Annotated in this window: 55 protein-coding genes and 1 pseudogene (1 of these 56 running past the window's edge); 30 read left to right on the top strand and 26 right to left on the bottom strand. The window is 65.8% G+C overall.

Annotation, left to right across the window (positions count from 1 at the left end; translation table 11 throughout):
* Positions 1-720, bottom strand: a 720-nt coding sequence (locus VNM24_13235; GenBank protein ID HWQ39544.1) for a hypothetical protein, incomplete at its 3' end; no start/stop codon positions are given.
* 361 nt (positions 721-1,081) lie between these two features.
* Here VNM24_13235 and VNM24_13240 point away from each other — a divergent pair.
* Positions 1,082-2,197 carry a 5-methyltetrahydropteroyltriglutamate--homocysteine S-methyltransferase gene (locus VNM24_13240; GenBank protein HWQ39545.1) on the top strand — a complete coding sequence of 372 codons (1,116 nt, stop codon included), beginning with the start codon at positions 1,082-1,084 and terminating at the stop codon, positions 2,195-2,197.
* A 239-nt stretch (positions 2,198-2,436) separates the two neighbouring features.
* On the opposite strand, the gene VNM24_13245 is transcribed toward VNM24_13240, so the two are convergent.
* Complete coding sequence (locus VNM24_13245; protein HWQ39546.1) at positions 2,437-3,450, bottom strand: TRAP transporter substrate-binding protein; 1,014 nt, start codon at positions 3,448-3,450, stop codon at positions 2,437-2,439.
* A gap of 117 nt (positions 3,451-3,567) precedes the next feature.
* Between VNM24_13245 and VNM24_13250 the strand changes: the two genes are divergently transcribed.
* Positions 3,568-4,185 carry a 2-hydroxychromene-2-carboxylate isomerase gene (locus tag VNM24_13250; GenBank protein HWQ39547.1) on the top strand — a complete coding sequence of 206 codons (618 nt, stop codon included), beginning with the start codon at positions 3,568-3,570 and terminating at the stop codon, positions 4,183-4,185.
* A gap of 378 nt (positions 4,186-4,563) precedes the next feature.
* Positions 4,564-5,082 carry an OsmC family protein gene (locus VNM24_13255; GenBank protein HWQ39548.1) on the top strand — a complete coding sequence of 173 codons (519 nt, stop codon included), beginning with the start codon at positions 4,564-4,566 and terminating at the stop codon, positions 5,080-5,082.
* A 54-nt stretch (positions 5,083-5,136) separates the two neighbouring features.
* On the opposite strand, the gene VNM24_13260 is transcribed toward VNM24_13255, so the two are convergent.
* A complete protein-coding gene (locus VNM24_13260; GenBank protein ID HWQ39549.1) occupies positions 5,137-6,351 on the bottom strand; it encodes a threonine ammonia-lyase in 1,215 nt (404 codons plus the stop codon).
* A gap of 233 nt (positions 6,352-6,584) precedes the next feature.
* Entirely contained in the window at positions 6,585-6,788 is a 204-nt protein-coding gene (locus tag VNM24_13265) for a cold-shock protein (protein HWQ39550.1), read from the bottom strand.
* A 197-nt stretch (positions 6,789-6,985) separates the two neighbouring features.
* Between VNM24_13265 and VNM24_13270 the strand changes: the two genes are divergently transcribed.
* Together VNM24_13270 and VNM24_13275 are read left to right on the top strand one after the other, a co-directional pair.
* The gene (locus tag VNM24_13270) at positions 6,986-8,362 is read left to right on the top strand and encodes an MFS transporter (protein ID HWQ39551.1); all 1,377 of its coding nucleotides are present in this window, start codon (positions 6,986-6,988) and stop codon (positions 8,360-8,362) included.
* A gap of 19 nt (positions 8,363-8,381) precedes the next feature.
* On the top strand, positions 8,382-9,206 hold the full coding sequence (locus tag VNM24_13275; GenBank protein ID HWQ39552.1) for an aldo/keto reductase: 825 nt from the start codon (positions 8,382-8,384) through the stop codon (positions 9,204-9,206).
* On the opposite strand, the gene VNM24_13280 is transcribed toward VNM24_13275, so the two are convergent.
* The 3 genes from VNM24_13280 to VNM24_13290 all read right to left on the bottom strand — a co-directional run bounded on the left by VNM24_13280 (position 9,201) and on the right by VNM24_13290 (position 11,578).
* Positions 9,201-10,385 carry a fumarylacetoacetate hydrolase family protein gene (locus tag VNM24_13280; GenBank protein HWQ39553.1) on the bottom strand — a complete coding sequence of 395 codons (1,185 nt, stop codon included), beginning with the start codon at positions 10,383-10,385 and terminating at the stop codon, positions 9,201-9,203. The genes VNM24_13275 and VNM24_13280 overlap by 6 nt on opposite strands.
* 8 nt (positions 10,386-10,393) lie before the next feature.
* Positions 10,394-10,957, bottom strand: coding sequence for a hypothetical protein (locus VNM24_13285; GenBank protein ID HWQ39554.1), 564 nt, complete (start codon positions 10,955-10,957; stop codon positions 10,394-10,396).
* Between the two features lie 153 nt (positions 10,958-11,110).
* Complete coding sequence (locus tag VNM24_13290) at positions 11,111-11,578, bottom strand: fasciclin domain-containing protein (GenBank protein HWQ39555.1); 468 nt, start codon at positions 11,576-11,578, stop codon at positions 11,111-11,113.
* Between the two features lie 179 nt (positions 11,579-11,757).
* On the opposite strand from VNM24_13290, the gene VNM24_13295 reads away from it, so the two are divergent.
* On the top strand, positions 11,758-13,152 hold the full coding sequence (locus VNM24_13295; protein HWQ39556.1) for an exonuclease domain-containing protein: 1,395 nt from the start codon (positions 11,758-11,760) through the stop codon (positions 13,150-13,152).
* A gap of 104 nt (positions 13,153-13,256) precedes the next feature.
* On the opposite strand, the gene pcaD is transcribed toward VNM24_13295, so the two are convergent.
* Entirely contained in the window at positions 13,257-14,042 is a 786-nt protein-coding gene (gene pcaD, locus VNM24_13300) for a 3-oxoadipate enol-lactonase (GenBank protein HWQ39557.1), read from the bottom strand.
* A gap of 93 nt (positions 14,043-14,135) precedes the next feature.
* Between pcaD and araD1 the strand changes: the two genes are divergently transcribed.
* The 4 genes from araD1 (at position 14,136) to VNM24_13320 (ending at position 18,267) form a co-directional block, all read left to right on the top strand.
* Positions 14,136-15,137 (top strand): AraD1 family protein, encoded by a 1,002-nt coding sequence (gene araD1, locus VNM24_13305; GenBank protein HWQ39558.1) that lies wholly within the window; start codon positions 14,136-14,138, stop codon positions 15,135-15,137.
* Positions 15,134-16,084, top strand: a complete 951-nt coding sequence (locus VNM24_13310) for an NAD-dependent epimerase/dehydratase family protein (GenBank protein ID HWQ39559.1) — start codon at positions 15,134-15,136, stop codon at positions 16,082-16,084. Before araD1 ends, VNM24_13310 begins: the two co-directional genes overlap by 4 nt.
* 183 nt (positions 16,085-16,267) lie before the next feature.
* Positions 16,268-16,957, top strand: a complete 690-nt coding sequence (locus tag VNM24_13315; GenBank protein HWQ39560.1) for a hypothetical protein — start codon at positions 16,268-16,270, stop codon at positions 16,955-16,957.
* Positions 16,958-17,163: 206 nt separating this feature from the next.
* Positions 17,164-18,267: a 3-deoxy-7-phosphoheptulonate synthase gene (locus tag VNM24_13320; GenBank protein HWQ39561.1), complete on the top strand. Its 1,104-nt coding sequence runs from the start codon at positions 17,164-17,166 to the stop codon at positions 18,265-18,267.
* Positions 18,268-18,388: 121 nt separating this feature from the next.
* Here VNM24_13320 and VNM24_13325 read toward each other — a convergent pair whose 3' ends face one another.
* On the bottom strand, positions 18,389-19,117 hold the full coding sequence (locus VNM24_13325; GenBank protein HWQ39562.1) for an alanyl-tRNA editing protein: 729 nt from the start codon (positions 19,115-19,117) through the stop codon (positions 18,389-18,391).
* 146 nt (positions 19,118-19,263) lie between these two features.
* Between VNM24_13325 and rssA the strand changes: the two genes are divergently transcribed.
* The 3 genes from rssA to VNM24_13340 all read left to right on the top strand — a co-directional run bounded on the left by rssA (position 19,264) and on the right by VNM24_13340 (position 21,861).
* Entirely contained in the window at positions 19,264-20,172 is a 909-nt protein-coding gene (rssA, locus tag VNM24_13330; GenBank protein ID HWQ39563.1) for a patatin-like phospholipase RssA, read from the top strand.
* A 54-nt stretch (positions 20,173-20,226) separates the two neighbouring features.
* Positions 20,227-21,189: a hypothetical protein gene (locus VNM24_13335; GenBank protein ID HWQ39564.1), complete on the top strand. Its 963-nt coding sequence runs from the start codon at positions 20,227-20,229 to the stop codon at positions 21,187-21,189.
* 228 nt (positions 21,190-21,417) lie between these two features.
* Positions 21,418-21,861 carry a PaaI family thioesterase gene (locus VNM24_13340; GenBank protein HWQ39565.1) on the top strand — a complete coding sequence of 148 codons (444 nt, stop codon included), beginning with the start codon at positions 21,418-21,420 and terminating at the stop codon, positions 21,859-21,861.
* A gap of 20 nt (positions 21,862-21,881) precedes the next feature.
* Here the strand turns inward: VNM24_13340 and VNM24_13345 are convergent, their stop codons facing one another.
* Complete coding sequence (locus VNM24_13345) at positions 21,882-22,838, bottom strand: threonine/serine dehydratase (protein HWQ39566.1); 957 nt, start codon at positions 22,836-22,838, stop codon at positions 21,882-21,884.
* A 112-nt stretch (positions 22,839-22,950) separates the two neighbouring features.
* Here VNM24_13345 and trxC point away from each other — a divergent pair, with 112 nt between their 5' ends.
* Complete coding sequence (trxC, locus tag VNM24_13350; GenBank protein ID HWQ39567.1) at positions 22,951-23,385, top strand: thioredoxin TrxC; 435 nt, start codon at positions 22,951-22,953, stop codon at positions 23,383-23,385.
* 51 nt (positions 23,386-23,436) lie between these two features.
* Here trxC and VNM24_13355 read toward each other — a convergent pair whose 3' ends face one another.
* Together VNM24_13355 and VNM24_13360 are read right to left on the bottom strand one after the other, a co-directional pair.
* A complete protein-coding gene (locus tag VNM24_13355; protein HWQ39568.1) occupies positions 23,437-24,867 on the bottom strand; it encodes an aldehyde dehydrogenase family protein in 1,431 nt (476 codons plus the stop codon).
* Between the two features lie 76 nt (positions 24,868-24,943).
* A complete protein-coding gene (locus VNM24_13360) occupies positions 24,944-25,624 on the bottom strand; it encodes an OmpA family protein (protein ID HWQ39569.1) in 681 nt (226 codons plus the stop codon).
* A 150-nt stretch (positions 25,625-25,774) separates the two neighbouring features.
* Between VNM24_13360 and VNM24_13365 the strand changes: the two genes are divergently transcribed.
* The gene (locus tag VNM24_13365; protein ID HWQ39570.1) at positions 25,775-27,208 is read left to right on the top strand and encodes a di-heme oxidoredictase family protein; all 1,434 of its coding nucleotides are present in this window, start codon (positions 25,775-25,777) and stop codon (positions 27,206-27,208) included.
* A gap of 106 nt (positions 27,209-27,314) precedes the next feature.
* On the opposite strand, the gene lpoB is transcribed toward VNM24_13365, so the two are convergent.
* The 6 genes from lpoB to VNM24_13395 all read right to left on the bottom strand — a co-directional run bounded on the left by lpoB (position 27,315) and on the right by VNM24_13395 (position 32,458).
* A complete protein-coding gene (lpoB, locus tag VNM24_13370; GenBank protein ID HWQ39571.1) occupies positions 27,315-27,887 on the bottom strand; it encodes a penicillin-binding protein activator LpoB in 573 nt (190 codons plus the stop codon).
* Positions 27,888-27,898: 11 nt separating this feature from the next.
* Entirely contained in the window at positions 27,899-28,303 is a 405-nt protein-coding gene (locus VNM24_13375; GenBank protein HWQ39572.1) for a YcfL family protein, read from the bottom strand.
* A 22-nt stretch (positions 28,304-28,325) separates the two neighbouring features.
* Positions 28,326-29,711 (bottom strand): hypothetical protein, encoded by a 1,386-nt coding sequence (locus VNM24_13380; GenBank protein ID HWQ39573.1) that lies wholly within the window; start codon positions 29,709-29,711, stop codon positions 28,326-28,328.
* 97 nt (positions 29,712-29,808) lie between these two features.
* A complete protein-coding gene (locus VNM24_13385) occupies positions 29,809-30,762 on the bottom strand; it encodes a cyclase family protein (protein HWQ39574.1) in 954 nt (317 codons plus the stop codon).
* A gap of 44 nt (positions 30,763-30,806) precedes the next feature.
* The gene (locus VNM24_13390; GenBank protein HWQ39575.1) at positions 30,807-32,060 is read right to left on the bottom strand and encodes an MFS transporter; all 1,254 of its coding nucleotides are present in this window, start codon (positions 32,058-32,060) and stop codon (positions 30,807-30,809) included.
* Positions 32,057-32,458 (bottom strand): phage holin family protein, encoded by a 402-nt coding sequence (locus tag VNM24_13395; GenBank protein ID HWQ39576.1) that lies wholly within the window; start codon positions 32,456-32,458, stop codon positions 32,057-32,059. The genes VNM24_13390 and VNM24_13395 overlap by 4 nt, the downstream gene beginning before the upstream one ends.
* A gap of 140 nt (positions 32,459-32,598) precedes the next feature.
* On the opposite strand from VNM24_13395, the gene VNM24_13400 reads away from it, so the two are divergent.
* Together VNM24_13400 and VNM24_13405 are read left to right on the top strand one after the other, a co-directional pair.
* Positions 32,599-33,486 carry a DMT family transporter gene (locus tag VNM24_13400; GenBank protein HWQ39577.1) on the top strand — a complete coding sequence of 296 codons (888 nt, stop codon included), beginning with the start codon at positions 32,599-32,601 and terminating at the stop codon, positions 33,484-33,486.
* A gap of 110 nt (positions 33,487-33,596) precedes the next feature.
* Entirely contained in the window at positions 33,597-34,220 is a 624-nt protein-coding gene (locus VNM24_13405) for a lytic transglycosylase domain-containing protein (GenBank protein HWQ39578.1), read from the top strand.
* A gap of 300 nt (positions 34,221-34,520) precedes the next feature.
* On the opposite strand, the gene VNM24_13410 is transcribed toward VNM24_13405, so the two are convergent.
* Positions 34,521-35,327: a hypothetical protein gene (locus VNM24_13410; protein HWQ39579.1), complete on the bottom strand. Its 807-nt coding sequence runs from the start codon at positions 35,325-35,327 to the stop codon at positions 34,521-34,523.
* A 345-nt stretch (positions 35,328-35,672) separates the two neighbouring features.
* On the opposite strand from VNM24_13410, the gene VNM24_13415 reads away from it, so the two are divergent.
* The 3 genes and pseudogenes from VNM24_13415 to VNM24_13425 all read left to right on the top strand — a co-directional run bounded on the left by VNM24_13415 (position 35,673) and on the right by VNM24_13425 (position 37,769).
* Positions 35,673-37,091, top strand: a complete 1,419-nt coding sequence (locus tag VNM24_13415) for an alkaline phosphatase PhoX (GenBank protein ID HWQ39580.1) — start codon at positions 35,673-35,675, stop codon at positions 37,089-37,091.
* 329 nt (positions 37,092-37,420) lie between these two features.
* Positions 37,421-37,612: a hypothetical protein gene (locus tag VNM24_13420; GenBank protein ID HWQ39581.1), complete on the top strand. Its 192-nt coding sequence runs from the start codon at positions 37,421-37,423 to the stop codon at positions 37,610-37,612.
* Positions 37,613-37,688: 76 nt separating this feature from the next.
* Positions 37,689-37,769: pseudogene (locus VNM24_13425) on the top strand (30S ribosomal protein THX).
* A gap of 99 nt (positions 37,770-37,868) precedes the next feature.
* On the opposite strand, the gene VNM24_13430 reads toward VNM24_13425, so the two are convergent.
* Positions 37,869-38,768, bottom strand: coding sequence for a dihydrodipicolinate synthase family protein (locus VNM24_13430; GenBank protein HWQ39582.1), 900 nt, complete (start codon positions 38,766-38,768; stop codon positions 37,869-37,871).
* Positions 38,769-38,841: 73 nt separating this feature from the next.
* Between VNM24_13430 and VNM24_13435 the strand changes: the two genes are divergently transcribed.
* Together VNM24_13435 and VNM24_13440 are read left to right on the top strand one after the other, a co-directional pair.
* On the top strand, positions 38,842-39,564 hold the full coding sequence (locus VNM24_13435) for an RraA family protein (GenBank protein ID HWQ39583.1): 723 nt from the start codon (positions 38,842-38,844) through the stop codon (positions 39,562-39,564).
* 118 nt (positions 39,565-39,682) lie between these two features.
* On the top strand, positions 39,683-39,898 hold the full coding sequence (locus VNM24_13440) for a DUF465 domain-containing protein (GenBank protein ID HWQ39584.1): 216 nt from the start codon (positions 39,683-39,685) through the stop codon (positions 39,896-39,898).
* A gap of 6 nt (positions 39,899-39,904) precedes the next feature.
* Here the strand turns inward: VNM24_13440 and VNM24_13445 are convergent, their stop codons facing one another.
* On the bottom strand, positions 39,905-40,195 hold the full coding sequence (locus VNM24_13445) for a hypothetical protein (protein HWQ39585.1): 291 nt from the start codon (positions 40,193-40,195) through the stop codon (positions 39,905-39,907).
* 130 nt (positions 40,196-40,325) lie between these two features.
* On the opposite strand from VNM24_13445, the gene VNM24_13450 reads away from it, so the two are divergent.
* Both VNM24_13450 and VNM24_13455 read left to right on the top strand, forming a co-directional pair.
* The gene (locus VNM24_13450; protein HWQ39586.1) at positions 40,326-40,697 is read left to right on the top strand and encodes a hypothetical protein; all 372 of its coding nucleotides are present in this window, start codon (positions 40,326-40,328) and stop codon (positions 40,695-40,697) included.
* Positions 40,698-40,742: 45 nt separating this feature from the next.
* Positions 40,743-41,540: a hypothetical protein gene (locus tag VNM24_13455; protein HWQ39587.1), complete on the top strand. Its 798-nt coding sequence runs from the start codon at positions 40,743-40,745 to the stop codon at positions 41,538-41,540.
* 45 nt (positions 41,541-41,585) lie between these two features.
* On the opposite strand, the gene ilvD is transcribed toward VNM24_13455, so the two are convergent.
* Positions 41,586-43,271, bottom strand: coding sequence for a dihydroxy-acid dehydratase (gene ilvD, locus VNM24_13460; protein ID HWQ39588.1), 1,686 nt, complete (start codon positions 43,269-43,271; stop codon positions 41,586-41,588).
* 110 nt (positions 43,272-43,381) lie between these two features.
* Between ilvD and VNM24_13465 the strand changes: the two genes are divergently transcribed.
* From VNM24_13465 to VNM24_13480, 4 genes are all read left to right on the top strand, one after another.
* Complete coding sequence (locus VNM24_13465; protein HWQ39589.1) at positions 43,382-44,302, top strand: LysR substrate-binding domain-containing protein; 921 nt, start codon at positions 43,382-43,384, stop codon at positions 44,300-44,302.
* A complete protein-coding gene (tsaE, locus tag VNM24_13470) occupies positions 44,299-44,763 on the top strand; it encodes a tRNA (adenosine(37)-N6)-threonylcarbamoyltransferase complex ATPase subunit type 1 TsaE (protein ID HWQ39590.1) in 465 nt (154 codons plus the stop codon). Before VNM24_13465 ends, tsaE begins: the two co-directional genes overlap by 4 nt.
* Before the next feature lie 47 nt (positions 44,764-44,810).
* A complete protein-coding gene (locus tag VNM24_13475) occupies positions 44,811-46,031 on the top strand; it encodes an N-acetylmuramoyl-L-alanine amidase (protein HWQ39591.1) in 1,221 nt (406 codons plus the stop codon).
* A gap of 209 nt (positions 46,032-46,240) precedes the next feature.
* Positions 46,241-46,810: a nucleotidyltransferase family protein gene (locus VNM24_13480; protein ID HWQ39592.1), complete on the top strand. Its 570-nt coding sequence runs from the start codon at positions 46,241-46,243 to the stop codon at positions 46,808-46,810.
* Positions 46,811-46,862: 52 nt separating this feature from the next.
* Here VNM24_13480 and VNM24_13485 read toward each other — a convergent pair whose 3' ends face one another.
* From VNM24_13485 to VNM24_13500, 4 genes are all read right to left on the bottom strand, one after another.
* On the bottom strand, positions 46,863-49,739 hold the full coding sequence (locus VNM24_13485; GenBank protein HWQ39593.1) for a hypothetical protein: 2,877 nt from the start codon (positions 49,737-49,739) through the stop codon (positions 46,863-46,865).
* A 216-nt stretch (positions 49,740-49,955) separates the two neighbouring features.
* On the bottom strand, positions 49,956-51,335 hold the full coding sequence (locus tag VNM24_13490) for an NAD(P)(+) transhydrogenase (Re/Si-specific) subunit beta (protein ID HWQ39594.1): 1,380 nt from the start codon (positions 51,333-51,335) through the stop codon (positions 49,956-49,958).
* A 40-nt stretch (positions 51,336-51,375) separates the two neighbouring features.
* Positions 51,376-51,693 (bottom strand): NAD(P) transhydrogenase subunit alpha, encoded by a 318-nt coding sequence (locus VNM24_13495; protein HWQ39595.1) that lies wholly within the window; start codon positions 51,691-51,693, stop codon positions 51,376-51,378.
* 43 nt (positions 51,694-51,736) lie between these two features.
* On the bottom strand, positions 51,737-52,864 hold the full coding sequence (locus VNM24_13500; GenBank protein HWQ39596.1) for a Re/Si-specific NAD(P)(+) transhydrogenase subunit alpha: 1,128 nt from the start codon (positions 52,862-52,864) through the stop codon (positions 51,737-51,739).
* A 156-nt stretch (positions 52,865-53,020) separates the two neighbouring features.
* On the opposite strand from VNM24_13500, the gene mutL reads away from it, so the two are divergent.
* Positions 53,021-54,784 carry a DNA mismatch repair endonuclease MutL gene (gene mutL, locus VNM24_13505; protein HWQ39597.1) on the top strand — a complete coding sequence of 588 codons (1,764 nt, stop codon included), beginning with the start codon at positions 53,021-53,023 and terminating at the stop codon, positions 54,782-54,784.
* A 138-nt stretch (positions 54,785-54,922) separates the two neighbouring features.
* Positions 54,923-55,589: the 5' portion of a tRNA (adenosine(37)-N6)-dimethylallyltransferase MiaA gene (gene miaA, locus VNM24_13510; protein HWQ39598.1), read on the top strand. 329 nt of this gene lie beyond the right edge of the window; the window shows 667 of its 996 coding nt (coding positions 1-667); its start codon is at positions 54,923-54,925; its stop codon lies off the right edge, out of view.

Here is a 55,589-nt window from a genome sequence, read left to right on the forward strand (position 1 = left end):
GAACACGAGCACTGCTGCGATCAGCAAGCAGATGACCGCGATCGTGAGCTTCTGCTTGCCGTCCAGCGCGGCGCTCCCGGCATGCGGTTCGACTACCGGCGCGGTGGCGCCCGAAGCCAGTAGGTGCGCGCCCCCGAAAAGCAGGTAACCCGCTATGCCGACGAACGACTGGGCAACCAGCGAATTGAAATAGTTGCGCCAGGCGACGTCTTCCAGTCCGATCTTCGCCATCAGATCGTTGGCGATGATCCCGGTGGGAGCGAATGGGGACAGCGCTCCCGCGTTGGCGCCGGTGCAGACCATGATCGCCATCAGGAACGCAGGCACCGCGGCTCGGCCCGCGGCCGCCATTGCGATGGGCGCGAGCAACGCCACGGCGGCGATGTTGCCAGGGCCGACGGATGCGAACACCAGCGCCAGCCCGAAGAAGATGAGCGGAATCATTCCCGTCCGGCCGCGCGCAAGCCGGGTTGCCACGGCAGCCACGCGCTCCAGTGTCCCGTTCTCCCGGGCCTGCGAAAACAGGAAGGTGACGCCCAGGAGCGTGACAAACAGGCTCGAGGGAAATCCCGCGATCACCGCGCCTGGCCTCATGTCGCCGAGGCCAGTGCCGACCAGAAAGGCCAGCGCAATCGAGATCAGGCCGATGTTGACTGCCGTGAAACTGCCGATCAGGATCGCCGCGAGCAGCGCAGTCAGGGAAACGAACGCGAGGTCCATGTTTGTGTTCTTCCGGCGGGCGCCGGCTCTCCTCCACTTCGATGTTACCAGCCTCGTCGAAAACCCAGAATGAAGCGCTCACCGCCAGAGGACGCAGAGGAAAGACGAAGACCAAATAGGAGGAGCGGACCTTAGGAATCTGGTCTTCGTCTTTCGTCAGTGCGGGTGGCCTTATCCCTGGCGTGCAGGGCAGGAGAACATTTCCTGGACTCGCCCTGCTCTTCCCTCCGTCTCCTTGGTGGTTCATCTCTCCCGGATTACTGTTCCTCCGCGTCCTCCGCGGTGAGAGTCTGTCTTGAGCCTTGCGTAGGAGAAGAAGGCAAGCTGCTAGACTTGGGAAAAGAGTGTGGAGGAGATCGGCATGAGCGCCCGCACAGTCCCGCCGTTTCGCGCCGACCATGTCGGCAGTTTCCTGCGCCCGCCGCAACTGTTGGAAGCGCGCGAGCGGTTCCAGAGAGGCGAAATCCCGCGTGCCGAGCTGCGCCAGGCGGAAGACGCAGCGATCCGCGACATCGTCCGTTTCCAGGAGGACCTCGGATTGCAGGGCATTACGGACGGCGAATTCCGCCGCACCTACTTTCACATCGATTTCCTCGAGCAGCTCGAAGGTGTCGAAACCCGGGGCGGTATCTCGGTGAGCTTCCGCAGCGCTGCGGGCCAGGTCGATTTCTCACCGCCGATCATGCACGTGACCAGGAAACTCAGGCACATGCGCCCGATCCAGGTCGCCGATTTCGAGTTTCTCAAGTCGGTGACCCGGCGGCTGCCGAAAGTCACCATCCCCTCGCCGACCATGCTGCATTTCCGCGGCGGCCGCCAGGCGATCAGCAAGGAGGCCTACCCCGAGCTGGAGCCGGCGTTCTACGACGACGTCGCCGCCTGCTATCGCGCAGAGCTCAAGGCACTGGCTGACGGGGGTTGCCGCTATGTCCAGCTTGACGACACCAATCTCGCCTATCTGTGCGATGCAAAGATGCGCGAGGGTGCGCGTCAGCGCGGTGACGATCCGGACGCACTACCACGCCGCTACGCCCGGCTGATCAATTCCGCCATTGCCGGGCGGCCTCCGGAGATGACGATCTGCGTCCATCTGTGCCGAGGCAATTTTCGCAGCGCCTGGGCGGCGGAAGGCGGCTACGAGCCGGTTGCCGAGGTCCTGTTCAACGAACTGGCGGTAGACGGCTACTTTCTGGAATACGACGACGCGCGCTCCGGCGACTTCTCGCCGCTGCGATTCGTGCCCAAAGGCAAGATCGTCGTGCTCGGCCTGGTCAGCACCAAGGTCGGCGAACTGGAGTCGAAGGACGAGCTCAAGCGCCGCATCGACGAGGCGTCACGCTACGTCGAGCTGGAACAGCTCTGCCTGTCGCCGCAATGCGGGTTTTCCAGCACCGTGCACGGCAATCAGATCGCCCGCGATAGCCAGGCCGCCAAGCTTCGACTCGTGATCGACACCGCGCGTGAAGTCTGGGGCTAGAACCGGGCTCGAACCGCCGAGACGCCGATTGAAATCGAAGAGCGAAACACGAAGACACGAAGAAACAGGAGAGAAAGACGGCGCACCTCGAGGATGCAACCACGCGCATCCCTGTGGCACACCGACCCTTGGGAGCGGTTCGGTGTCGAGCATTGCTCGACAACCTTCGATCGTGTGGTTCGCGTTGAAATTCGGTTCTTGCCGTTATCGTGTCTTCGTGTTCCGCTCTTCGGTCGGGGTTACCTCGAGTGTTTGGCGAGAAGGCGCCTGGCGTTCTCGAGCAGCGCGCGGCCGTCGGCGCCCTTCGACGAGACTTCCCGGATCCAGGCATCGATGAGCGGCCGAGATGCCGCCTGCCACTGCGCAATCGTTTCGTTCGGAATGACGTTGATGGTGTCCGCCGGGAGGCGGCTGCGGTTGGCGACCTCGGCGTCGGCGAACACCCGGCCGATCCGCGCCGACAGCTCGATCCCACTGTTGGCGTCGATCACTTTCTTCAGCTCGGGCGGCAGCGCTTCGTACTTCTCCCTGTTCATCGCGAGAATGAACACCGAAGTGTAGATCTTCGGCTGCGACGGGGCCGGTTCGCTGTGGAAGCGCGTCAACTCGTCGGCCTTGATTGCCGGCAGAACTTCGTAGGGCAACAAGGCGCCGTCGATGACGCCCTTGGATAACGCCTCGGCGACCTGCGGGACCGGCATACCGACGGGAGTCGCGCCCAGCGCTGCGATCAGCTTGTTGGTCTGACGCGTGGGCGCGCGGATCTTCTGCCCGCGCAGGTCGGTATGGCGCACGACCGGTTTCTTGACCATGTGCAATACCCCGCCGTCGTGCACATGGAACGCCAGGGGCCGCACGTCGGAGAATTCTTCGGCGGCGTATTGGCGCACAAAGTCCCATACCGCCTTGCTGGCGCTCTGCGCATCCCGGATCATGAATGGCAGCTCAAACACCTCGGATCGCGGAAAGCGCCCGGCCGCGTAGCCGGGGATCGTCCAGATCACGTCGACCACCCCGTCCTTGACCTGCTCGTAGAGCTGCGGTACCGCCCCGCCCAGCTGCATCGACGGATAGATCCGGCACTGAAGGCGCTGTTTCGACTCGCTGGCAAGCTTCTCGCACCAGGGCACAAGCACCTTCTGGTGCGCGGTCGACGAGGTGGGCAGCGGATGGTGCACTTTCAGGACGACCTCCTGCGCGCCGGCCGCTGCCGGCAACGCCATCGCAAGCACTGCAACGAGCGTTCGAGCCATGGCCATTTTCATCTTTCCTCCCGTCGAGCTTGTGCCGCTCCCGCCTCGGTGTTGTTCGCGCCAATGGTAGACTCTGCGGCCCGCATCGGCCACCGCTCGCAGCGAGACAGCAGTCACATGGACAAGATCATCGACTACTACTTTTCCCCGATGTCTCCCTGGACCTACCTCGGTCACGAACGCTTCATCGGGATCGCGAAGAAGCACGGTGCGCGGATCGAGGTCAAGCCAGTGGACTATGGGAAGATCTTTCCCGTCTCCGGCGGCCTGCCGCTCGCCAAGCGGGCGCCGCAGCGGCAGAAGTACCGTCTGGTCGAGTTGCAGCGCTGGCGCAGGCATCTGGGCGTGCCGCTGGTACTCCAGCCGAAGTACTTTCCCTACGACACCGGGCTCGCCTCGCGGATGATCATCGCGGCACGCGCGCTCGGCCAGGACTCTGCGCTGAAGCTCGCAGGCGAGGTCCTCAAGGGATGTTGGACGCAGCAGCGCAACATGGCCGACGAGCCGGAACTGAAGGCGGCAGCGGAATCGATCGGCCTCGATGGCGACGCCTTGCTCGCCAAAGCAAAGGGCCCCGAAACCCAGTCTGAATACGACCGCCTGACCGAGGAAGCAATCGGCCGCGATGTCTTCGGCGCGCCGACTTATGTCTTCCACGGCGAGCTGTTCTGGGGGCAGGATCGGCTCGACTTCCTGGATCGGGCACTCGGAGAAGACCTCCGGGAAGGCTTGTGAGGGAGCAGAAAGGCGGACTGCCAATGGATTCCCGCTTTCGCGGGAATGACGATATCGTTCGATCCAAGCAGCTTTCAACAAGCTGCTGGTCCGCTTCACCGCACTCCGCCTCGGCTTCCTGCCCTGCAGCCGTTGTGCCACCCTGCTTTATTCTTCTTTGTCCTGAGCACAGAACTCCTCATTCTTTCCCTTTCGATCTGGATTTGCGCATAGTTTGCCTGCCGACCGGAGCCATGCAAAGCCGGTCGGACTCGGTCCGGAAGCGTGCTTCCGGACCCGCGGCTTTTGATCGGGCAGCTTGCGGCCGCGTGAGGACATTCCACCGCTAAAGCGCCGCGGAGCATCTCCGCGGGCCCATAACCTGGAGGAGATCTCCGCATGTCCCGTTTTACCGAACTGTTCAAGCAGACCCAGTCCGCGCTGAAGGCCGACCCGTCGCAGGCCGTTGCGAAGTTCAGCGTCTCCAGCCGCGGCAAGGACGGCCTGCACCGTCATGTCCAGATCCGTGACTTCGGCGTGGAAGTCGATGAGCCGCCAGTCCTCGGTGGAACGGACAGGGCGCCCAACCCGGTCGAGTACGCGCTCGCCGCGCTGGCGAGTTGCCAGGAAATCACCTATCGGCTGCACGCCGACGCACTGGGCATCCCGCTCAACGATGTGTCGGTGACCCTCGAGGGTGAGATCGATCTGCGTGGTTTCTTCGCCGCCGCGGACGATGTGCGGCCGGGCTTTCTTCGCATCGAAGGCAAGGTGGCATTCGACAGCCCGGCGACCCCGGAGCAGTTGCAGCATCTGAAGCGGGTCGTGGATTCCCACTGCCCGGTGCTCGACCTGCTGCGCAACAACACACCGGTACAGATTTCGATCGCCGAACCGGGCCTGAGGCGGGCAGCCTGAGCGCTTGTCCGACCTGACCCGTCCCGCCTCTTCACCTCCCTGGAGGCGGGCGGGTCAATCGTCGGTATTGTGCAGTCTCGCCTTGAATCCCGCCGCATCGAGCGCGGCGAGGATCTGCTGCACGTGCTCCATGTCGCGGGTCTCGAGCACAAAATCCACCTCCGCGCTCTGCACCGGTAGCCGAGTGAAGGCCCGCTGATGGTGGACCTCCTCGATATTGGCGTTGCTCTCCGCGAGCACCCGCGTCACCGCAGCGAGCGATCCCGGCAGATCGCGCAGCTGCACCTGTAGGCGGGTCAGCCGTCCGGAGCGCACCATGCCGCGCTCGATGATGTCGGCAAGCACCAGCGGGTCGATGTTGCCACCGCTCAGAACCAGCCCGACTTTGCGGCCGGCAAAGCGCTCGCGGTATCTCATGAGCGTGGCGAGCCCCACGCTTCCGGCGCCTTCGACCACGGTCTTCTCTATTTCCAGCAGCAACACGATGGCCTCTTCGATGTCGCCCTCGTCGACCAGCAGCAGGTCGTCGACCGCGCGGCGCACGATCTCCAGCGTGAGCCGGCCTGGCTCCTTGACCGCGATCCCCTCGGCGATCGTGCTTGTGCCGAATTCCGGCTGCTGCCCTTTCAGTGCGCAATACATCGAGGGAAAGCGCACCGTCTCGGCTCCGATGATCTCGATATCGGGCCGGATTGCCTTCGCTGCGATCGCCACGCCCGAAATCAGTCCCCCGCCACCGACCGGCACGACCATCACTTCCAGCCCCGGATGCGCTGCGAGCATCTCCAGCGCAATCGTTCCCTGCCCCGCGATCACCTTCCCGTCATCGTAGGGATGAACCAGCGTGAGGTTCCGTTCCTGCATCACGCGCAGGGCATGGGCCTTGGCTTCGTCGAAATTGTCCCCCTGCAACAGAACCTGCGCGCCGAAGTGGCGCGTGTGTTGCACCTTGACATGCGGGGTAAAGCGCGGCATCACGATCACAGCCGGAATCCCGAGCTGCCGGGCGTGATACGCCACGCCCTGCGCGTGGTTGCCGGCGGACACCGCGATCACACCCCTGGCGCGGCTCCCGGCGTCGAGCGAGAGCAGCTTGTTCAGTGCGCCGCGCTCCTTGAACGACGCGGTGAACTGGTGGTTCTCGAACTTGAGGTAAACCTGCGCGCCGGTGATTTCGGAAAGCGTGCGCGAGTGCAGGCAGGGCGTCTCCACGATCCTGCCGGCGATCGCCGCGGCGGCCGCGCGCACGTCTTCGAAGATGACAGTCATTGCCGCAAAACTCCCCAGACCCTGCACTGTAGCACTACAAGGATCAAGCCTTTTACCGCGCGGACGGCAAGCGAGACACGAACAGGAAAGATCCGAGGGGGAGCGGCAGCATCAACAACGCGATCTGCTCTGTCTGTCCGGTTTGCTGCGCATGCGCGCGGCTGAGTGCCTGCAGAGCGGCAAGGCAACAAAAAAGCCCGCGCGAGGCGGGCTTTTCTGCGGAAATTCCGGCGTCAGGCGATCTCGATGTTCGAGGCCTGCTTTCCTTTCGGTCCCGTGGTAATGTCGAAACGCACGCGCTGACCCTCCTTGAGGGTCTTGAATCCGTTGGCCTTGATGGCGGAGAAATGCGCGAACACGTCCTCGCCGCCGTCGTCCGGGCGGATGAAGCCGTATCCCTTCGTCTCGTTGAACCACTTGACGCTACCGGTTGCCATAACTGACTCCTCAATGCCTTTACAGAAGAAAGAACCAGGCCTGCGGGCCTGAGCGATGATTTGGACGACAGAGACTGCGTATGGCAGAACCGATACCCGAGGCCCACTGCGTACAAAGCACGGGCGAATGATACTCGATTTCGTGGCCCCGCAAGGCCCGGTCCCGCCCACTGCCGTGATGCCGGTAGAATCCGGGCATGGACGAGCCGCTCTCCCTGCGACTGCTCCACCGTGTGGTGCGCGTGGAAACCGCCGAAGTGGCCGCGATGCTCTGGTCGTTCGGCTACTTCTTTTGCCTGCTGTGCAGCTACTACATCCTGCGGCCGGTACGCGACGAAATGGGAATCCAGGGCGGTCCCGAGAATCTGCAATGGGTATTCACCGGCACCTTCCTGACGATGCTGGCCGCCGTGCCGCTGTTCGGCTGGCTGTCCGCCCGCTGCCCCCGCCGCGTGCTGCTACCCGTCGTGTACCTGTTCTTCACCGCGAACCTTCTTGCCTTCTTCGTTCTGCTCGAAACCGGCGCCGCTCCGCGGCTCACCGCGCAGGCTTTCTTCGTCTGGGTGAGCGTGTTCAATCTGTTCGTGGTGTCGGTGTTCTGGAGCTTCATGGCGGATCTGTTCCGCAACGAACAGGCACGGCGCCTGTACGGTTTCATTTCGGCCGGAGGGAGCACAGGCGCGCTGGTCGGACCGGTGCTCGTGACCACGGTGGCGCCGGACTTCGGACCCACGGCCCTGCTGCCGGTGTCCGCCTGCTTTCTGCTCGGCGCACTGATCTGCATTCGACGGCTCGGCGCTTGGGCGCGCGGCGGTGTCAACGAGAAGCGCGAATCGGCGGCGGGCAGCGCGCTGGGCGGGGGTGTCCTGGCCGGCATCGGCCTGCTGTTGCGCTCGGAATATCTGCTGGGCATCGCTCTGTACGTGGTGCTGTTCACCGTCCTCTCGACCTTTCTGTATTTCCAGCAGGCCTACATCGTGTCCGGCACGATTTCCGATCCAGGCAGCCGCACCGCGCTCTTCGCGACACTGGATCTCGTGGTCAACGTGCTCACCCTCCTGTGCCAGATATTCGTCGTCGGCCGCCTGGTCGGGCGGTTCGGCGTCACTGTGGCGCTCGTTCTGCTCCCCGTCGCGGCGATCGTCGGCTTTTTCTTCCTGGGTCTGTTCCCCACGCTTGCAGTCCTGATTGTCTTCGGCGTCGTCCGCAGGGCCGGCGAATACGCGATTACCAAGCCGGCGCGCGAGATCCTGTTCACGGTGGTCAGCCGCGAGGAAAAGTACAAGGCGAAGAACGTCATCGACACCGTCGTGTATCGCGCCGGAGACGCGGTGAGCGGGTGGCTGTTCGAGGGCCTGCGCATTCTCGGGATCAGTTTTGCCGGTGTGTCTTTCGTGGCCGTGCCCATCGCGGCTCTGTGGGCCACCACCGGATATCTGCTCGGCCGTCGGCAGGAGCAATTGCGAGCAGCGTTGATGGCCAAGCGCCGCATCCCTGTCTATGAACCGTCGAGTCCTGCTGAAAGCCCTCTGGGCGCTGCCCTGGACGGTGCCGCTCAGCCGCATCCGCGCTGAGACCCCGACCGCTCGCGCGATGCTCAGGCGTGCAATCCCGCGCAGTGGCGAATCGCTCCCGGTGGTGGGCCTGGGAACCTACCAGACGTTCGACGTTGGCGATGATCGCGCCGCACGCGAACCGCTCAGGGAAGTCTTGCGCGCACTGGTCGAACACGGCGGCAGCGTCATCGACAGTTCGCCGATGTACGGTTCTTCGGAAGCCGTGGTGGGAGAGCTTTGCGCCGAACTCGAATTGCGCCCCAGGCTGTTCCTCGCCACCAAGGTCTGGACTTCTGGACGCGATGCGGGCGTCCGGCAGATGGAGCAATCTCTGCGCAGGATGCGCGCCGAAAGCCTCGACCTCATGCAGATTCACAACCTGGTCGACTGGAGAACGCACGCGCGCACCCTCCGCGAATGGAAGCAGGCCGGCAGGATCCGCTACGCCGGCGTCACGCACTATCACTCCGGCGCCTACGACGAGCTCGAGCGAGTGATGAAGACCCGGCAGTTCGACTTCGTGCAGCTCAACTACTCGATCGCGGAACGCGAGGCCGAAGAAACGCTTCTGCCGCTGGCGCAGGAGCTGGGCATGGCAGTCATCGCCAACCGCCCGTTCGCACAGGCCAGTCTGTTCTCGCGCGTGCAGGGCAGGCCATTGCCGTCATGGGCGGCGGAGTTCGACTGCGGCTCTTGGGCGCAGTTCTTCCTGAAGTACATCCTGGCCCACCCGGCGGTGACCTGTGTCATCCCGGCGACCAGCAAGCCGAAACACATGCTGGACAACCTGATGGCCGGCTATGGCAAGTTGCCGGACGAGAAAGCCCGGCGACGGATGACACAGTTCCTGAGCGGCCTATAGAAGGCCGCGCTGCGCAAGGTTCAGCATCAGATCCGCGATGCCGAATGTCCAGGGCGCGATGCGGTCGCAATAGTTCACGCGGTTGACGAGCGTACCCAAGCGCTCGGCACGGATCGTGACCACGTCGCCCAGGCGATGGGTGAAGCCTTTGCCGGGTTCGTGGCGATCCTGGATCGGTGCGAACTGAGTGCCCAGAAACAACATCAGTCCGTCGGGATACTGATGCATCCGATTGATCGCTTGCGCAACCAGCTCCAGCGGATCCCGGCTGATCCGCTTCAAGTCGCTCGTGCCCTGCAAGCGGTATCCGTCCGTACCACTGACTTCGATCTCGATGCGCGTGGCGCGCAGATCGTCCATCGCGTACTTGCTGTCGAAGAGCCGGATGAACGGGCCGATCGCGCAACTGGCGTTATTGTCCTTGGCCTTTCCGAGCAGTAGCGCGCTGCGTCCCTCGAAGTCGCGCAGATTCACATCGTTACCGAGCGTGGCACCCACGACCCTGCCCGCCCGATTCACCGCCAGGACCGCTTCGGGTTCAGGATTGTTCCAGGACGAATCCGGCCGGATACCGATCTCGGCGCCGACCCCCACCGCCGACATCGGCTGCGCCTTGTTGAAGACTTCGGCATCGGGGCCGATGCCCACTTCCAGGTACTGCGACCATAACCCGCGCCGGATGAGCGACGCCTTGAGCTTTGCCGCCTCCGGCGAGCCGGGCTTCACGCTGCGGATGCTCGCGCCGATTTCTTCGCCGATCGCGCGGCGAACCTCCTCGGCTTTCGCCGGGTCGCCCTTGGCATGCTCCTCGATCACCCGCTCGAGCATGCTGGACACGAAGGTGACGCCGCAGGCGCGCAGCGCCTGCAGATCGCACGGCGTGAGGAAGTAAGGCTTGGAGGGATCGCGCCGCTCGGCGTGGGAGTTGTCCAGCAGCGCTTCGACGCTTCCGATGCGCCGGGCTCGTCGGCCTTTCAGGGCGTCCTGAACCAGCGCGAGCGGATCGACGGCGTTGAGCAACTGGCTCGACGTGGCCACGACGCGCCCAAGGTCGTACACCGCTGCGTCGCGGATCGCCACGGGGCTGGGACCCGGCACGCGACCGGGCACCCATGCCCGGCCGATCAGCGTGGCGATCTCCGCGTCCTTCGGAAGTATGTTCTGCGCAGTCAGATGCATCGTGGCCCTTATTCGCTCTTGTACATCATGAACAGCATCTCGGGCGTGCACTCCGGGGCGCAGATCGCACCCCAGCCACTGTTCGCGTCAGTCATCGGGAAATACACCTCGAAGCGATGTCCCAGCTCATTGGCTGCCTCCAGGCGCAGCACGCGCTTCGGCGGCGCATCGGGCCGGTAATTGGGCAGCAACGCGACCAGTGCGTCGTTTCGCCTCAGCGCCGCATCGCCGCTCAACTCTTCGACGGACAGCGAGGTGAAGTAGCGCGCTCCCGGTTCGGCGCGCGACGCCATCGGACTGTAGGCGGCGATCAGGGGCTGGTCGAAGTAGCTCGCCGGGTAGCGCCACACCCAGCCTTCGCGCGCCACGATGATCTGGCCGATGGGCAGGCACGACAACTGCGCGAACGGCTCGATCGCCAGGGGCAGCCGGGTGACCGCATCGGCGGGTGGATGCTCGCAATCGAAGGGCCAAGCAGCCGCGGGAACTTCGCCTTCCCGATGGGCCAGAGCAGCCGTAAGGAAGCAGACTGCCGCGAAGCATGCAGCCGCTGGTAGTGAAGCGCGTCGCATCGATCTCCTCCGTGGTCTGGCGGGGAGAGTATAGCGACCGGACGCCGCGCCGGAAAAAGGGGCCCGGGCGAGCGCGCGAGACCGTGGCTGAAGCGGGGAGCGGGACGCAGGCCCCGCACCCCCGAGTCCCGGCTCGCCGGCCGGGCTTCGCCTTTACCGAGGAATGACGACGGAGTCGATGACGTGGATGACGCCGTTGCTGGCAAACACATCTGCCTTGATGACTTTGGCGTTGTCCACCTTTACGCCGTCCGTCGTGCTCACGGACAGCGACTGCCCTTGCAGGGTCTTGACCTTGCCCGGCCTGACGTCAGAAGACATCACTTTTCCCGGCACCACGTGATAGGTCAGGACCTGGGTCAGCTTGTCCTTGTCTTGCAGCAGCGCCTCCAGCGTTCCGGGCGGCAGCTTGGCAAAGGCCTCGTCGGTGGGCGCGAAGACGGTGAAAGGGCCGCCGCCCTTGAGCGTATCGACCAGCCCGGCTGCCTGCACGGCGGTCACCAGCGTCTTGAAGGAGCCGGCGGCCACGGCGGTGTCGACCAGATCGGCCGAAGGGGGCTGGGTTCTGGTGTCGGCCGTCGCGCAAGCCGACGTCACGACAACGGCGGCGCTGAGCAGCAACGCCCGAAGTATCGCAGAGATTTTCATGTTTCCCTCGTTAAAATGGTTTGTCGATGACTGCTTTGTCCGAACCCTCCCCGGCAGCCACCTCCGACACGGTGTCCAACCGGCGAGTTCCGCACGCCGCGCGCACGGCCAGGTCGTTGTCCACGCAGTCCCTTCCCGCGAATCGCTAGTCGATGCTGGACCGCTGCGTGGTCTTTCTGGATGTCGAGACGACCGGCGCGATTCCGGGCCTGGACCGGATCACCGAGATCGGCCTGATCGAAGTGGACGGCGGGCGGGTCGTGGCCGAGTGGAGCTCGCTCGTCAATCCGCTGCGAAGCATTCCACCGGAGATTCAGGAGCTCACCGGCATCACCGATGCCATGGTCGCCGAGGCGCCGGGATTCGACCGGCTCGCGCCCGATCTTTACGCGCGGCTGCAGGGGAAGGTGCTGGTGGCGCACAATGCCCGCTTCGACTATGGATTCCTGCGGCAGGAATTCCGCCGCGCCGGGTATCGCTACACCGCGCCCGTGCTGTGCACCGTGAAGCTCTCGCGCCGTCTCTACCCGCACGAGCGCCGGCACAATCTCGACGCCCTCATCGCGCGACACGGGCTGCCGTGCGAGAAGCGCCATCGGGCGCTCGCGGACGCCCGCGTGTTGTGGGCGTTCACGCAGCGCATCCACGATCGCTTCGGTGCCGACTGCGTGCGCGTCGAGGCCGAACAACTGCTGCGTCCGCCGGCGCTGCCGCCGGCTCTCGAGCCGGACGCACTGGAGGACCTACCGGACGGCGCGGGCGCCTATGTGTTCTACGGGGAAGGCGACGTGCCGCTCTACGCAGGCGGCAGCGCCCACCTGCGCACGCGCGTGCTCGCGCACTTCGGAGGTGAAACGCACCGCGACCGGGAAATCACACGCCACGTGCGGCGCGTTGACTGGATCGAGACCGCGGGAGAGATCGGCGCGGCGATTCAAGAAGCGCAGTTGCTGGAGAAGCTGCAGCCCGCGTACAACCGCAAGCCCTGGCGCAGCGAGACGCTTTGCTTGCGCTGGAACCCGGTGGACGGTCCGGCACGCCCCGCGCTGGTCGAAGTTTCGGCCGCGGACTTCGTCGGCCCCCGGGACCTGTTCGGCCCGTTCAGTTCCAGAACTGCTGCCCACAATGCTTTGCGTACACTGGCCGAGGGCCACGGCCTGTGCCTCATCGCGCTCGGTCTGGATTGCGGCGACGGCCCCTGCTTCAACGTTGCGCGCAAGCGCTGTCGCGGCCTGTGCGTCGGCGCGGAACCCGAGCGGCTGCACACGGCGCGCCTTGCCGCCGCCCTCGCTCCGCTGAGGATCCAGCAGTGGCCGTTCGAGGGTCCCGTCGGCGTGCGCGAAACCGATCCTTTCACCGGCCGACGGCAGATACACGTCTTCGACCGCTGGTGCTGGCTCGGCAGCGCGGACATCCAGACTGAAGTCGCCGAGATTCTGCAAACGCGCTCCGGCGGCGCGTTCGGCATCCACACTTACAGGCTGCTGCGCCGATTGCTTCGGCAACCAGCGAAGGGGGTCGAGGTCATCGACCTGCCGCCAGCCTGAGGCGGCGATCAACACCGGTTGGCAAGCGCGCATCGCCGGCCTTCAGGGTCGAAGGTTTGTGTCCTCACCTTCGCGTCCCCCGCGGCCAGCGGCGGCTTCGCGATTCAATGTGCGCCCAGGAACCGGTCCAGGACGGTGTTGAACTCTTCGCTCTGCTCCAGGTTCGACAGGTGCGAAGCGTTCTTGAGCACCACGAGTTCCGAACCTGGAATCGCGTCATGGATCGCCTCCGACATGGCAGGCGGCGTGCCCACGTCGTGCTCGCCGACGACGACGAGCACCGGACAGCGGACCGCGCCGAGCTTGCCGGTCAGATCGATCCTGGGGATGGCGTAGCAGCAGCCGATATAACCCGCGACCGGGGTGCTGCGGATCATGTCGCCGACCCGCTTCATGACGTCCGGACGCAGCTTGCGGAACGGTTCGGTGAACCAGCGCTCCAGCGTCGGCTGCACCAGCGGCTCCATGCCCTGTTCGCGCGCCGTCTTGATACGACCATCCCACACCGGTTGCGCCTCGGGCGCAATGCGGCTCGCGGTGTCGCACAACACCAGGGTCCTGAACACGCCCGGGTACTTGAGTGCGAAAGTCATTCCGATCATCCCGCCCATCGACAGTCCGACGAAATGCGTCTCGCGAATGCCCAGGGCATCGAGCAAGCCCTTTAAATCGGCTGCGAGCTGGTCCAGGGTGTAGGCGCCCTCCGGCGCGTCGCTGTCACCATGGCCGCGCGTGTCGAAGCGCAGAACCCGATAGCGGTCGCGCAACATCGCCGCCTGTTCGTCCCACATGCGCAGGTTGCAGGCGAGCGAATGACTGAACGTTACCCATGGTCCGTTCGAGCCCTCGATTTCGTAGTTGATCCGGATTCCGTCGATGCTTGCCTTCATGATCGTCCTCCACTGCGATCAAGTATAAGGCGGGTGTAACATTCCCGCTGTTCGGTATGGCGCAAATCAATGTGAAGCGCCAAGGAGAGAACAGTGAGAATCGTCCAGTTCCGCGGCCGCGATGACGCGCGCAAGGTGGGCATCGTCACGGCGGATGGCAGTAGTCTGGAAGTCGTGCGCGGGGCGCGCTATCTGTACGACCTGGCGCAGGAAGCGCTGCGATCCGGCACGCGGCTCGAAGTGCTGATCGCGTCGCGCGCCAGCGGGCAGCGCGAGAGCTACGACGACGCCGTCGCGGAAAAGCGCTTGCTTCCCCCGTTCGACCATCCGGATCCTTACCACCTGCTCGTGACGGGAACGGGGCTCTCGCATCTGGGAAGCGCCGCGGCCCGCGATGCGATGCACGCCAAGATCCAGAAGGAGGAATCCGAACTCACCGATTCGATGAAGATGTTCAAGTGGGGCGTGGAAGGCGGCAAGCCCGCTCCCGGGGAGATCGGCGTACAGCCCGAGTGGTTCTACAAGGGCGACGGCCGCTGCGTGGTGGGGCCCGAGGAGCCGCTGGAACTGCCAGCCTACGCGCTGGACGGCGGAGAGGAAGTCGAGGTGGTCGGCCTTTATCTCATCGGCCCATCGGGCGAAGTGGCGCGGGTCGGATTCGCGCTCGGCAACGAGTACGCGGACCACGTCATGGAACGCCAGAATTACCTGTACCTGGCGCACTCCAAGCTGCGCCAGTGTTCGTACGGGCCGGAGCTTCTGCTGGGCGAGCTGCCGAAAAGCGTTTCGGGCCATGCGCGCGTGCTGCGCGGCAGCCGGGTGTTGTGGGAAGAAGACTGGCTCTCGGGCGAAGACAACATGTGCCACTCGATCGCCAACCTCGAGCACCATCACTTCAAGTATCGCGAATTCCGCAGTCCCGGCGACGTGCACGTGCACTTCTTCGGCGCGGCGACCGGCAGCTTTGCCAAGAAGCTCGAGACGAAAGTGGGAGACGTGTTCGAGATCTCCTCGCCGGTGTTCGGACGCGCGCTGCGCAACCCGATCGGACCGGCCATCGAGCCACGGCGTTACATCGCGGTCCGATCTCTGTGAAGGAGCTGCACGTCGTTTTCGGCACCGGGCCACTGGCGCTCGCCGTGATGCGTGCGCTGCGCAAACGCGGCAAGCGCGTGCGCATGGTCAACCGCACGGGTTGGGCGGGGTTCGAGAAGGACTTGGACACCGAAGTGGGCGGCATCGACGCCGCCGACCCGGCGCAGGCCCGCGAAGTCTGCCAGGGTGCCGCGTGCGTCTATCACTGCATCGGCTTGCCTTATGCCGAGTGGGACCGCCTTCCAGCGATCGCGGCGGGAATCCTCGATGGCGCGGCCAGCGCCGGCGCGCCGCTCATCTATGGCGACAACCTCTACATGTACGGGCCCGTGGCGGGCCTCATGCACGAAGACCTGCCGGCCGCGGCCGGCACGCGCAAAGGCCGCATCCGCGCCCAGGTGGCCGATTGCTTGCTGGAGGCGCACCGCGCCGGGAGGATCAGGGCCGCCATCGGGCGCGCATCCGATTTCTTCGGGCCGCACGCCACGGACAACGCGATGATGGGCAGTCGCGTGTTCGGCGCCGCGCTGGCGCGCAGGACCGCGCGCGTCATCGGCAACCCGGATGCGCTGCACAGCTATACCTATCTTGAAGACTTCGCCGGGGCCCTGGTCGCGATGGGCGAGCGTGTGGAAGCGCTCGGAAGCGTCTGGCACGTGCCGACGGCTCCCGCAGTCACCACGCGGGAATTCGTCCACAAGGTGTACCGCGCGGCAGGAGCGCGTCCGAAGTTGATGGCGGCGGGCCGCCGCCTGCTCTCGGTGGCCGCGCTCCTTGACAGCCAGCTCAAGGAGCTCGGAGAGATGCTCTACCAGTTCGAGCGCGATTTCGTGCTGGATTCGACCCGCTTCGAGAAGACCTTCGGCATTGCACCGACGCCGCTCGATGACTCGATCCGCGCCACCCTCGACTGGTTCCGGGGCAAGGCCGTGCGCGCCCGGCTCTGACAGGGCCGGGCGTTTCCGATACCAGGATAGCCACGAGAAGGCGCGCGGCAATTGTGACAGAGGGAAGCGTGTCTCGTCGCTTCGTGGCGACAGCTTGAAGTCGAAGGTCGGCCGATGCAAGATGAACTTGTCCGGCGCGCTTGCGTCCCAGAGAGGTAAGCACAGTGAAGTGGAGGAGACGACATGCGCAGGCTCAGTGATCTGTTCAAGACGGCCGCACTGGCGGGCGCGCTGCTGTGTGCATGGCCGGCCCTTGCGGACGAGGCCTCCGAGGCTCCGGCCACGGCGGTGCACGTGGAGAGCAGCTTGACCACACAGTTCTCCGAGTTCGCCGGATCCGAGGAAAACGCCGCGGCCCTGGTCGGCGGTCTGCGTCAAGGCAGCGAGATCGTGTTCGACGACGGCACGGTGCTGCCGTCCACCGGCCAGACCATGGGCTATGGCGAGGTCAAGATCAGCCTGGCGCTCGCCGAAGCGATCTTGCGCGAGGCGGGCATCGAAGACCCGACGCCGGAGCAGATTGCGGCGGTGCTCAACGGCGGTACCATCGCCGGGCCGGACGGCCCGATCACTTATGAAGGGATCCTCGCGCAGCGCGCGGCCGGGCAGGGTTGGGGCGAGATCGCGCAGGAGCATGACCTGAAGTTGGGGCAGGCCGTGTCGGCCGTAAGCGGTCGGAAAGGTGCCACGGGTAGCACCGACGCCGCAGCGCAGCAGCGTGTGCAGGCCGCGAAAGCGCAGCGTCCCGAGCGGCTCGCCGATGCGCAGCGCGTGCACAAGATCGAGCGCCCCGTGAAGATCGAACGGCCGGCGCGCATCGAGCGACCAGTGAGAATCGAGCGACCAGTCCGACCGGAGCGTCCGTTCAAGTAGACGCTTTCCTGACGAGCCAAGGGCGACCCACCGGTCGCCCTTTTTCTTTGCTGGCCTGGCAAGCGGCGCCGACGTCGCGGCCGGCGACGCCCCGGCTGCCCAAGTGGCTTGGCCTGCTTCCATGGCTTGAATAATCAAACACCTGGCCTAGAATGCGATCCTTCGGGCCGCGCCGTGGGGCCATTTGCCGCTTCCGGGAAAGAGAAATGGACGAGAAACTCATCTACAACGTCAACGTCATCGCGCAAGACGTTCTAGCGACGCCGGAACACGTCAAGCGGCAACTGCCGATCACCGATCGCGCCGAACTCACCGTCCTGGAGAGCCGGCACATCGTCGAGCGCATTCTCGACCGGAAGGATCATCGCCTGATGGTCGTGGTCGGGCCATGCTCGATCCACGACCCGGTGGCGGCGATGGACTACGCCCGGCGGCTGAAGCAGCTGGCGGACGAAGTCGCCGACACGCTGTTCGTGATCATGCGCGTGTACTTCGAAAAGCCGCGCACCACCACGGGCTGGAAGGGTTTGATCAACGATCCGCACATGAACGACTCGTTCGACGTGGAACACGGGCTGAAGCTCGCGCGCAAACTGCTGATCGACGTGAACGAGCTGGGCCTTCCGGCCGGAACCGAGGCGCTGGATCCGATCACGCCGCAGTACCTCGGCGACCTCGTCACCTGGAGCGCGATCGGCGCCCGTACCACCGAGTCGCAAACCCACCGGGAGATGGCGAGCGGCCTGTCCACTCCGGTCGGATTCAAGAACGGCACCGATGGGGGGCTCACGGTGGCGATCAACGCGCTGCTGTCGGTGTCGCGTCCGCACAGTTTCCTCGGCATCAACCAGAAGGGTCAGGTCGCGGTCATCCGCACTGCAGGCAACCGCTACGGCCACATCGTTCTGCGCGGAGGTTCGAAGGGCCCGAACTACGATTCGGTCACGATTTCCCTGGTGGAGAAAGAGCTGGCGAAGCACAAGCTGCCGGCAAACATCATGGTGGACTGCAGCCACGCCAACTCCAACAAGGACCACAACCTGCAGCCGCTGGTGATGCACGACTGCGCGCACCAGATCATGGAAGGCAATCAGTCGATCATCGGAATGATGCTGGAGAGCAACATCCACGCGGGCAATCAGCCGATCCCGGCGGATCTGTCGCAGCTCCGCTACGGCGTGTCCGTGACCGACGCATGCATCGACTGGGCCACGACCGAAAAGCTGCTCAAGGACGTGCGCCACAAACTCGAGGACGTGCTGCCGAAGCGGATTCCCAAGCTCGCTGAAGTGCGACCGCTCAGGGCTTAGCGGCTGCTGGAACGGGTGACAAGTGGCGAGTGACGGCGGACGAGCGAAGCGTGGCTCGGGCTTCGCGTCGACACCCGCCCCGTCTGCGTATTCGCTTTGTTCACTCTTTGGCTGCTGCCCGTCATGCGTCACCCGTGCCTGGACTTTTCAGCGCGATCGTCACGCGACGGTTGTGCGCGCCCTTGTTCTCGATTTTGACGATCTGGACCGATCCGATCTCGGCCGTGCAGGCCACATGCGTTCCCCCGCAGGCCTGCAGATCGACGCCGCGGATCTCCACCAGGCGCACCCGGCCAAGTCCCCGCGGCGGGGCGACGCTCATGGTCTTCACCAGCTCGGGACGCGCATCCAGTTCCTGGCCGGTGATCCAGCGAGACACGACGCCGTGGCTGCCCGCGATCAAACGGTTGAGTTTTTCCTCGACTTCCTCGCGATCGAGCACAGTATCAGGCAGATCGAAATCGAGCCGGCCCGAGTCGTAGCGCACCGAACCGCCCGTCACAGCGGCGGGAATGACCGCGGACAACAGGTGCAGCGAGGTATGCACGCGCATGTGGTGGTGACGCCGGTCCCAGTCGATCGCGGCAATCACGCGATCGCCGGGTCGTAACGGGTCACCGCCCGGGGCCGGAACATGCACGACTTCGTCCGGGCGCGCGCCTTTGCGCGTATCGACGATCTTTGCCTCGCGCCCGTCCTCGGTGCGCAGCGTTCCGTTGTCGCCCGGCTGGCCGCCACCGGTGGGATAGAAGATCGTGCGGTTAAGGACAATGCCGTCCTCCCCGACCCGGACGACTTCCGCCGCGCAGACTCGCAGGTAAGGATCGTTGTAGAAGATCAGGTCGGTCATCGCAGGTGCCGCTCGCTTCCCCGTCCGGTACGTAGCGAGCGTGGAGAATTGTAATGCCTGAGGCCCGCCGCCGGACAGAACGCGCGCCGCACCCGTACAATTTTGTGCACTGCGTGCCTCGCGCTCAACGACATCAGCAACGCTCGATGAAACACTCCGGTGGACCCAGAGTTGGCCTCGCGCTCGGGAGCGGGTCGGCGCGCGGCTGGGCGCACATCGGCGTGGTGCGGGTGCTCGAGGAAGCGGGCATCGCACCTGACGTGGTGTGCGGTACGTCGATCGGTGCGCTGGTAGGCGCGGCTTATGCAGCGGGTGAACTGCAACGGCTCGAGCGCTGGGCGTGCAGCCTGAACTGGAAAGGCGTGATGGGATTTCTGGACTTTTCGATCGACGGCGGGCTCATCAAGGGCGCGAAACTGATCGAATTCTTTCGCACCCATTTCAAGGACCGGGACATCGCTGCGCTGCCGCGCACCTACGGTGCGGTGGCAACCGAGATCGAATCGGGTCGCGAAGTGTGGCTGACGCAAGGTTCGCTGCTCGATTCGGTGCGCGCATCGATTTCGCTTCCCGGGCTCTTCACTCCGGCCGAGCGCGACGGTCGGCTCCTGGTGGACGGCGGACTGGTCAATCCGGTGCCAGTCTCGCTCGCCCGCGCGCTGGGCGCCGACATCGTGATCGCCGTGGACCTCAATGCCGACCTTGTGGCGCGCCGGCGCAGGCGCCTGGTGCCGGCGCCCGAATCCGCCCGGAAGCGGCCCGCCCGTATGCTGGAGCGCATTCAGGCCGGGATCGCCTCGACCCTGACATCCGGCGAGCAAGATGACGGGCCCTCGTTGCTCGATGTGCTCACCGCCAGCATCAACATCATGCAGGTGCGCATCACGCGCAGCCGGCTGGCCGGGGAGCCGGCAGACGTGCTGATCGCGCCGCGGCTTGCTCACCTTGCGCTGCTCGATTTCCACCGCGCCCGGGAGGCCATCGAAGAGGGCCATCGCGCCGCCACCACTGCGCTGCCGCAACTGCAGTCGCTGATCGGCGACATTTCCGCCTGATACGACCGCGCACCCGCATGCTATTCTGCGTCGGGTGTTTGCGCTCGCGCAGTCATGCTTTCGCTCCTGCTGCAAACCATCGAGAATTCCTTCGGCCCTGCGCTCGCCACGGCCGCCTCGCTCGCATTCTGGGCCGGCATGGCGATGGTGCTCTACATGATCGCCGCGCCGATCGCCCGCGTGGCGATCGACGCCGCCGCGGCGAACATCGGACTGGCCCGCCACTGGGTCATGCAATGCCCCACCTGCAAGCGCACGGTCGTGGTCTCCGGCGCGGAGTGCGACAACTGCGGCAAACCGCTCGGCATCCCGCTCGCCGTGCGCGTGCGCAATTTCTTCAGTCCGGAGATCGACGCGAACTGGTGGCGCTTGCTCAGATGGGCGTGGACGCTTGCCGGCGTCGCGGCGTTCGCCGTGGTCACGGTGATTGCGCTGGCGCGCACCGGCACCTGGAAGCCGCAGAGCAACGTCGAAGAACTTCTGGTCGGCCTGGCGCTGATCGCGTGGGCCGGATTCGCCTGGCTTGCCGCGCGGGTGGTCGGCATCAACACCGGCGGACCACTGTCCCGGTTGCGCGACGCGGTCTTCGGGCTTGCGATGGCCGCGGCGCTGTCCCTGCTCTTCATGTTGGCCGGCGCGGCGCGGTCCGTCCCGGAGACATTGCTGGCACGCATCACGGTGCAGGGACAAGTCGCCCAGGTCAATGGGCAGCAGATCCCTTTGGTTGGCCATCAATTCGGTTTCGAATACCTGCAGCTCGAACATCCCCTGGCCGGTTACCAGCAAGTGATCCCGCTGGCGGTGACCGGCTCGCACAGCGTCCCGCTGCTGCAGGAGGGGTGGAAGCGCAAGGTCGCCGAGCACTTCTGGTCTCACGCCAATGGCTATACCGCGCGCGGCCTGAACGTGCGTCGGCGCACCGAGCAGTTCCTCGCCTCGGAGTCCGGCGTCTACGACGTGGTGCTGCGCGGTCGCGAGATCGCGATCCAACCTTACATCGTGCCCGGCGACGGCTAGCCCCGTGGGGCGGCCGCGCCTCGTGCCCGGGGGGCGACACCGCACCTCTGGACGTTGCGCATTGGACCATCCCGAAGCGGGACCCGGGCCGGGCCGTTGCGGCATCGGGTTACGCATCTGGCGGGCTTGTTGCATGGGCTGAGGACGCCGCATCCGCGGCCGGGGGGACCGGAACCAATTCCGGCCAGCGCAATCCACTGTCATGTTGGCACTCACGAAAGGATCCAGATGAGCATCGTCGCGGGAGACCCGGGCCAGATTCAGCGCGTCAACGACCTCGTGCTCGGGCATCCCTTCCATCGGTTCTCGGGCTTGACGCTCAGGCGGCAGGAGCCGGGAACGGCCACCACCAGCTTTCCGGTCGAGAGCAACGTGCTCAGCATGAGCGACACGCTGCACGCGGGCGTGCTCTACGGGCTGATGGATGCGACGAGCTTTCTGGCGCTGGTGACGGTACTCAAGCCCGAAGAGCTCGCCGTCACGCACGATCTTCACGTGTCCCTGATGCGGCCGGTGTGGCGCGGCGAGGAGATCGAGCTGCGCGCCGAGGTCATTCGCAGGAGCGTGAACCTCGCCTTCATCCGCTGCGACGCCTGGCGCGTCTCCGGCGGCGGACGGCAGCTGGTCGCGACCGCGACCGTGACCAAATCCCTGACACTGTCCAAGGCCTGAAGCGGGCGGCTCGGCCGCGATCAGGCGTTCAGCGCCTCTTTAAGGTGGGGAAGGCTGGTATTGCCTCCGCTGCAGACGATGGCGACCTTGCGGCCTTTTAGCATGGCGCGCTGCCGGTAAACCGCGGCCAGAACCGCGCCGGCGGCCGATTCCGCCAGCGTGTGGCAGCGCTCCAGCCACCACACCATCCCCTGCCGGATTTCCTCTTCGGAGACGAGCAGGAACTCGTCGAGGTGACGGCTCAGGATCTCTAAGGTCATTTCCGCCGCCTCGCCGGTCGCGAGCCCTTCGGCGAAGGTCTGGTTCGGTCGCACTTCGACCCGGCCGCTGCGCCATGAATCGTGCACGGCCGGTGAGGCCGCCGCCTGGACCGCGACCACCCGGATCTCGCGGCTGACCGCCTTCGCGGCCAGGCAAGCACCCGAAGCGCCGCTGCCCAAGCCCACGGGGACAAAGATCGTGTCGACGTCCGGCTGCTCCTCCAGAATCTCCAGCGCCTCGGTCGCCACCCCGGCGATGAGCAGCGGTTCATTGGCCGAGTGGATGAAGCGGTAACCCTTGTCGCGGGCGAGCCGTTGCGCGTATCGGACCGCATCCTCGAAGCGCTCGCCGTGCTCCATGACCTCGGCGCCCATGCCTCGGATTGCAGCGAGCTTGCCCGGATTGGCAGCGTGCGGCACACAAATGTACGCCTTCACGCCGAACAGCCGCGCGGCGAATGCGATCGATTGCCCGTGATTGCCGGTACTGGCGGTGACCACTCCGCAGCGCCGTTCCTCCTCGGACAGCGAAGAAACCAGATTCACCCCGCCGCGCACCTTGAACGCGCCCACGGGCTGATAGTTCTCGTGCTTGACCCAGACCTCGGTGCCGATGAGCGCATCGAGCGGCGCATAGCGATACAGGGGCGTGGGCTTGAGGTGGACGCGGATGCGCCTGCGGGCGGCGAGCACGTCCCTGAACGTCGGCAGTTGCATGGTCCTTTCTCCCCAGGCGCGTTGAGCGGGTGACGCGGTGTATAGCCTGCCACAGGGGGTTGCATTACGGCTCTTGCGCCTCCATTTGTCGATAAACACCGGAGAACCGCCGATGGACTTCCAGCATCACGTCCCCTGCCCGCATTGCGACACCCTGAACCGCGTACCCGCCGCGAGGCTGGGCGACGGGCCCAAGTGCGGCAAATGTAAACAGCCATTGTTCGCGGGCGCACCGTTCGTGCTCAGCGACGCCAACTTCGCGGCGCAGGTCGAGCGCGCGAGCCTGCCGTTGCTGGTGGACTTCTGGGCGCCGTGGTGCGGACCGTGCCGGATGATGGCGCCACACTTCGAGCGTGCTGCGGGTCAGCTCGAGCCCGGCGTGCGGCTGGCCAAGCTCAATACCGACGAAAACCCGCAGACTGCGGCGCGCTTGCGCATTCGCAGCATCCCGACATTGATCCTGTTTCGCGACGGCCGCGAGATCGCTCGCCAGGCCGGTGCGCTCGACGCGCGCCGGCTGGTCGAGTGGGTGCGCAGCCATCTCTGAAAACGAAAACGCCGGAGAGCCTCCGGCGTTTCCGCCGCCGCGGCGCCGGCGCTATCCGTGCTTGAAGACGATGGTCTTGGTGGCGGAGAACTCCCACAGCGCCTGGAAGCCTTTCTCGCGTCCGTGGCCGCTTTTCTTCACGCCGCCGAAGGGCAGCTCGATGCCCCCGCCGGCACCGTAGCCGTTGACGAACACCTGCCCGCAGCGCATCGCCTTGGCCACCCGCATCTGGCGCGCGCCATCGCGCGTCCACACACCCGCGACGAGGCCGTAGTCGGTGGCGTTGGCCAGCCGGATGGCGTCGGCTTCGTCTTCGAACGGGATGACCGACAGCACCGGTCCGAACACTTCCTCGCAGGCCAGCGTGTTCCCCCGCGGCACCGGGCCGAACAGCACCGGCGCCACGTAGTAGCCGCCCGCCGGCACCCCGCTCGCGATGCTGCCCTGCGCCAGCACGGTGATACCGTCCTGGCTGGCCCGCTGGATGAAGCCTTCGACACGCTGTTTCTGCCCCGCAGAGATCAGCGCTCCGCAGTCCAGGTCCATCGCGTGGCTGCCGACCCTGAGTTGGGCGAAGCGCGCGGCGATCGGCGACACGAAGGCGTCGTAGACCGAGCGCTGGACGAGCACGCGCGAGCCGGCGGAGCAGGTCTGGCCGCCATTCTGCACGATGGCGTTGACGACCACGGGACAGACCGCTTCGATGTCGGCATCCTCGAACAGGATCTGCGGCGACTTGCCGCCGAGTTCCAGCACGCAGCCGATGTGATTCCTGGCCGCCGCCTGCTGCACCAGCGTGCCCACCTCGGGCGAACCGGTGAACGACAGGAAATTGATGCCGGAATGTGCCGAAAGCGCCGCACCGGCTTCTTCTCCCAAGCCAGTGACGACGTTGACCGTGCCGTCCGGAAAGCCGGCCTCCATCGCGAGCTCCGCGAGACGCAGCGGCGTCATGCACGCTTCCTCGGCCGGCTTCAGCACGACGGCATTGCCCATCGCCAGGGCCGGCGCAAGGCTCCGGCCGAACATCTGCGCCGGATAGTTCCAAGGGATGATATGGCCGGTAACGCCATGGGGCTCGCGCAGCACCGTGACCAGATAACCCTCGAGGAACGGGATCGTCTCGCCGTGCACCTTGTCGGCTGCCGCGCCGTAATACTCGAAGTAGCGGGCCGCGGCGCTGATGTCGGCACGCGCCTGCTTCATCGGCTTACCGGTGTCGCGCGCCTCCAGTTCAGCGAGTTCGTCGAAGTGGTCGAGGATCTTCCGGGAAAGCTTCGCGAGCAGCCGGCCCCGCTCCAGCGCCGGCATGCGTCCCCACGGTCCCTCGTCGAAGGCCCGCCGTGCCGCCCTGACCGCGGCGTCCACGTCCGCGGCGGCGCCGCGCGCGATCCGAGCAAAGACATTCCCGTCGCTCGGGCAGATCACGTCGAGCGTTCGCCCGTCTGCGGCGGGGCGCCACTGGCCGTCGATCAGATTCATGCGCGCCGAAACCGTGGCCGGGGCGCGCGCTGTACCCGCAAGACTCATCGCTCCCTCCGCAGGTGCACCGCTTCGCTCATGTCTGTTTCAACGGCATGAGGGTCAGTTCGACGCGCCGATTCAGGGCGCGCCCCTCCTGGGTGTCGTTGCTCGCCACCGGACGCGTCTCGCCGGCCCCGATGACAATCATGCGCTCCTGTTTGATGCCGCGTCCGACCAGATACTGCGCCACGGTGTTCGCGCGCCGTTCCGAGAGCGTCTGGTTGGTCTGCTCGCTGCCCACGCTGTCGGTATGCCCAGCCACTTCCACGATGGTTTTCTCGTACTTCTTCAGCACCAACGCGACGCTGTCCAGCACCTTGAAGAACCTGGAATCCAGATCCGCGCTGCCGGTCCTGAACGTGATGTTGCTGGGCATGTTGAGCGTGATGTTTTCGCCGTTGCGCGTCACGCTCACGCCGGTGCCCTGCAGCTCCTTGCGCAGCTCCGCCTCCTGTTTGTCCATGTAAGCGCCGACAGCGCCTCCGGCCAGCGCACCCACGCCTGCGCCGAGCAGCGCGCGCCGGCGCCGCTCGCGCGCGTCATCGCCGCTGATCGCGCCGATGACCGCGCCCGCCGCCGCTCCGATGCCGGCGCCCTTCGCGGTGTTGCTGACCTTCTGCTCGCCGGTGTAGGGATCGACGGTCTGGCAGCCGGCGGCCAGCAGCATGCCGGACAACGCGGCCCCGGCGACCTTGATTCCCATCGAGTGCTTCATGAAGGCTCTCCTGTGAACGTTTCCCGTCTGCGCCCGCGAAGATCCGCAGGCCGGCAATCGGGCGTCATTCTATCAAGCGGCCGCGCGGCGCCGCGCCCGCCGCGCAGCGGTGCAATAATCGCGGCGAAATACCGCCCCTGGATACGCGATATGCACGCAAGACTCCTGCTGCTCCTTGCCTGCCTGCCGGCCGCGGCGTTGTTTGCCCAGACCGGGTTTGCGCCGCAGGCGCTTTCCGCCGGCGCATTTACCGTGGAAGACGCCGGCAGCGGCGCTTATTCGCACGCCTCGCCGCTGCTGACGGCCGAGCAGCGCGAACTCTTCGCGCTGGGCCGGCGCATGTTTCACAACAAGTGGGCGTTCTACTGGTTCGAGAACGCGGAATGGGGACGCGGCCCTACCTCCAACGCCCAGGCCTGCGCGAGCTGCCACGCGCACAACGGGCGCGGGCTGGCGCCTGGAGATGTCGGGCAGGCAGGCAGTGCTCCGGGCGAACCGGAAGCGCCGCGCGACAGCCACATCGCGGTAGAAGCGGAACCCACCGTTCAGCTCGTCGTGAGACTCAGCCTGCCTGGTGAGGATCCGCATGGCGGGCCGCGGCCGCACCCGGACTATGGCGACCAGTTGCAGAACGTCGGGGTCCGCGGAGTCGTTCCGGCGGAGGCCGAAATCGCGATCGACTGGGTCGAAAAGACCGTGGCCTTCCGGGACGGCGAAATCGTGCGCCTGCGCCAGCCGCGTCTGCGCTTGAGCCGGTTGGCATTCGGCCCACTGGGCGATGAAACGCTGCTCTCGCTCAGGCTCGCGCCGCCGCTGATTGGCCTCGGCTTGCTGGAAGCAGTGCCCGAGGAGGACATTGAAAGGCTGGCAGCGCGCACGCCGGCCGACGGGATTCGCGGCCGCGCGAACCGGGTATGGGACGCGAGCCGCCAGAAGACCGTACTCGGCCGCTTCGGTCTCAAGGCCAACCACGGCAGTGTGCGCGAACAGGTGGCCGCCGCGTTCCTCAACGATCTGGGCTTGAGCAACCCGGTCTATCCGGACCAGAACTGCCCGCCGGTGCAGAAAGCCTGCCGCGAGCAGATGGTGGCAGGCAAACCGGAGATCACGGCGCTGCGCCTGGCGGCGACCGAACTGTACGTGCGCGCGCTGCTGGTCCCGGCGCGGCGCAACGTCGACGATCCTCGGGTACGGCGAGGCGAACAGCTCTTCGAGCAAGCGCGTTGCGCGGTGTGCCACGTGCCGGAGCTGAAGACCGGCGCAGCCACCGGGCTGCCGCAGCTCGCGCACCAGACCATTCGTCCCTACACCGATCTGCTGCTACACGACATGGGCGAAGGACTGGCCGACGGTCGGCCGGACTATCTGGCCTCGGGGCGCGAGTGGCGCACTGCGCCGCTCTGGGGTATCGGCCTGTCGAAGACCGTGAACGGCGCGGGCGCCTTCCTGCACGACGGCCGCGCTCGAGATTTCACCGAGGCCATCCTGTGGCACGGCGGTGAGGCAGAAGTCTCGCGCGAGGCCTACCGCGCCATGCCGAAGCAGGAGCGCGAAGCGCTGACTGCGTTCCTCGCATCGCTCTGAAGCAATGCAGGATCAGGTGCCCGGCTTCGGGAGGGAGGACTCGGGCGGGCGGTCCCGGCGTTTTCTGTCACGCTTCTCGCCTCTTTCCTGACGCCTCAGGCCTTCTTCAGCTCTCGGTCTTCCTGATTTCCTTCTCGTCGGCCCATTCGAGCAGGCCGTTCTGGACGTTCCACAGCTGCAGCGTGAACTTGTAGTAGACATCCTTGACCTTCTTGGTCTCCTTGACGATGGAGACGATGCTGCCGCCAAGCCGGTAGCCGGCCCCGACCATCTTTCCGATCTCTGCGGCCTGCTCCTTCTGGTAGTACTCGCTCTGCTGGCGCTGCAGTTCGGCGATCTGCCGCTGCATGTCGGCCTCGTCGACCGCGAAGCGCACCTTTCCGCTCTTGGAGAGCTGCGCGCGAATCGAATCGGTGATGGCGCGCGTGTCGATGTACTCGCTGGTCTTGTTCTTCACCTCCTGCACGGTGATGATCGGCTGGTTGCCGTTGGCGATCACCGGCGCCTGAAGCATCGAGCGGGCCATCGACTCGGCGATCTGCTGCAGATCGGTCGAACCGAATTCCACCGTCACGGTTTCCACCGCGCCCGCATCGCCGTAGCGCACCTGCTTGCTGCAGCCGGCCACGGCGATCGTGGCCAGCGCGACGGTGGCGAGCGCCCTGAAGATCGTGTTCATCGTTGCCTCCGCTATTCCTTGATCAAGAGCCTGAAGTCCTGCGCGTTGACGCCGGGCGCGACGGTACGGATCGTGCGTCGCTCGTCCGGATAGAGGATCAACGGCTTCCAGGCTTCCTCCGGTGCGACACTCATGCCGTCGGGCTCGAACCAGAGGAAGCGGTATTCCAGCGACTGATTGCGCGATTTTTCGTTCTCCAGGTCGACGTCCACCCGCAGGATGCCTTCGTTCACCACGCAGCGCATCTGGACGATGCCCACGTCGGGATCGCCCAGGAACTGCACCTTCTCCTTGACCAGCCTCGCGGTCGAGCCAGATTCCTTGAAGCCGGGGCAGGACTCCGAGGGCAGCGGCGGGCCCTTGGCCCTGCATCCGCCGAGCAGCGCCAGCGCGACCAGCAGTACGGCGATTCTCATGGCGATCTCCTTGCCGTTGGGGTCATCTTAGCCCAAGGCCCATTGCGCTTGCGCGTGCCTTCGGCTGCCGTCCTGAAGGCGCAGCGGGCGACACCAGATAGACCTGCGAGCCGAGCATCCGGATACACGCCAACGCGTAACGCCCCTGAACGTTGACCGGGAACTCGTGGCGCCCGGCCCCCGTATCCACCGTCAGGAGGTGATCGCCCGGAGTCACGCTCGTGCGCGCCACGGAGATCGTGGCAGGCAATGTGCGCCAGCCGCGCTCGTCCGCCTGCTCGGTCAGCACTGCCCCGATCATGACCAGCGCACCCGCAAGCCCGCTGTCGTCGCGTTTCAAGGCCTGGCGCTGCAGCGCGACCTTGCCGGTGGCACGCACGAAAGCGCGCAACAGGATCCAGGGCATGTCGTCGTGCAACTGACGGCGCGACATCAGGTCGATGCTGGTGATCACCGGAGGTTCGCCCAGGTCGCGTCCGTCCACGGTGAGCGCGCGCACGGAGGTCGCGGCGTCCCCCGGACGGATCACCGGCACGGACACCGGCGCGAGCGCGACGCCGTACTCGGTGAAGACCGGCAGGTTGAAATTCGCCGAGTCGCGGGCAGGCGCGCTCCCGCTCTCCACGACAATCAGCAGCTCCGCAAGGTCGGATCGGTGATCCAGCACGCGCGCGTCCAGTCCTTCGAGGGATCTCTCCAGCAGCGCGATCCCCGGTCGCAACTCGATCGCCTGACGATAACCGGCCGCCGCGAGGCTGGGCTCGCCCAGCGCCTCGTAGATGAAGCCAGCGAGGTAGTGACTGAAGGCGCTCTGGTAGCTGTTCTTCAGCGCGAGCACCTCGGGGTTGTCGATCGTCTCGACCGGATAGCCGTCCAGCTCCTTGAAGCTCGGGCGCGCGCCGTGCTTCCTGGCCTGCTCTTCGGCCTCCAGTACCTGCCTGGCACGCAGACTGGCGATCACGGCCTCGCGCTCATGCGCGCGCTTGACCGCCACGCGCGCCTTGTCCCACTCTCCCAGCGCCAGGTGATTGAGCGCCATGCGCGCGCTGAGCATCACTTTCTCGAAGTCCGCGCCTTCGTACGGCCGCAAGCGGTCGTTCACCAGGATCGAGCCCAGATCGCGCAGCAGCCGCTCGGGATGGGCGCGGGCCGTGTCTTCCCACATCTGCACGCGCTGTTCCGCCATGAGCCAGGCGGTCTGGCTGTCTGCGAAGCGATGTGCCAGCCGCAACAGCTCGCCCTTTTCCAGGTAGTACAGAAGATCCTTTCGCGCGCGCCGGTTGTAGCCGTCGTAGACCGCCATCGCCTGGTCGATGGCACCGTGCCCGGCCAGATCCAGCGTGCGGGTCAGCTCGACATCGTAGCTGCGCAATGTGGCGCAAGCCGAAAGAAGGGCGGCCAGCAGCAACGCCGGAGCCCAGGGCTTCCGGCGTTGTTCGGCAAGATCAATCGGGGGCGGTGTTTCCGTCACAGGGCGCGGGAACGACGCCCGACCCCGCCGCCGGTCAGCGGATCGCGACCGGCGCCACCGTCGAACCCGTGCCGCCCTTGACCTTGAGCGGCTGCACGACGAAGGCGAACTCGTACGCCTTTTTCGCCGCCAGCTCGTCGAGCTTGACGTTCTCGAGCAGAAAGATGCCGTTGACGACCAGGGCGATCTGATGCACCGGCAACGAGAGTTGCTTGTCCGGGTTGGGCGCGACCTCCACTCCGAAGGTGTCCGCGCCGATCAGCATGACGTCCTGCTTCGCCAGCCACTCCGCGGCCGGCACCCCGATGCCGGGCGTATTGCTGTTGTACTTGGCGTTGTCCACGCCCCAGAGCTTGCCCCAGCCGGTGTGGATCAGCACCGCGTCGCCTGGTTGCAGGCTCACACCCTGGCGTTTCAGCGCGGCCTGCAGGTCGTCGGGCATGATCTCGTAGCCCGAAGCCAGCATGTCCGTGCTTTTGAGCGCTGCCACATCGATCAGCACGCCGCGCGTGAAGAGCATGCCGATCTTGTCCACGCCCAGCCTGGTGAAGCCGTTGCGCGTGGCGATCTCGTCGCTCTTGAAGCAGTTGTAGAGCAGCCCGTCGATGCCCTGGTGGGAGAACATGTCGAGCTGGGTACCGACCTGGCCGATCTCGCTGATCACCAGCTCTTCGTTGGTGATGCGCTTGTTCGTGCCCATCGGCCCGCCGGTGCGCTTGGTGTGCAGGTCGAAGCGCCGCGTGCCGAAGAAAGGCATGTCCATCGACAGCACGCGTCCCAGCTCGATCACTTCGCCGCTGCGGATGAGCCGCGCCGCGCGCATCACGGTCTCGGGCTTCATGTGGTTGGCCGCACCGCGCTCGTCCGCCGCGCCCCATTTCGACGGGCAGCGCTCGCCTGGGGCAGGCGGGGTCCAGCTCTGCGCAGCGACGGACGCGGCTGCGAGCAGCATGGTACCTGCAAGGATCGCTTCAAATCGGGTCCTCATCTCTTTCCTCCGTCATCGTTCTTTTGTACGCCGGCGCGTCTAGCTTAGCGCAATTCGGCACGCTCACCGGTGGCGGGCCGCGCGCGCAGCATCCAGGCGAACGCGAACAGTTCGAGCACGAAGAAAAAGCCGAACGCGGCGCTGTATCCGTCCGCCAGATATCCGCCGGAGGGCGCGGGCCAGAGATCCACGATCGCGCCGAACAGCCACTGCGTCGCGAACGCGGTCAGGAAGACCAGAAGATTGAGCGCCGTGTTGGCACGGCCGGTCAGCGCCATCGGAAAGCTTTGCGACACGATCGTAAAAGCGAGGCTGCCGGAAGTACCGAAGAAGCCGAATGCGCCCCACAGCAGCAGCGGGCTCGCGGTCGCGCCGAGCACGAGCGGCAGCTGCACGGCGAGAAACACGCCGGTCGCCGCGACGAATACGGTGAAGGGCGCAACTCCGCGGCGGGCGAGCCGCGCTGCGCACGCGCCCCAGAACAGAAACCCGCACATCGTGGCGCCGCCCAGCGCCAGGAGATGCTTCGCGATCTCGCTGCGGTCCAGCCGCGCGACGTCCGCGAGCCACGGTCCCGCCCAAAGCCCCTGGATCGCCATGTTGAGCGCCTGAAACAGCGTCGAGGCTAGCGCGATGCGCCAGAAGGTCGCCGAACGGAAGACCATCACCACACCCGCCATCTGCTGTGCCAGCGTCTCGGTCGCGCGTCCGGAAGCGCGCTCCGGTACCACAAAGAAGATTGCGCCCGACACAACCATGCACGCGGCGCCCAGTGCGATGAACACGCCGCGCCAGTCGATCACGGCGAGCACCGCTTCCACCGGCGCGGTCGACGCCACCGCGCCGAGTCCGCCCGCGAAGAAGACCCAGCCGCTCCTGGCAGGCAGTTGTCCGATCGGAAACCAGAGCGTGAACGCCTTGATGCTCGACATCAGGCAGCCGCAGACGCCCAGGCCAATCAGCGCGCGGGCACCGAACAGAACGGCCGGACTGCCGGCCGCGCCGAACAGCATGGCTCCGGTACCCGCGATGAGCAACAGCGCGGCGTTGGTGCGGCGCGGTCCGAAGCGGTCGAGCAGCATCCCGAGGGGAATCTGGAACGCGCCAAAGGCGAGAAAGTACGCCGCGGTGAGCAGTCCGAGCTGCGTGGCGGAGAGAGAGAATTCGGCCACCAGCTCCGGCGCGATCACCGCATTGACGCTGCGGAACAGATAGGACAGGAAATAGCCCGCCGAAAACGGCAGCACGATCGCCGCGGGCGGGGCCGCGGCGCGCGCTTCGGTGCCGCGCAGGCTCACCGGGTGCGGCGCGCAACGCTCCCGTCGAAGCCGAGCGCCCGATTGATCAGCAACGACAGAATGGAAACGAACAGCGCGATCAGCGCACCGGACCAGAATCCCGCGACCTGGAAACCCGGAACAGCCCACGCCACCAGCAGGAGCATGAGCGCGTTGGCCACCAGAATGAACAGGCCGAAGGTCACCACCGTGAGCGGCAGGGTGAGAATCAGCACGATCGGCTTGATGAAGGCGTTCGCCATGCCCAACAGCAGGCCCGAGACGAAGAGCGCTTGTGCGTCGTCGAACGCGATGCCCTGGAACACCGCGTCCGCCACCCACAGCGAAAGCGTGTTCACGCCCCAGAACAGCAGGAAGCTCACGACCGGGTGATAGCGCATGGCGCGCAATCGTAGCATGCGCCCGGTGCTACACTGCGCGCCTTTGCCGAGGACAGAGGACGAATTCGCGAGGACGCTCGACAGAAGACCCAAGACTGCGAACTCGCTTGTCATCTGTCACTTGTCGCCTGTCGCCGATCGTTCGCCACTCGCCTTTCATGACCACGCTTCCCCGCTCGCTGTGGGCGCTGCTTGCGCTGCTGACACTGGCCTGGGGCCTGAACTGGCCGATGATGAAGCTGGCGCTCGCGGAACTGCCGGTGTGGACGTTTCGCGGCGCGTGCGTGGCGGCTGGCAGCATCGGCCTGTTCGCCATCGCCCGCACGGGCGGGCTGCCGCTTCGCATCGCGCGGCACCAGCGCTGGCGCGTTGCAGTGACGGCTTTTTTCAACATCACGCTGTGGAACGTGCTGATCGGCTATGGGCTCACACTGCTGCCCTCGGGCCGCGCGGCCATCCTCGCCTACACCATGCCTCTGTGGACCGTGCTGTTGTCGATCTGCGCGCTGAACGAGCCGCTCACCACGCGGCGCATCGCCGGGCTCGCGCTGGGTCTGGCCGGGCTCGCCTTGCTTCTGGGCACCGAGCTCGCGGTGCTGCGCGCGGCACCGGTGGGCGCTTTGCTGGTCCTCGGGGCCGCGGTGTCGTGGGCCATCGGCACGGTGCTCATGAAGCGCTATCCCACCGATCTGCCGACCACCGCCTTCGTCGCTTGGCAACTGGCCATCGGGGGGTTGCCCATCGTGCTCGGGGCGCTTGTGCTCGACTGGGGAGCGTGGCGCCCGATCAGCGTGGGCCCCACCATCGGGCTGCTCTACAACATGTTCGTGGCCTTCATCTTCTGCCACTGGGCGTGGTTCAAGATCGCGACCAGCGCGCCGGCCGGCGTGGCTTCGCTGTCCACCATGATGATTCCGGTCGTGGGTGTCTTCAGCGGCATGCTCGTGCTGGGTGAGCAACCGAAGTGGCCGGAGTTCGCGGCGCTTGGTCTGGTGTTGCTGGCGCTCGCCACCGTACTGGTCCCGCAGAGAATCTTTTCGCGCTAGGAGGTCTCGGGATCCGGGTCGCGACTCTCCAACGCCGGGCGGGCGAAAAGCCCTGCAAAAACAGGCCTGAAATTTGCGTCGGGCGGGGTCGTAAGGGAGAAACCGCCGTCATGACCTTGACTTACCGCATCCGCCTGACGCTGTGCGCCGGCCTCGCCGCATTCCTGTCAAGTCCTGCCTCGGCCGACATCTACCGTTACGTGGACCAGGACGGACACGTGCACTACACCAATGTGCCGCCCGACAGCCGCTTCAAGCTGTACATGAAAATCGTCTCCGATCCCGATCCGATGCGCGAGACGCTGGCGTCCGAAGTGCGCCACTACGGGCCGCAGCAGCGCAGCCGCTATGACAAGCACATCCGCGCCGCCGCCAAGGCCAACCGCCTCGACCCGGCGCTGCTGCACGCGGTGATCTCCGCCGAATCAGGCTACAACCCCTTCGCCCGATCGCGCAAGGGCGCGACCGGGCTCATGCAGCTCATGCCCGACACGGCGCGCCGCTACGGCGTGAAGAACCTGCTCGACCCGGTGCAGAACATCCATGCCGGGGCACGCTACCTGCGCGACCTGATGGATCTGTTCAACAGCGACCTGCAGCTCGTGCTCGCCGCGTACAACGCCGGCGAGAACGCCGTGCTGCGCGCGGGCATGAAGATCCCGCCCTACTCGGAGACGATGACCTATGTCCCGCGGGTCATCACCTATTATCGCCAGTACCGGACGCGCTCCTGACCCTGCGGGCGATCACCCCCGGAATTGCCGAAAGCGTAGGCAGGCGCCGGCCGGAGCTTGGTCTTCGATGCCTCACCTGCAACGTCAGAGGACACTGATGGCGGTCGGGGAGTAACCCACAAGCAGGAGAAGCAAGCCACTTCGTCCAACGCCCCGCCTTGCACGGGCGCTGTGCTTTCTGGCGACCGGTTCTAGCCATTTGCCCGGGCGACCCCCGCCAAGCCTTTCGATGACGACGCGCTGCCTGGCGTGGGCTACGGTGCAGCAAAGTCCGTTTGCTTGCCGAACCGGCTTGCGCCATCAGCTCGAATACTTCTCCAGCAGCGCGGCGGCGATTTTGTCGAGTTGCGTCCAGAGTTCGGACTTGATCAGCACCCAGCGCACGGGGCCAACGGAGAAGCACTCGGAAAACTTTCTGGCGACGCGCTCGAAGTCCTCGCGCCGATCCAGATCGTAGTACATCTCCAGCAGTCGCAGGTGCGGATACGCGGAATAGTGCGGGCATCGCAGGATGGCCTGCTCGAACAGCGCGATCGCGCTTTGCAGGCGCCGGATGCCGAGCATGTCTTCGGCATCTTCGAGTATTTCTTCCATGCCGGCGTTCAGTACCGGGTCCGGACTCGGATGGGTCTTGCGCTCGCTGAAACCCTTCGACGGGTAGAGCTTTCCGATCGGCGAGGTGCGGAAGTGCCGGCTGCCGTCGGTCGCGAACCACGACTTGTACACGGAGGGTCGTGGTCTGGCCTTCGCCCGAACTTCGACACGCGACGGACTTTCGCCACCGTCCGGCTGCGGGTAGAAGTCCTTGAAGCGTTCGCGGTACAAGTGGTAGTACGGATCCCACACGTTGGAACTCGTGTCCGGATACACGAATTCGTGCAACTGCTTGAGCGAAATCAGTTCCCTGATTACCTCGGGCGAGAAACCCTGGCGATCGATCCGGCTGGGCAGGATGAGTTCGTCCAGATACCGGACGGCTGCCGGCGACCCCCAGACTTCGTTGATTTTCAAAAGGATGCGCACGTACTGCCTGGCCAGCTGCTCCGGAAACGCCATCTTCTTGCTCATGCAGTCGCTGGCAATGCGGTCGAACGGGGTGTCTTTCATCTCGCCATCCTGGTCAGGAATGTTCGATGCGGTGAGCAGGCCACGGTGCGGTTTCGAGGCTGAGGGGGCAAGGGCTTCGTTCCCGAACCGGCTTGGACGCCATGTCCAAGTCCCATTTCAGGTCGACACCGAACCGTCCAAGGACCGAGCAAGAGGCAGTCCAGTTCAAGGCGCCATCGCGCAAGCCAGTGGGTACTCCTGGGCTGGCGATCCGCGGCCCACCGGACCCATTTCACGGACATCGCCCAGCTCACAGAGGCAGGGGAGACCGGTCATCCGGACGTTGCATCGCGCTTGTCATACACTCCCGCCAACCGCACACACAAGCATTCGTCCAGCTGCAGAATGGACCGTCGCGATTTTCTGAAGCACGCATCCGCAACCATTGGGGGCATCCTTAGCGCGAAGAGCATAGCCACGCTCACGGCTCACCGGGCCTGGGCCCAGGAGCGGCCAAATCGCTCGCGGGCTTTCGGCAAGGGTTACGGGGAACTGAAACGCACGCCGGATCAGAACGGCGAATTCGTTCTGGCGCTGCCGGAAGGCTTCCAGTACGTCACGTTCGGCAAGACCGGCCAGAAAATGAGCGACGGCTTTTCCACCCCGTGCAATCACGACGGCATGACCTGCCTTGCGCGGGACAGGCATGTGGTCCGGCTGATCCGCAATCACGAGGTGCGCAATCCAGCGGGCGATTTCACCGCGGGTGTGACTGGCCCCGTCGCCACGCGCTACGACCCCAAGGGTATGGGCGGGTGCGTGAGCCTCGATTTCGACATCCGCCGCAAACGGCTCGTGCGCGACTTCATCAGCATCAACGGCACGATCGTGAACTGTTCCGGCGGCCTTGCCTACAAGGATGCCGGCTGGCTCACGTGCGAGGAAACGATCCACGGCCCCGAGCAGGGCTTCGACAAGCCGCATGGCTATGTCTTTCTGGTTTCGAGGGACGCCGAAATTCCATCGCTCGCACAGCCGATCGTCGCGATGGGGCGGTTTGCCCATGAGGGCGCGGTTGCGGACAATGCGAGCGGCACCGTCTACCAGACCGAGGACGCCGGAAACACCAGCGGCTTCTACCGCTATTTGCCGAACGATCCGGAAAACCTCTTGTCTGGCGGCGTTTTGCAGATGCTCAAGGTGCGCGGAATCAGCAACTACAACACACTCACCAACCAGGTCGTCGGAACGCCACTGCCCGCCGAATGGGTCACCATCGACAACCCAAATCCGGACCCGCTGACCCCGACGACGAGCTGTTTTGCCCAGGGCTTCGCCCAGGGCGCCGCACGCTTCAACCGCTTGGAGGGTGTGTTCCGCGGCGAGAACGGCAGCGTGTACTTTGTCTCCACCAGCGGCGGCAACGCCCAGCGTGGCCAGCTCTGGCATTACCTCCCAGGCTCAACCGACAGCGGCACCCTCGTGCTGGTGTACGAGTCGCCGGGGAGCCACGCGCTCGATTCGCCGGACAACCTGTGCGTGACCCCGCGCGGCGGCATCCTCTTCTGCGAGGACGATGCGAGCGGGGACAGCGACACGCATCCGCTGGCGCCGGGACACTACAACGTGGACCGCCTGATCGGACTGAATCGCGATGGCGAGCCGTTCGAGTTCGCGGTCAACATCTACAACACCAGCGAGTTCGCCGGTGCCTGCTTCAGCCCGGATGGTGCGATCCTGTTCGTCAACATCTTCGGCGAGGCTGTTCCCGGCAGCGGGATGACCTGTGCGATCTGGGGACCGTGGGAACGTGGCGCGCTCTGAGGGCACGTTGAGTCCCGGCCGCACCCCGCCAGTTCGATAAGCGGCCCCGCCAGAGCGCGGCTGTTTGCCTTCTTCGACTGCCCGCACAAAGGCTGGTTGTCGTCTGCTCCCGCGCAAGCCGGAGTGTCCTACAAGCCGCCGATCGGCCGCGGCTGTCGTCCGCCGGCGTCAAGTGGCGGCTTACACGTTACATTGCGTAACTGTCATCGTCGCGCGGTGGAAGCTCGCGTTGGGGGCGTGCTATAGAAGGCGCGAACATCGACAGTCGTTCGATGGCCTTCTTATCTGCCACCACGAACTGCGCAACGAATCGAGCCAGGAGCCCACGGATGGATGCGCGCGATCCACAACTGCCGAAGAAGCCCGAAGAGATCACCAATTGCGCCGACTACGTCGATGCGCTGCTCAGGCCCAAGCCCGGCCCCTACGTCGTGATGCGCGAGAAGATCAAGGGCCGCCGGCTTCGCGATCGCTATCGGGACGAGGTCACCATCACGCGGATCGTCGAGCCGCAGAGCTGAAGGCGCGGCCGCTGCTCCTCCGGTACAATTCGCGCGCGCGATGAAGCGCGTGAACCACACGGAGGACGGCAACACCATGGGCAGCGGAGACCGGCGTACGCGCCGCGGCAAGATCTGGGCTGGAACGCACGGCAAGACCCGTCCCAGAAAAAAGAAGAAGCAGACGACCACGGCGAAACCTGTCGCCAGACAGCCTGCGCGCTGAGGCATCCGACTCTCACGCCCGCGAACGGTTCGCGGGCGTTGCTTTTTCCGCTCAGGGCAGCGGGCCGAGCGCCCGCGCGTAGCGCTGCACGCACCGCAGGCCGAACTCGGTGGGTGCCTGCGCCGGCGCGCGATCGTGCACCGGGCCCAGTCCGAGGCGAGCGGCCGCCAGCCGCTTGCCGTAGCAGACCAGGTGTTCCACCGACTGCATCGCGAACACGATGGCCGGGAGAATCTCCCGGTACAACGCCTCCGCACGCGCCTCCTCGCCGGCGCGCATGAGGTCGAAAATCCGAGCCTGACGCTCCATGGTGTCGATTCCAGGCACCATGCCCGCGCATCCGGCGCGCAGATTGTCGGTGAGTTCCAGTCCCGCCCGCCCGTTGAAGACCGCGAGCCTGCCCCCGGTCTGCTCGATCAGCTCGCGGATCAGCAATGCCGGGCCTTCGCCTTTGAGCACGGTGAAGTGGGTGTGCGTACGCGCAAGGCGCGCGATCCCCGCGTGGCTCAGCCCGACGCCGATGTATTCGGGGGCGTTCTGCACCGCCACCGTCATGTCCAGACGCTCCATCACCTCGCTGAAGAAGGGCACGAGTTCGGCATCGCCCGCACCCGCGATGCGCGGCGGTTGCAGAATCACCCACGCCGCGCCCAGGGAATGCGCAAAGCGGGCGAAGGCGACCTGCTCCGCGACCGTCGCGCCGACCACGGTCACGGCGAGCGGCAGGCGGCCGGCCAGCTCCTCGGCCACCCACTCGACCAGCGTGCGCCGCTCGGACTCGGCGAGCTTGGCGACCTCGGTGGCCAGCCCCAGCGCTGCGACGCCATGCACGGCGCTCTTCACGCAGGCCTCGACCTGTCGGCGCATCGCGGCGCGGTCCAGACGGCCCTTCGCGTCGAAGAAGGCGTAGAGCATGGAATAGATCCCCGCAGGCTGCGTGATCGCCGGCATTTCATTCCTCCCTGCCGCTGCGTGTAACATCGTCGCGGCTCATCGTAGCAACAACAGCCGGAGGAGATCGCTCATGGTGCTTCGTCTGCTCTTGGCGGCCATCGCCGCCATCCTCGTTCAGCCCGCAATGGCGGCCCTGCCGCCGGAAGAAATCATCGCCGCGCTCAGACGGCCCGAGAACAGCACCGGCAACATTGCCGACGCGGTGGAAGAAGCCACCGGCGCGCGCGGCTGGATGAGCGCAGACATGAAGCCGATCATGGACGGCAAGATCGTGGGGCGCGCCTGGACCGCGTTGCTGCGCCCGGTGCTGAAGAGCGACGAGCGCAAGTACCCGAACTTCGCGCTGCAAGTCCTCGACGAGGCGCCGGCGGGCAGCGTGCTGGTGTACGTGCTGGAGGGCGGCCTCGAAATCGCGGGCATGGGCAACCTGATGGCCACCACCGCCAAGGTGCGCGGCCTGGAAGGCACGGTCATCGACGGCGCGGTGCGCGACGTCTCCGAGATCCGCCGCATCGGCCACCCGGTGTTCGCGCGGCGCATCAGCCCTGCCACCTCGGTCGGCCGCCTGGTCAGCGTCGCCAAGCAGGTGCCGGTCAAGTGCGCGGAGATCACGGTGCATCCGGGGGACTACATCGTGGGAGACCCGGACGGCGTCGTGGTCGTGCCGCAGGCGGCGGCGCAGCGCGTCGTGGAGTTGCTGCGGCAATACGACGAGAAGGAATCGAAGATGATCCCCATCATCCAGCGCGAAAAATCAATGCTCAAGGCGCTGGAAATCTACCAGCGCTACTGACCGGGATGAGGCGGGGCCGGACTCGGCCTATACTTAGGCTAGGCGCCGAGGGACGCTCCGGGCAGGTTTTGGATCGCAAGCCTGACGGTATTCCATAGACTGCAGGAGGCAGAACGCTATGGTCGAGCTCACCGAGGAAGAGGCAGCGCTGATTCGCCGCAAGATCGAGGCGCTCAAGGTGGAGCACCGCGACCTCGACGACGTGATCGCGCGTCTATCCCAGGACCCCACCCAGGACGAGCTGCAAATCCGGCGGCTCAAGCGCCGCAAGCTGCTGCTCAAGGACCAGATCGCCCTGCTCGAGCGACAACTGGTTCCCGATATTCCGGCCTGAGTCGGCCTAGCACGACACCGGGCAGGGAACCTTGTAATACTGCTCTGCGAGGTAGCTGGCAACCAGGTCAATGTCCGCGTCGCTCCAGTTCAGCATCACGTTGCCCTGCCAACGCGCGACCTGCGCCCGGATGCCCGGGTAGTCGTTGGCCACGCGTTCCTTGCGCGTGTAGACGCGGGTATCGTGGCACATCACGCAGTAGGTATCGTGCAGGGTACGGGCGCGCGCGCCGGCCGCCTGTGCTGTTCCGGCGGCTACGAACAGGGCAGCACCACAAAGTGCGAGCTTGCGGACCATGTCTGACCTCCTTATTCGGCCGGGGCACTGTAGCCGGACCGTGCCCGCCGGTGATTGACTTCGATCAACAACGCCCTGGAAACCCACTGGGTCGGTTCAGGGTCTACGCTTAAACCGTGGAGATTCTTTGATGCCGCGCCGTCTCCTGCTTGTCGCCGTGATGGCCGCCGCGCTGCTTGGTGCCGGCTGTGCCGGCCTGCAGCGCCGCCCGCCGCCAACCCTGGAAGAAATCGTCCAGATGAGCAAGGAGGGCATGCCGGCCGAGCAGATTATCCAGCGGTTGCGGGAGAGTCGTGCCGTGTACCGGGTGAGCGGCTCGCAGCTCGCCAGGCTGCACGACGAAGGCGTTCCGGAAGCGGTGCTCGACTACATTCAACAGGCTTACATCGACGACGTGCGGTGGCGCGAGCGCATGTACTATCACGATCACCTGTGGATGTACGGCTGCATCGGCTGCTACTACCGGCCGTGGGCTCCGCCCTACTTCATCATCCCGTACTGACCGCGCCGCGTTGACGGATCCGCGCGACGCAGGAGGCCAGACATCATGAGGATCACGCCAGAGAAAACGCCCGCATCGCTGCGCTGCCGGGCATCGCTCCCGATGGCCGCGGCATTGCTCCTTGCCACCGCACTGCAGGGCTGCGCCGTGTCCTCGCGCACGGTGACGCCGATCTCGCGAGTGGTCGAGATCAGCCGCGAGAGTGCTTCGCCGGAGCTTGCGCTCTCGCGCCTACGAGAAAGCAGGACGACCTACGCTCTGCGCGGCTCCGACTTCGCGAAGCTGGACCGGCTCGGTGTCCCCGCCGCGGTGCTCGATCACCTGCAGCAGTCCTTCGTGAACGACATCGATCTGCTGACTCGCTACTGGGTGCTGGGAGAATCGCTGGGTGGCTGCAGCGCCTGCTACCCGCAGCCGGTCAATCTCGCTGCTCTGGATGCCGGCAGCAACGGCATGGCAAGCGCCACGGACCTGGGCCGGTACTACAACTACGCGCGCCCGCCGGGGGTGCCGGATTGGGTTCCCGCCTCCCCCAACACTTTCAACGCACCGCGGCTCACGGTCGGCGAAGTGGCCGCGGCGGCCAGGCAGAACGTGCCCACCGAAGAGCTGGTAAGACGAGTGGAGAATTCCTACCTGGATGGCCTGATCGCCACCGGTGGTTTCAAGGGCGTGAGCACCCATCTAGAAGCCGGGCTCAAGGGCTCGGAACTGGCCGCGCTCGGGCGCGAAGGCGTGCCCGAGCCCGTGCTCGACGCGATCCAGGCGAAGTTCCTCGCGCAATGGATCGAGTTCGCGCGCATTCGCTATCAGAGCTGGGGCAAAGGCGGTCCGGAGCCGTGAATCCTCAGGCGCCGGTTCTGAAGACGCCGGTGCCGCGCAAGGGGATCAGTCGTCGAACGCATCCGTCACCGCGCCCCGGGACGCGGTGGAGACAAGACGGATGTACTTCGCGAGCAGCCCGCGCCTGTATTTCGGCTCCGGCTGCTTCCACGCCGCCCGCCGCCGCGCCAGTTCATCGTCGGAGACGTTGAGCTGGATGAGCCGCTTGTGCGCGTCGATCGTGATTGAATCGCCCTCCTTTACCAGCGCGATCGTTCCACCGACGAAGGCCTCCGGGGCGACATGGCCGACCACCATGCCCCAGGTGCCGCCGGAAAAGCGCCCGTCGGTAATCAGGCCCACCGACTCGCCGAGGCCTTGGCCGATCAGCGCGGCGGTCGGCGCGAGCATCTCCTGCATGCCCGGACCGCCTTTCGGACCTTCGTAGCGGATGACGACGACGTCACCCGCCTTGATCTTCTTGTCGATGATCGCCTGCATCGCTTCCGGCTCGGAATCGAAAACCCGCGCCGGGCCAGTGATCGACGGGTTCTTCAACCCCGCGATCTTTGCCACACAGCCCTCGGGAGAGAGGTTGCCTCGCAGAATCGCGAGGTGGCCTTGGGGATACATCGGCTTGCTCCACGGCCGGATCACGTCCTGATCGGCACGCGGCTCGTCGGGCACGTCCTTCAGCTCCTCGGCGATGGTTCTGCCGGTGATGGTCAGGCAGTCGCCATGCAGCAGCCCGTGGTTGAGCAGCATCTTGAGGACTTGCGGGACGCCGCCCGCGCGATGGAAGTCCGTCGCCATGTAGCGACCCGATGGCTTCAGATCGCACAGCACCGGAACCTTCTGGCGGATGCCCTCGAAGTCGTCGATGGTCCACGCGACTTCGGCCGCCGAGGCGATCGACAGATAATGCAGCACGGCGTTGGTGGAGCCGCCGGTCGCCATCACCAGCGCGATGGCGTTCTCGATCGCCTTGCGCGTGATGATGTCGCGCGGGCGGATGTTCCTCCGTATCGCGTTGACCAGTACGCGCGCCGACTCCGCAGCCGATTCGGCCTTCTCCGGATCGGGCGAAGCCATCTGCGAGGAGCCCAGCAGGCTCATGCCCAGCGCCTCGAACGAGGACGACATCGTGTTCGCCGTGTACATGCCGCCACAGGCGCCCACCGTCGGACAGGCGTTCTTCTCGATACCCTCGAAATCCTCCCGGCTCATCTTGCCCGCGGTGAACGCCCCGACGGCCTCGAAGGGACTCACGATCGACAGAGCCTGCCCCTTCCAGTTGCCCGGCTTGATGGTGCCGGCGTAGACGTAGATCGCGGGCACGTTCATGCGCGCGATCGCCATCATCCCGCCCGGCATGTTCTTGTCGCAGCCGCCAACCACCAGGACGCCGTCCATCATCTGACCGTTGACCGCGGTCTCGATGGCGTCGGCGATCACCTCGCGCGACACGAGCGAGTACTTCATGCCCTCGGTGCCCATGCCGATGCCGTCGGTGACGGTGGGCACGCCGAAGACCTGCGGCTTGGCGCCGGCTGCTTCCAGTGCCGCCATGGCGCGATCGACCAGCGGCTGAATGCCCGCGTTGCACGGATTCATCGTCGAATGGCCGTTGGCCACGCCGACGATGGGCTTGTCGAAATCGCCGTTCTTGAAACCCACCGCGCGCAGCATGGCGCGGTTCGGGGAACGCGCCACCCCTTGGGTGATCAATCGGCTGCGCCAGTTGTCCGCCATCCGTCCCTCCTCTGAGCGACCGCTTTGTTCGAAGCCGCGTAGTTTCGCGCTTCGCGGCATTCGCTGTCCAATATATCATTCGTACAGTACTGATAGCTTCCGCAAATCTCATGGAACTGCGCCACCTGCGCTACTTCGTGACGGTCGCGGAGGAACTGCACTTCGGGCGCGCGGCCGAGAAGCTGCGGATTTCGCAACCGCCGCTGTCGATGCAGATCCGCGCGCTGGAAAAGGAGCTGGGCGTGAGCCTCCTGAACCGTACCCAACGCCACGTGTCGCTCACGCAGGCCGGCAATGCGCTTCTCGGAGAAGCCCGTCAGGTTCTGGCGCGCGTGGAGCAGGCGGTGCTGATCACGCGCCGCGCGGGGCGCGGGGAGATCGGGGAGCTCGTCATCGGGTTCATCAGCGTGGCCGACTACAACGTACTGCCCATCGTGCTGCGCGAATTCAGGAAGCGCTATCCGATGGTCAACCTCACGCTGCGCGAAGCCACGAGCGACGCGCTGATCGAGGGGCTCGTCAACGGGCGCATCGATGTGGCTTTCGCGCTGCCGCCCATCGCGGAGCCGGCGCTCGAGTCGGCGGCGATCCTGCGAGAGCCGTTGATCGTTGCGCTCCCGCAGCGCCATGCGCTGGCCCGCGGCAGCGGCCGCGTGCCGCTTCCGGCGCTGGCCGGCTCGCCGTTCATCCTGTTTCCGCGGCGAATGGCGCCCGGCCTGTACGACGACATCGTGAGCTTCTGCCGCAGCGCCGGCTTCAGCCCGCGCGTGGAGCAGGAGGCGGTGCAGATGCAGACCATCGTCAGCCTGGTGTCCGCGGAGCTGGGCGTGGCGCTTATCCCGCAGTCGCTGAAGAATCTGCAACGCACCGGCGTGGTGTACAAGGCGCTGCGCGAAGCGGGTCCCCTGACCGAGATCCACCTCGCCTGGCGGCGCGGCGACGCGCTGCCCGTGCTAAAACTCTTCATCGACCTCGCGCGAACGCTGGCGCCGCACGCGGTATCGAGATCAGGGCGCGCCGGCCGCCGATGAGCGAATCGTGGCAGTTCTGCCTCGAAGACGAGGACGCCACGCTGGCACTCGGCGCGAAGCTGGCAGGGCTGCTGCAGCCGGGAATGTACATCGCGCTGCGCGGCGAGCTGGGCAGCGGCAAGACCACGCTCGTGCGCGGCATGCTGCGTGCGCTGGGCCATGACGGACACGTAAAGAGCCCGACCTACGCGCTGGTTGAAGCGTACGAGGTTTCCGGGCTAAACTTCTATCACTTTGATTTTTATCGGTTCGCCGATCCGCACGAGCTGATCGATGCAGGACTGCGGGAAGCCTTCAACGGCACCGCGGTCTGCGTCGTTGAGTGGCCGGAGCGAGCCGAAGGTTTCTTGCCCCGCCCGGATCTCAGCGTGACGCTCCGCGTGTCGGGCCAGGGCCGCACGGCGCTGATCGAGGCGCAGTCGGAGATCGGAAAAGATTGCTTACGGCGGTTACAGCCCTGAAAACCAGAACGCAAAATCTCTCGCTGAGCCGGTGGCTTCGCGGCGTCGTGGGCGCGGCCTTGCTCGTGCCGCTCTCCCAGGCCCTTGCGGGCACCCCGATCACTGCGGCGCGCCTGTGGCCCGGACCGGAGTACACGCGGCTGACGATCGAGAGTCCCTCGCCCCTGACCTACAACGCCTTCTCGATCACCGCGCCGGAGCGCCTGGTACTCGATCTGGAAGGCATCGAACCCAGTCCGGCGCTCGACGAACTCCCAGCGCGGGTGTCCGCCGACGATCCGTTCGTCGCTTCCATCCGGTTGGGACGCTACAAGCCCGGCGTGGTGCGCATCGTGCTGGACCTCAAGCAATCGGCCAATCCGCAACTGTTCGTGCTCAAACCGGTCGGCGACTACGGGCACCGGCTGGTGCTCGATGTGTATCCCACCGTGCCGGTCGATCCGATCTTGGCCTTGCTGCGCGAGCAGGAGGCCGCTCGGGCGACACCGCAACCGCCGCCGGGGGGCGCTGCGGGCCGGCCAAGGGCGCCAGAGCCCCCGGCACAGCAGATGTTGCGCCTCGTGACGGTCGCCATAGACGCGGGACACGGCGGCGAGGATCCTGGTGCCAAAGGACGCCGCGGCACCTACGAAAAGCACATCACGCTTGCGATCGCGCGCAAGCTCAAGACACTGGTCGATGCCGAGCCGGGCATGCGCGGCGTGCTGATTCGCGACGGCGACTACTTCGTCGCACTCGCCGAGCGCGTACAGAAAGCGCGCAAGGTGCAGGCGGACCTCTTCGTTTCGATTCACGCCGACGCTTATATCAAGCCGCACGCACGCGGATCCTCGGTGTTCGCGCTGTCCGAGCGCGGCGCGACCTCTGCCGCGGCCAACTGGCTGGCGAAAAAGGAAAACGAGGCAGACCTGATCGGCGGCGTGAACATCGACGTGGAAGACGTGACGCTGAAACAGGTACTCATCGACCTGTCCCAGACAGCGACGATCAACGACAGCCTGAAACTCGGGCGCGCGGTGCTGGGCGAACTGGGTGACGTGAACGACCTGCACAAGGCGCACGTCGAGCAGGCAGGGTTCGCTGTGCTCAAGGCGCCCGACATTCCTTCAATCCTGGTGGAGACGGCGTTCCTGACCAATCCGGAGGAAGAACTCAAACTGCGCGACGAAAAGTACCAGGACAAGCTCGCGGCCGCGATCTTCGCGGGCATCAAGAAGTACTTCGCCGCCAATCCGCCAGTGGTGAGGAACAAGCTGGTGCAGAATTGAATGCGGTCGGCAGCCGCGCCGGGCGCTCGGCACGACAAAGCCCGACAAGCTAACCAGGGGGACAGGCAGTCTCGGCAGGCAGTGTCCGGATGTCCGGCTGTGGCGGTGTCCTGGGCGACTGGGTGGCAAGAGTTGCTCTTGCCTTTCCTCCTTGTTCTTCGCATTGAGACACTGGTGCCGGCCTTGGTCCGGCCTCCTCGGCGCTGCCGGTGAAATCGATCGTCGGAATCCTCCTGGCCGCCGGAAGCGGCTCGCGTTTTGGCGGCGACAAGCTCCTCGCGTCGCTTCCTGATGGTCGTGCGGTGGGACTCGCCGCCTACCGCAACCTGAGGATGGCGCTCGACGACGTGCGGGTCGTGGTACGCGCGCGCGATGCGAAGCTGCGCGCGATGTTCGAACAGGAAGGCGCCGCGATCGTCGAGTGCGCGGATGCACAGCTCGGCATGTCGCGCAGCCTTGTGGCCGGCGTGCGCTCCGCGCGTAGTGGCGATGGCTGGGTGATCGCGCTTGGCGACATGCCGTTCGTGAAGCCCGCGACAGCACGCCGGATCGCCGAGACTATTCTGCATGGCGCACCGATCGCACTGCCCTCATATCGCGGCGAGCGAGGCCAGCCAGTGGCGTTTTCCAGCCGATTGAAGGAGGAGCTGCTCGCGATCAGCGGTGACGAGGGCGCGCGCTCGGTCGTTCAACGGCATTGGGCGCAGGTGAAGATCGTCGAGTGCGACGATCCCGGCGTCCTGCGCGACATCGACGTCCCCGAGGATCTGCGGGAATAGGTATACGACGCGGGTGCCCGGGGCTTTTTCTTGAGCGTTGTCGCGGGAACGCTCAAGGACGCAGGACGACGGCGCGCAGGTTGCCGGTGACGTTGAGGCTGTTCTGCAGCCGCTGGGCCTGCGAGCGCAGTTCGACGTGGACCCGACCGCTGACGTCCTGATCGGGCGCGATGTCGAAGCTGCCGCTGGCATTGAGGATGCCGGCGGCGAGGCGGACGTTGCGGTACTGATAGCGGCCGTTGGCGATCAACAGCGACCCGGACAGCTCTTCGAACTTGGTCGACCCGCCCTGCGTACCCTGCCGTCCCACCTGCAGCGCCCGCACGAGGTCGACCCCGTCCAGGTTACCGCGGCGCACGAGGAAGCTCGTCTCTACGCGTGGCGCATCGAACAGGATGGCCAGGCGATCGGATTGCAGCGCGAAGCGACCCTTGCCTTCGGCTTCTCCGGAGCTGCGCGCGTCCTTGGTGAACGCCGCGAGCAGCGACTCGGTCTGGATCCGGGCGAACTCGAAATCGCCATCGGCGCGCCAGCCACCGCTCCACGATACCCGGGCGCTGCCCTTGACCGCGCCGCCGTACAACCGGGCATCGAATTCCGCGAGCTCAAGCGCTTCTGTGCTCGCCACACCTTTCGCCGCGAAATCCGTGAACTCCACCGGCGGACCGATCGGCGGCGTCCATCCCTTGCCCGAAATCGAGACGTCCATCCGGCCGTCTTTCGGCACGATCTCGACCGTGAGCTTGTTGTCCACGGTGGCGATGTCGGTCCTCGCGATGGTTCCGTCCGGCCTCAACTGCATGTGGACGTTGAGTGCAGGCAAGGCAATGTCGCGCATGCCCACCTTCGCGCCGCGCAATACCAGCCGACCGATCTGCACCGACTTGTCCGCCAGTGCCGCATCCAGCCAGCCGGGCAGACGCTGCAGGACTTGCTCCTCCATGTTGACGCCCTCGACCTCGACCTCCCGGACGACCTTGACCTCGCCAAACAGCGAAGCGAGTTCTGGTGAGAGGCGCACCTTCGCGATCTTGACGTCCTGGGTGGTCCCTATGGCCACGCTTTCCAGGGTCAGATCGAATCCGGACAGGGCGGACATTCGCACCGACTGGATCGAGACCGGTTCCTTGATGTGCCCGGAGGCCAGTTTTTCGATCGCCGGAATGTAGCCGCTCAGCGGCATGAACTCGATGACCGCCAGCGCCAGTCCGATCACGATCGCCAGGCCGATCGCCACGCCCTTGAAGCGGTCGATCGGCGAACGGACCTTGCCTTGTCTTTTCAGCGCCTCGAGCTCGCGGCGCTTGCGTTCGGCTTCCTCGGCTGCCTTGCGCTTGCGCGCCAGCTCTTCCTCCCGCGCCCGCCGGTCAGCCTCGATCCTGGCTTCCTCGGCGCGCCGCTTTTCCTCCGCTTCGCGCTTCTTGCGCTCCTCTTCTTCCTGGATCTTGCGCTGGTATTCCTCCTCGCGCCGGCGCTCGCGTGCCCGGCGCTCTTCTTCCTCGCGCTGCATGCGGGCGCGGATTTCGGCCTCTTCCGCCGCACGCCGCTCGGCCTCGAGCCGCGCCTCTTCTTCGCGCTGCGCACGCTCCATGGCGAGCCGCGCCTGCTCGGCCTCGAACTGCTGGCGCGCCTCCTCTTCCGCGCGCTTGCGCAGAGCTTCCTGCTGGCGCTCGAACTCCGCCATGAAATCGACGCTTGCCGGTTCGCCCACCGGCGGCAGATCGATCTCTTGCACTTCCACGGCGGGGAACGGCACGTCTTCTTCCCGCCGCCTGCGCTCCTCTTCGTGCCGGCGGGCATCCTCCTCGGCCCGGCGACGATCTTCTTCTGCGCGACGGCGATCTTCTTCCCGGCGTCGCGCTTCCTCTTCCTCGCGGCGCCTGCGCTCCTCTTCTTCCCTGCGGCGTCGTTCCTCCTCTTCGCGCCGCCTGCGCTCTTCTTCTTCTCGGCGCAGGCGCTCCTCTTCCTCGCGGCGCTTGCGCTCTTCCTCTTCCCGCCTTCTGCGTTCCTCCTCTTCGCGCCGTTTGCGTTCTTCTTCCTCGCGGCGCATACGCTCTTCCTCCTCGCGTCTGCGTCGCTCCTCCTCTTCGCGCTTCCTGCGTTCTTCTTCCTCGCGGCGCTTGCGTTCGGCTTCTTCGCGCTGCTTGCGTGCCTGCTCCTCGCGCCTGCGGCGCTCCTCCTCTTCGCGCCGCCTGCGCTCTTCTTCCTCGCGGCGGCGGCGATCGTCCTCTTCCCGCTTCTTGCGCTCGACCTCGTCTCTCGCGGCCTGCTCGGCGGCCTCCCGCGCTTTGCGCTCGGCCTCTTCCTTGGCCTTCGCCTCCAGCGCCTTGCGTTCGGCTTCGAGGACCTTGGACAGATCGCGCGTGGTCCTGGCCATCTCTTCGGCTTGGCGCCGGGCCTTGCGTTCCGTTTCCTCCCGCATCTTGAGCGCGGCCGCCTCCTTCGCCTTGCGCTCGGCCTCGATCTTTGCCAGCCTGGCCGCTTCCTCGCGCGCGGCCTGCGCGGCGGCTTCCTTCTTCTTGCGCTCTTCTTCCTCCCGTTTGCGCCGGGCTTCGGCCTCGGCTCTCATGCGCTCGGCTTCCTCGCGCGCGCGCATCTCGGTCAGACTGCTCTGGTAGATCTTCTTGCCAGGAGGAAGCGACTGGGTGAAGTCCAGATCGTCGACGTAGGAGGTGTCGGCCGGCGGGACGGTGCTGATGCCGCCGGAGAGCGCGGCGAATTCCTTGATGTAGCCGCCCTCCTCAAGCTGCCGAATGCAGCGCGAGACTTCCGCGTCGGACAGCTTGGCTTTGACGGCGAGGTCGGCGACGCTGGATTTGCCGTCGATCAGCGTGAGGACCCGGACCAGCTCGCGCGAAAGCTTGCCGCCCTTGTTCTTGATCTCCAAGACTCCTTTTCCGGTCTTGGAGTAGATCGTCTTCAGGTCCATCTCGCCGTTAGTCGACTCCCGACTGGGATGCCCTCAATGGTTTGGCGGGCCGCGCTCGCGGGCGCGGTGAACAGCGGGGCCCTTTTCCCTCGACAGGCCGTGCGGGCAAAGCCCTCGAGGTTCGTGCAACGCGGCAGCGCTTCCCGGAACCGGACGGCCTATTATAGGCTGCGGATGAGGCCGGCCGCGCAATTCCTGCCGTGGCCGGCCGCAAGATCAGATGGCCTTGAAGATGTCCTCGACGACCTTCTTGGCGTCGCCGAACACCATCATGGTCTTGTCCATGTAAAACAGGTCGTTGTCCAGGCCGGCGTAGCCCGTGGCCATCGAGCGCTTGACCACCAGCACGGTGCGCGCTTTGTGCACCTCCAGGATCGGCATGCCGTAAATCGGACTGCCCGGCACATTGGCGGCGGGATTGACCACGTCGTTGGCACCCAGCACCAGCACCACGTCGGTGGTCGAGAAGTCGTTGTTGATCTCCTCCATCTCGAACACCTGGTCGTAGGGGATCTCGGCCTCGGCCAGCAGAACGTTCATGTGCCCCGGCATGCGGCCGGCTACCGGGTGGATGGCGTAGCGCACGTTGACGCCCTTCTCGCGCAGCTTGTCCGCCATTTCCTTCACCGCGTGCTGCGCGCGCGCCACCGCCAGCCCGTAGCCCGGAACGATGATGACCGATTCGGCGTTGGACAGCAGGAAGGCGGCGTCTTCCGGGCTGCCGCTCTTGTAGTTCTTCTGCTTGCCGGCGTCCGCGCTCTCCGCGCCCGTGGCGCCGAAGCCGCCGAGAATCACGTTGAAGAACGAGCGGTTCATCGCCTTGCACATGATGTAGGACAGAATCGCGCCCGAGCTGCCTACCAGCGAGCCGGAGATGATGAGCATCGTGTTGTTGAGCGAAAACCCGATGCCCGCCGCGGCCCAGCCGGAATAGCTGTTGAGCATCGAGATGACCACCGGCATGTCGGCCCCACCGATGGGAATGATGATGAGCACACCCAGCACGAAGGCGATGGCGGTCATGACGACGAAGGGCAACCAGCTTTGCTCGACCACGAAGGCCACCCCGAACAGGATCATCACCACCGCGAGCGCGAGATTCAGCCAGTGCTGACCTTGGAAAACCACCGGCGCGGATCCGATCTTGCCGGAGAGCTTGCCGAAGGCGATCACCGAGCCGCTGAAAGTGATGGCGCCGACGAAGGTGCCGATGAACAGCTCCAGGCGGTTGCCGCGCGGAATCGTTCCTTCCGCCGTCACGATGCCGTAGGCATCGGGGTCATGCACCGCGGCGATGGCGATCAGCACGGCGGCCAGGCCGACCAGCGAATGCATCGCCGCCACCAGCTCGGGCATCTGCGTCATCTGGATGCGGCGCGCCACGATCGCACCCACGGTGCCTCCCGCCGCAATCCCCAGCACGATAAGCAGCCAATTCGTGGTCAGCGTGAGCGTGGTCAGTACGGCGAGCGCCATGCCCACGATGCCGAACAGGTTGCCGCGGCGGGCTGTCGTCGGAGAACTCAACCCTTTGAGCGAAAGGATGAAGAACACCGAGGCGACGAGGTAGGCGAGGGCGACTTGATTGGCGGACATGGACGGTTCCTGGTGCCGGAGAGCGGAAGGACGGCGGCGCTCAGCGGCCCTTCTTGTCTCCTTTGGACTGTTTCGTCCTGAACATCTCCAGCATGCGCTGAGTGACAAGGAAGCCGCCGAACACGTTCACGCTCGCGAGCACCACCGCGGCAAAGCCCAGCGCGGTGCCCCAGTCGATCGGTTGCGGCCCGGCCGCAAGCATCGCGCCGACGATGATGATTCCCGAGATCGCGTTGGTCACCGACATCAGTGGCGTATGCAGCGCGGGAGTCACGTTCCACACCACGTGATAGCCGACGAAGATCGCCAGTACGAACACCGTCAGGTTCACCATGATCGGGTCGATCGCTTCAGTCATCTCTTCCCCCTCCGTAACGCGAAAGACGCCCGGCTACGCGCCCTCATTGTTGCCTGGCAAGCTGTCCATCGATGCAGGCTAACGAGCCCGCCACGATTTCGTCCTGCCGGTTGATGCTGAATTTGCCGGTCTTCTGGTCGAGCAGCAGCGCCAAAAAGTTCAGCAGGTTGCGCGCGTACAGCGCGCTGGCGTCGGCGGCGACGAGCGCCGGCAGATTGGTGAACCCGACGATGTGCACGCCGTGCTTGACCACCACCTTGTCGGGCTCCGACAGCGGACAGTTGCCGCCCTGCTCCACGGCCATGTCCACGATGACCGAACCCGGCTTCATGCTCTTGACCATCTCCTCGGTCACCAGCACCGGCGCCGGACGTCCCGGGATGAGGGCGGTGGTGATGACGATGTCCGCCTGCCTGATGCGCTCGGCGATCAGGGCCGCCTGGCGCCTGCGGTAGTCCTCGCCCATGTCGCGTGCATAGCCGCCCTGCCCCTTGGCCAGCTCCTGCTCCGCTTCGGTGAGCGGGACTTCGATGAACTTTGCGCCCAGAGATTCGACCTGCTCCTTGGTTTCGGGACGCACGTCGGTTGCCTCGACCACCGCACCGAGGCGCTTGGCGGTAGCGATCGCCTGCAGTCCAGCCACGCCCACTCCCATCACGATCACGCGCGCGGCCTTCACCGTGCCGGCCGCGGTCATCAGCATCGGCATCATCCGCTGGTAAGTGTTGGCCGCGATCAGCACCGCCTTGTAGCCGCCGACATTGGCTTGCGAAGAGAGCGCGTCCATCGACTGCGCCCGCGAAATGCGCGGCAGCCATTCCAAGGCGAAGGCCGTGACGCCCTGGCGTGCCAGGGCCAGCAGATTCTCGGTCCGGTGCGGCTGCAGCAACCCGATCACGACCTGCCCTTTGCGCAGCCAATGCAGCTCCGAAGGCTCCGGGCCGCGCACTTTCAGGATCAGCTCCGCCCGGTCGTATACCTCGGCTGCCGCTTGAACCAGCGTGGCCCCCGCAGCTTCGAACTCCGCGTCGGGAATCGAGCAGCCACGGCCCGCTCCGGTCTGCACCAGCACCTGGTTGACACCGCCGACCGACAGCTTCCTGACCGTTTCGGGGGTCGCGGCCACCCGCGTTTCACCCGCGCGTGTTTCCGCCGGAACGCCGATGAGCATGGATCAGAACTCCTCCCGTCGATGGAGCAGCCGCCACGAATCTCGGAGTGTCATCTGGACCGGCGGCAAGGGATTTGCAGCGGCGCATTATAGGGGAAGCTTTCGCAGTGCATCAAACGTTTCCGGTCGGTCGAGGCGCTGTGACTATAATGGGCCATGCCTGCCATTCGCCTGCTGCCCGACCTGCTGATCACCCAGATCGCCGCGGGTGAAGTGATCGAGCGCCCGGCATCAGCGCTCAAGGAATTGCTCGAAAACAGCCTGGACGCAGGCGCCACGGAGGTCTCGGTCCAGCTCACCGAAGGCGGCGCGCGCAAGATCCGTGTCGCCGACGATGGAAGCGGAATCGAGAGGGACGATCTGCCGCTCGCTCTGGCGCGCCACGCCACCAGCAAGATCGCCTCGCTGGAAGACCTAGAATCCGTTGCCAGTCTGGGCTTTCGCGGCGAAGCACTGGCCTCGCTCGCCGCGGTTTCGCATCTCACCTTGATCAGCCGCGCGGCCGGCGACGCCCATGCCTGGAAGATCGAATCGAGCGCTGGCCTGTGCTCCGAGCCTCAGCCCGCCGCGCTGGCGCGCGGCACGGCGGTGGAAGCGGCAGATCTTTACTTCAATACCCCGGCCCGGCGCAAGTTCCTCAAGACTGCGGCCACCGAGTATGCGCATTGCGAGGAAGCATTCAAGCGCATCGCGCTGTCGCGCCCCGGCGTGCGGTTCACGCTCGCGCACAACGGGCGCACGCAATGGCGGCTCGAATCCGGTTCGGCGACCGAGCGCGTGCACGCATTGCTGGGTGCGGAATTCCGCGACGCCGCGCTGCCGGTGCAGGCGCAGAGCGGGTCGTTTCGACTCTCCGGCCTGATCGCGCAGCCCGCCTACGCGCGCGCCGCGCGCGATGCCCAGTACTTCTTCGTCAACGGCCGCTACGTGCGCGACCGCATGCTGGCGCACGCGGTGCGCGAGGCCTACCACGACGTGCTGCATCACGACAGACACGCGGCATTCGTGCTGTTTCTGGAGATCGATCCGCACCTGGTGGACGCAAACGTTCATCCGACCAAAATCGAAGTGCGCTTTCGCGAGCCGCAGGCCGTGCACCGGTTCGTCTTTCACGCCCTGGACCGCACTCTCGCGGCCACTTCCGCCGGAGCGGCCACGGGTTCGACAGCCGCGATGCCGATCGCGCGCGCCCAGACCGTCCCCGCCGGTGCCGTGCCTGCGCAGGCAGCAATGGGGCTGCGGGCGCATGAGCCCTCGGCGTTTTACTCGGCGCTGTTCGGCGAAGGCGCACCACCGCAGGCGATGGTACCGAGCGCAGCGCAGCCGGAGGAGGACGATCATCCCTTGGGCTTCGCGCTTGGCCAGCTCTCGGGCACCTACATCCTGGCGCAGAACCGCAGCGGCCTGGTGGTGGTCGACATGCACGCCGCGCACGAGCGCATTCTCTACGAAAAGCTCAAACAGGCGCTGGACGCGGACCGCATCCCTGCCCAGCAGCTGCTCATCGCCGCGACCCTGGCGGCAGGTCCGCTGGAAGTGGCCGCTGCCGAGGAGCATCGCGCCTTGCTCGCGCAACTGGGTTTTGACCTCGCCGTCATCGCGCCCAACGCGATCGCCGTGCGCGCCGTGCCGGCGCTGCTGCGCGAAGCCGACGCTGCGCAGCTTGCGCGCGAGGTACTGGGCGAGATCGCGCGCTTCGGGGGCAGCCGCGTGCTGACCGAGCGGCGCAACGAGCTGCTCGCCACGCTGGCCTGCCACTGCGCGGTGCGCGCTCATCGCAGCCTTACGCTACCCGAAATGAATGTCCTGCTGCGCGCAATGGAAACCACAGAGCGCTCCGGCCAGTGCAATCACGGCCGCCCCACCTGGTTCCAGATCACGCTGGGGGAGCTCGACAAGATGTTCTTGAGAGGGAGGTAAGACGCAAAGCGCCGGGCGTGCGGGGTGAGCCGGGAGCAAGCGCGAGCAGAGTCGGCTTGCCAGCCATTCCGGCCCGCTGCTCCGACTCACCCGACCCAGATCGCCGCGCCGTTCTTGCCGCTTGCCTCACCACCTACGATGACTTCCTCGCGTCTTGCTATTCCCGGGTCGGGCCAGGACCGGCCGGTGGCGATCCTTTTGATGGGTCCCACGGCGAGCGGCAAGACCCTGACCGCGATCGAGCTGGCCCGACGTTTTCCGGTCGAGATCATCAGCGTGGACTCGGCGCAGGTCTATCGGGGGATGAACATCGGGACCGCCAAGCCCGATGTCGCCACGCGCCTGAAGGTTCCGCATCATCTGATCGATGTCATCGATCCCACCCAGTCCTACTCCGCGGCGCAGTTTCGTGAAGACGCACTGGCGCTGATGCACGATATCGTCGGCCGCGGCCGCATCCCGCTGCTGGTCGGCGGAACGATGCTCTACTTCAAGTCCCTGTCCGAAGGTCTGAGCGACCTGCCGCAAGCCGACCCGGCCATCCGCCAGGTGATCGATGCCATGGCCGCGGACGCGGGATGGCCGGTGATGCACGCGGAGCTGCGGCGTATCGACCCGGGCACCGCCGCGCGACTCGCTCCCAACGACGCCCAGCGCATCCAGCGCGCCCTGGAGGTGTACTACCTCACCGGCAGGCCGATGTCGGAACTTTTGACGCACGCACGCGAACAGCCGCCGTTCGAACTGGTACGCATCGCCCTGAGGCCCGCTGACCGGACGCGGCTGCACGAGCGCATCGCGGCGC

The organism is Burkholderiales bacterium (assembly GCA_035560005.1).
Taxonomy (GTDB): domain Bacteria; phylum Pseudomonadota; class Gammaproteobacteria; order Burkholderiales; family Eutrophovitaceae; genus DASRFY01.

Coding starts and splice junctions, on each gene's coding strand:
- VNM24_13245 (HWQ39546.1), bottom strand. CDS start 3,450: ATGGCTCGAACGCTCGTTGCAGTGCTTGCGATGGCGTTGCCGGCAGCG.
- VNM24_13450 (HWQ39586.1), top strand. CDS start 40,326: ATGCCGCGCCGTCTCCTGCTTGTCGCCGTGATGGCCGCCGCGCTGCTT.
- VNM24_13455 (HWQ39587.1), top strand. CDS start 40,743: ATGAGGATCACGCCAGAGAAAACGCCCGCATCGCTGCGCTGCCGGGCA.
- VNM24_13260 (HWQ39549.1), bottom strand. CDS start 6,351: ATGACTGTCATCTTCGAAGACGTGCGCGCGGCCGCCGCGGCGATCGCC.
- VNM24_13445 (HWQ39585.1), bottom strand. CDS start 40,195: ATGGTCCGCAAGCTCGCACTTTGTGGTGCTGCCCTGTTCGTAGCCGCC.
- VNM24_13280 (HWQ39553.1), bottom strand. CDS start 10,385: ATGCATCTGACTGCGCAGAACATACTTCCGAAGGACGCGGAGATCGCC.
- VNM24_13375 (HWQ39572.1), bottom strand. CDS start 28,303: ATGAGAATCGCCGTACTGCTGGTCGCGCTGGCGCTGCTCGGCGGATGC.
- VNM24_13315 (HWQ39560.1), top strand. CDS start 16,268: ATGCGCAGGCTCAGTGATCTGTTCAAGACGGCCGCACTGGCGGGCGCG.
- VNM24_13410 (HWQ39579.1), bottom strand. CDS start 35,327: ATGAAAGACACCCCGTTCGACCGCATTGCCAGCGACTGCATGAGCAAG.
- VNM24_13360 (HWQ39569.1), bottom strand. CDS start 25,624: ATGAAGCACTCGATGGGAATCAAGGTCGCCGGGGCCGCGTTGTCCGGC.
- VNM24_13385 (HWQ39574.1), bottom strand. CDS start 30,762: ATGAGGACCCGATTTGAAGCGATCCTTGCAGGTACCATGCTGCTCGCA.
- pcaD (HWQ39557.1), bottom strand. CDS start 14,042: ATGAAGGCAAGCATCGACGGAATCCGGATCAACTACGAAATCGAGGGC.
- VNM24_13320 (HWQ39561.1), top strand. CDS start 17,164: ATGGACGAGAAACTCATCTACAACGTCAACGTCATCGCGCAAGACGTT.
- rssA (HWQ39563.1), top strand. CDS start 19,264: ATGAAACACTCCGGTGGACCCAGAGTTGGCCTCGCGCTCGGGAGCGGG.
- VNM24_13345 (HWQ39566.1), bottom strand. CDS start 22,838: ATGCAACTGCCGACGTTCAGGGACGTGCTCGCCGCCCGCAGGCGCATC.
- VNM24_13365 (HWQ39570.1), top strand. CDS start 25,775: ATGCACGCAAGACTCCTGCTGCTCCTTGCCTGCCTGCCGGCCGCGGCG.
- VNM24_13435 (HWQ39583.1), top strand. CDS start 38,842: ATGGTGCTTCGTCTGCTCTTGGCGGCCATCGCCGCCATCCTCGTTCAG.
- VNM24_13430 (HWQ39582.1), bottom strand. CDS start 38,768: ATGCCGGCGATCACGCAGCCTGCGGGGATCTATTCCATGCTCTACGCC.
- VNM24_13325 (HWQ39562.1), bottom strand. CDS start 19,117: ATGACCGACCTGATCTTCTACAACGATCCTTACCTGCGAGTCTGCGCG.
- VNM24_13355 (HWQ39568.1), bottom strand. CDS start 24,867: ATGAATCTGATCGACGGCCAGTGGCGCCCCGCCGCAGACGGGCGAACG.
- VNM24_13265 (HWQ39550.1), bottom strand. CDS start 6,788: ATGGCAACCGGTAGCGTCAAGTGGTTCAACGAGACGAAGGGATACGGC.
- VNM24_13335 (HWQ39564.1), top strand. CDS start 20,227: ATGCTTTCGCTCCTGCTGCAAACCATCGAGAATTCCTTCGGCCCTGCG.
- VNM24_13405 (HWQ39578.1), top strand. CDS start 33,597: ATGACCTTGACTTACCGCATCCGCCTGACGCTGTGCGCCGGCCTCGCC.
- VNM24_13490 (HWQ39594.1), bottom strand. CDS start 51,335: ATGTCCGCCAATCAAGTCGCCCTCGCCTACCTCGTCGCCTCGGTGTTC.
- tsaE (HWQ39590.1), top strand. CDS start 44,299: ATGAGCGAATCGTGGCAGTTCTGCCTCGAAGACGAGGACGCCACGCTG.
- VNM24_13415 (HWQ39580.1), top strand. CDS start 35,673: ATGGACCGTCGCGATTTTCTGAAGCACGCATCCGCAACCATTGGGGGC.
- VNM24_13285 (HWQ39554.1), bottom strand. CDS start 10,957: ATGCGACGCGCTTCACTACCAGCGGCTGCATGCTTCGCGGCAGTCTGC.
- VNM24_13465 (HWQ39589.1), top strand. CDS start 43,382: ATGGAACTGCGCCACCTGCGCTACTTCGTGACGGTCGCGGAGGAACTG.
- VNM24_13240 (HWQ39545.1), top strand. CDS start 1,082: ATGAGCGCCCGCACAGTCCCGCCGTTTCGCGCCGACCATGTCGGCAGT.
- VNM24_13500 (HWQ39596.1), bottom strand. CDS start 52,864: ATGCTCATCGGCGTTCCGGCGGAAACACGCGCGGGTGAAACGCGGGTG.
- mutL (HWQ39597.1), top strand. CDS start 53,021: ATGCCTGCCATTCGCCTGCTGCCCGACCTGCTGATCACCCAGATCGCC.
- VNM24_13420 (HWQ39581.1), top strand. CDS start 37,421: ATGGATGCGCGCGATCCACAACTGCCGAAGAAGCCCGAAGAGATCACC.
- VNM24_13270 (HWQ39551.1), top strand. CDS start 6,986: ATGGACGAGCCGCTCTCCCTGCGACTGCTCCACCGTGTGGTGCGCGTG.
- VNM24_13440 (HWQ39584.1), top strand. CDS start 39,683: ATGGTCGAGCTCACCGAGGAAGAGGCAGCGCTGATTCGCCGCAAGATC.
- VNM24_13255 (HWQ39548.1), top strand. CDS start 4,564: ATGTCCCGTTTTACCGAACTGTTCAAGCAGACCCAGTCCGCGCTGAAG.
- trxC (HWQ39567.1), top strand. CDS start 22,951: ATGGACTTCCAGCATCACGTCCCCTGCCCGCATTGCGACACCCTGAAC.
- VNM24_13485 (HWQ39593.1), bottom strand. CDS start 49,739: ATGGACCTGAAGACGATCTACTCCAAGACCGGAAAAGGAGTCTTGGAG.
- VNM24_13275 (HWQ39552.1), top strand. CDS start 8,382: ATGCTCAGGCGTGCAATCCCGCGCAGTGGCGAATCGCTCCCGGTGGTG.
- VNM24_13400 (HWQ39577.1), top strand. CDS start 32,599: ATGACCACGCTTCCCCGCTCGCTGTGGGCGCTGCTTGCGCTGCTGACA.
- VNM24_13295 (HWQ39556.1), top strand. CDS start 11,758: ATGCTGGACCGCTGCGTGGTCTTTCTGGATGTCGAGACGACCGGCGCG.
- VNM24_13395 (HWQ39576.1), bottom strand. CDS start 32,458: ATGCTACGATTGCGCGCCATGCGCTATCACCCGGTCGTGAGCTTCCTG.
- VNM24_13340 (HWQ39565.1), top strand. CDS start 21,418: ATGAGCATCGTCGCGGGAGACCCGGGCCAGATTCAGCGCGTCAACGAC.
- VNM24_13495 (HWQ39595.1), bottom strand. CDS start 51,693: ATGACTGAAGCGATCGACCCGATCATGGTGAACCTGACGGTGTTCGTA.
- VNM24_13250 (HWQ39547.1), top strand. CDS start 3,568: ATGGACAAGATCATCGACTACTACTTTTCCCCGATGTCTCCCTGGACC.
- lpoB (HWQ39571.1), bottom strand. CDS start 27,887: ATGAACACGATCTTCAGGGCGCTCGCCACCGTCGCGCTGGCCACGATC.
- ilvD (HWQ39588.1), bottom strand. CDS start 43,271: ATGGCGGACAACTGGCGCAGCCGATTGATCACCCAAGGGGTGGCGCGT.